Raw genomic sequence first — 57,206 nt, 5'->3', positions numbered from 1 at the left:
TCCGGCGGCATCCCGCCGCACGGCAACCAGCGCGCACAATGGGACGCGGGCTGCCGCTCCGACTTCCCCAACCCGGAGCACCGCTGAGCCCGTGCCCCCGTCCGGAGGAGGAAACCGGTGGAGCAACTGCTGAGGGTCCAGAACTTCACCGTCTCGCGCGACGGATTCGGCGCCGGTGAGAACCAGAGCCTGGAGAGACCGTTCGGCCACGCCGACCCCGGCGAGATGTTCGCCTGGGCCGGCGCCACCGCGAGCTGGCCCAACCGGACCGCCCCCGGAGGGAGCCGGGGCCTCGACGACTACCTCACCCGGGACTTCGCCCACAACATCGGCGCCGAGATCATGGGCCGCAACAAGTTCGGCCCCCAGCGCGGGCCGTGGGCCGACCACGAATGGCGCGGTTGGTGGGGTGAGGAGCCCCCGTTCCACACCCCCGTGTTCGTCATGACCCACCACCCGCGCCCCTCGTTCACGCTCTCCGACACCACCTTCCACTTCGTCGACGCCGACCCGGCCACGGCCTTGGACCGGGCGCGGGAAGCGGCGCGGGGCAAGGACGTCCGGCTGGGCGGCGGGACCACCACCATTCGAGAGTTCCTCGACGCCGACCTCGTCGACACCCTGCACGTGGCGGTCTCTCCGGTGGAGCTCGGATCGGGGGTGCGGCTCTGGGAGTCGCCCGAGGAGCTCCTCGACCGGTACCACCTCGACGTGGTGCCCAGCGCGAGCGGGGTGACGCACCACCTGTTCTGGCGCAGGTGAGGCACTCCGGGAGTCCGTGACGCGGCCTGGGCCCGGAGCGTTCCACGCTCCGGGCCCAGGCGCACGGCACCGGTTCAGTGCGCGATGTCCACGACGAACCGCTCCGGCGAGTGCAGCGGGAACGCGCGGTAGTACGGCAGGGTGTCGAAGGCGGCGCCGAAGGTCACGTACCCCTCGTAGTCGCCGGTCAGGGCGATGCCCTTGAGCTTGCTGAGGTTGATCTTCTGCAGCTTGGGGCCCTGGTAGACGTTCTGCCCCGCGTCGTTGTGCGCGGCGGCGGGGTGGAGGCGGATCTCCAGGAAGTACTTCCCGGGCAGCGGTACGGGCTTCCCGGACCCGTCGTACACCAGCTGCGGGACGGGAGTGACGGTGACCGCGGGGCCGGAGCCCTGGAGGTCGATGACGATGCGGTCGTACGTGGGGTGCCCGGCCCAGCGGGCGTTGACGACGAGCGGGGTCTGGGCCTGGGCCTGGGCCTGGGCCTTGGCGGTGGTGAGGGTGGAGGCCGAGGCAGGTGCGGCGAAGGAGAGGCAGGCGGCGAGCAGGGCGCCGGTTGCCAGGGCCACGGACTGCCGGAGACGGGCGTGGATCATGTTGTCCCCTCGATTCTCGAGAGACGGGGACGGGTGGCACAGCCTAGGACGCCCTCTTGGACACGGTGGTTCCGGTTCCGGACGAAGAAGGGCCCGGCGCACGCGCCGGGCCCTTCTCGTGTCACGCGGTGCGGGTCAGCACTCGATGACGTTGACCGCGAGGCCGCCGCGCGCGGTCTCCTTGTACTTCACCTTCATGTCGGCGCCGGTCTCCTTCATGGTCTTGATGACCTTGTCGAGGGACACCTTGTGGCTGCCGTCGCCGCGCATCGCCATCCGCGCGGCGGTGACGGCCTTGACCGCCGCCATGCCGTTGCGCTCGATGCAGGGGATCTGCACGAGGCCGCCGACCGGGTCGCAGGTCAGGCCGAGGTTGTGCTCCATGCCGATCTCGGCCGCGTTCTCGACCTGCTCCGGGGTGCCGCCCAGGACCTCGGCGAGGGCGCCGGCCGCCATCGAGCACGCCGAGCCCACCTCGCCCTGGCAGCCGACCTCGGCGCCGGAGATCGAGGCGTTCTCCTTGAACAGCATGCCGATCGCGCCCGCGGCGAGGAGGAAGCGGACCACGCCGTCCTCGTCCGCGCCCGGCACGAAGTTCATGTAGTAGTGCAGCACGGCCGGCAGGACGCCCGCGGCGCCGTTGGTCGGAGCGGTCACCACGCGGCCGCCGGCCGCGTTCTCCTCGTTGACCGCCATCGCGTAGATCGTCGCCCACTCGCTGCGGTGCAGCATCGGGTCGCCCTCGGTACGCAGCTGGCGCGCGGTGGCGGCGGCCCGGCGCTTGACCCGCAGGCCGCCGGGGAGGATGCCCTCGCGGGACATGCCGCGCGAGACGCAGGACTGCATGACGCGCCAGATCTCCAGGAGGCCCTCGCGGATCTCGTCCTCGGTGCGCCAGGCCTTCTCGTTCTCCAGCATCAGTGAGGAGATCGACAGACCGGTCTCGTTCGCGAGACGCAGCATCTCGTCGCCGGAGCGGAAGGGGTACTTCAGCACCGTGTCGTCGAGCTTGATCCGGTCCTCGCCGACCGCGTCCTCGTCCACGACGAAACCGCCGCCGACCGAGTAGTAGGTCTTCTCCAGCAGCGGGGTGCCGGCGCTGTCGTACGCGAAAAGCGTCATGCCGTTCGCGTGGTACGGCAGGGAGCGGCGGCGGTGCAGGATCAGCTGGTTCGGCTCGTCGAAGGCGATCTCGTGGACATCGCCTATCTCCGCGCCCAGCAGCCGCAGCCGGCCGGTCCTGCGGATGCGCTCGACCTCGTCGTCGGCGGTCTCGACGTTCACGTTGCGGGGGGAGTGGCCCTCCAGACCGAGCAGCACCGCCTTGGGGGTGCCGTGACCGTGGCCGGTCGCGCCGAGGGAGCCGAAGAGCTCGGCACGGACGGAGGTGGTCTGGGCCAGCACGCCGTCCTTCTTCAGCCGCGTCACGAACATGCGCGCGGCCCGCATCGGACCGACCGTGTGGGAGGAGGAGGGACCGATACCGATGGAGAAGAGATCGAAGACGGAGATGGCCACGGTGGCGGACTCCCTTGTCTGCTCGTGGGGTGGGAGGGGGCAGGAGAGGAGAAGTGGATTATTCGGATTTTGTCCGGCAGACGAGCTTAACGCGACGAGGTGAACGCCTCGGCAGCCGGACGAGGTGGGAAGGATTACGCGGACGGGTCGGCCGGGTGCCGGCCGGGCGATCGACCGGCCCGCTGCGGACCGGGGCGAGGCGGGCGCCGGTGCGGGGCGCCGCGGTCGCTCGTAGGTGGAAGGCGGGGGTGCGAGCCCACCGGGACCGGGGCGAGCGGTCTGCGGCTCCGGTCATGAGAAGGGCCCGGCCTGTGCGGTGACAAGGCCGGGCCCTTCCGTGGCCGTCGGCCGGACGCCGGTTAGAGCGTCGGGTACAGCGGGAACTTCGCGGCGAGCGCGGAGACGCGCGCCTTCAGGGCCTCGCGGTCGTACGCGGGCTTCAGCGCCTGCGCGATGATCTCGGCGACCTCGGTGAAGGCCTCGGCGTCGAAACCGCGGGTGGCCAGCGCCGGCGTACCGATCCGCAGACCCGAGGTGACCATCGGCGGCCGCGGGTCGTTCGGGATGGCGTTGCGGTTGACCGTGATGCCCACCTCGTGGAGGCGGTCCTCGGCCTGCTGACCGTCCAGCTCCGAGTTGCGCAGGTCGACCAGGACCAGGTGCACGTCGGTGCCACCGGTGAGGACGTCCACGCCCACGGCCTTGACGTCGTCCTGGACCAGGCGGGCGGCGAGGATCTTCGCACCCTCCAGGGTGCGCTCCTGGCGCTCCTTGAACTCGGGCGAGGCCGCGACCTTGAAGGAGACGGCCTTGGCCGCGATCACGTGCTCCAGCGGGCCGCCCTGCTGACCGGGGAAGACCGCGGAGTTGATCTTCTTGGCCAGCTCCTGCGTCGACAGGATCACACCGCCGCGCGGACCGCCGAGGGTCTTGTGCGTGGTGGTGGTGACGACGTGGGCGTGCGGCACCGGGTTCGGGTGCAGACCCGCGGCGACCAGGCCGGCGAAGTGCGCCATGTCGACCATCAGGTACGCGCCGACCTCGTCCGCGATGCGGCGGAAGGCGGCGAAGTCCAGCTGGCGCGGGTAGGCGGACCAGCCGGCGACGATCAGCTGCGGCTTGGACTCCTTGGCGAGGCGCTCGACCTCGGCCATGTCGACCTCGCCGGTCTCGTCGACGTGGTACGGGACCACGTTGTAGAGCTTGCCGGAGAAGTTGATCTTCATGCCGTGGGTCAGGTGACCGCCGTGGGCCAGGTTCAGGCCCATGATGGTGTCGCCCGGCTTCAGCAGCGCGAACATCGCGGCGGCGTTGGCCTGCGCACCGGAGTGCGGCTGGACGTTCGCGGCCTCGGCGCCGAACAGCGCCTTGATGCGGTCGATCGCGATCTGCTCGACCACGTCGACGTGCTCGCAGCCACCGTAGTAACGGCGGCCCGGGTAGCCCTCGGCGTACTTGTTGGTCAGGACCGAGCCCTGGGCCTCCATGACGGCGACCGGAGCGAAGTTCTCCGACGCGATCATTTCCAGGGTGGACTGCTGGCGAACGAGCTCGGCGTCGACGGCGGCGGCGACGTCCGGGTCGAGCTCGTGGAGGGGCGTGTTCAGCACAGACATCTTGATCCCTGGGGTGTCAGTTGTCGGAGTGGGTGAGCGCCGCGTACTCGTCGGCCGAGAGGACGTCCTTCGGCTCGTCCGAGAGACGCACCTTGAAGAGCCAGCCGCCCTCGAAGGGGGCGGTGTTGACGAGCGCGGGGTCGTCCACGACGTCCTGGTTGGCCTCGACGACCTCACCGGAGACGGGGGAGTACAGGTCGCTGACCGACTTGGTCGACTCCAGCTCGCCACAGGTCTCGCCCTCGGTCACGGTGTCGCCGACCGCGGGGAGCTGGGCGTAGACGACGTCACCGAGCGCGTTGGCCGCGAACTCCGTGATGCCGACCGTCGCGACGCCGTCGACGGCGTCCGACAGCCACTCGTGCTCCTTGGTGTAACGCAGCTGCTGGGGGTTGCTCATGACCTGATTCTCCTGGATGCGGGGGAGTGGATACGAACTGCGGTCTTGGGTACTGAGACGGCGCCGTACGGGTTTCCGGACGGCGGACGTGGTGCGTGGGGCTACTTCTGCCGCTTGTAGAACGGCAGCGCCACGACCTCGTAGGGCTCATGCGTACCGCGAATGTCGACGCCGACGCCGGACGTGCCGGGCGCGGCGTGCGCCGCGTCCACGTACGCCATCGCGAGCGGCTTGCCCAGCGTCGGGGACGGGGCGCCGGAGGTGACCTCGCCGATGACCTGGCCGTCGGCGACGACCGGGAACCCGGCGCGCGGGACGCGGCGGCCCTCGGCGATCAGACCGACCAGCTTGCGCGGGGGGTTGGTGGCGGCGCGCTCGGCGGCGGCCTCCAGCGCGGCGCGGCCGACGAAGTCCCCCTCCTTCTCGAACTTCACGACCCGGCCCAGACCCGCGTCGAACGGGGTGAGGGAGGTGGTCAGCTCGTGCCCGTACAGCGGCATGCCCGCTTCCAGGCGCAGGGTGTCACGGCAGGACAGGCCGGCCGGGACCAGGCCGACGCCCTCGCCCGCCTTGGTCAGCGCCTGCCACAGCTCCACGGCGTGCTCGGGAGCCACGAACAGCTCGAAGCCGTCCTCGCCCGTGTAGCCCGTACGCGCGATCAGCGCGGGCACGCCCGCGACGGTGCCCGGCAGGCCGGCGTAGTACTTCAGGCCGTCCAGGTCGGCGTCGGTCAGGGACGCCAGGATGCCGGGGGACTCGGGGCCCTGCACCGCGAGGAGCGCGTACGCGTCGCGGTCGTCGCGGACCTCGGTGTCGAAGCCGGCGGCGCGCTCGGTCAGGGCGTCCAGGACCACCTGGGCGTTGGAGGCGTTGGCGACGACCATGTACTCGGTCTCGCCGAGGCGGTAGACGATCAGGTCGTCGACGATCCCGCCGTCCTCCTGACAGATGTGCGTGTAGCGGGCGCGGCCGACGCCGACGGTGGAGATGTTGCCCACCAGCGCGTAGTCCAGGGCCTTGACGGCCTCCGGGCCGGTCAGCGTGATCTCGCCCATGTGGGAGAGGTCGAAGAGACCGGCCTTGGTCCGTACGGCGTTGTGCTCGTCGCGCTCGCTGGCGTACCGCAGCGGCATGTCCCAGCCCGCGAAATCGGTCATGGTCGCACCGAGCGAGCGGTGCAGCGCATCGAGGGCGGTCAGGCGGGGGGCAGTGCTCATGGGTGTGGCTCCCGGGTCCCAGGGCATCGACATGACATGACGAGGACGTTCCTCCCCATCTGTCATCGGAACCTGAGAGGTTCGCCGAGAGTTCCGCCGATCGATCGATCGCCGGTTCTTCTCATCGACTTGCACCTTGGGTGGAGCTGCGCAGCAGCTCGCTTTTCAGATCTGCCTCATCCACGCGGTACGGGGCCTGAGAGATTCAAGGGAGGTTCTTGCTCCTTCGGCGCCCGCGCACGGCCTTGCGGCGTGCCGGGACTCTCCCGCGCGGATTCAAGCGGCCGGTATGCAGTTGGTCCAGATGGCGCACATCATTGCACGCCATGCCCGAGACCGGGCGGCGGGGTCCGAAAGTTCGTACGGCCCTCCGAAGGGTCCGACCGGAACCGGGGCCGCCGGATTACCGTCTCTTTACACTCAGTGGGCAAGGGTCCTCGTGACCCGAATCGGGGGAGGCGAACACTGTGCGGAGATTCGGAGTGGTGACGACGACGGGAACCGTGGAGGCGGTGCCGACGCAGCGCGGCGCGCGCGGGCGCGGGGGGACCGCCGACACCGGCCTCGGCCTCGTACGCGACCTGCGCGGACCGGCCGCGCACGCCCCGCGGCGGCTCGGCTTCGCGGCCGGTGACATCGTCGTGGTGTCCGGTCTGCCCGGCGGCGGCAAGAGCACGCTGATCAAGCGGGCGGCCGCCGAGGGCGGCGCGGTGGACTCCCAGGACACCCGCGAGGCCTGGGAGCGCCGCATGCCCGCGGCGCTGCCGTACGCGGTGTACCGGCCGCTGGTGCGCGCCGCGCACTACTGGGGGCTGTGGCGGATGCTGCGCTCCGGGGCCTCCGTGGTCGTCCACGACTGCGGCACGCAGTCCTGGGTACGCGGCCTGCTGGCGGCCGCGGCGCGCCGCCGGGGACGGGCGCTGCACCTGCTCCTGCTGGACAGCAGCCCCGAGGAGGCCCTCTCCGGGCAGGCCGCGCGCGGCCGCGGGGTCTCCGCCTACGCCTTCGCCCGCCACCGCGGCGCGGTGACCCGGCTGCTGCGCGAGGCCGAGGCGGGCCGGCCGCCCGCCGGGTGCGCCTCGGTGACCCTCCTGGACCGCCGCTCGGCCGCGACGGTTTCCCGCATCGCCTTCACGGCCTGAGTCCGGCCGCGGCGCCGCTGTCGGCCCCCGGACCCCGGCGACGCCGCGGCGCCCGCGAGGCCGGTACCCTGCGGGTCGACACGCGGGACACGCGGGACAACAGGACAGGGGCAGGGGCAGATGCAGGGCAGCGGCTGGCCGGGGAATGAGCTGGAGCAGGTGCTCGGGGCGGCGCTCGGGCAGCCGGACGCCGGGGGGCGGATCCTGGAGGTCCTCGGGCGCAGCCAGGTGTGGGTCCCCCTGCCCGGCGGCGGCCCGACGACGGCCGGCCTCGACCTGCCGACCATGGACATCGGCGGGGCGGCGTACGTCCCCGTCTACAGCTCCGAGGCCCAGTTCCTCGCCTGCGTCGGCCCCGGCATGGACTTCGCGGTGGCTCCCGCCGTCGAGTTCGCCCGTGGCCTGCCCCCGCAGCTCGGCATCGCCCTCAATCCCGAGGGTGCCGTCGGCGTACCGCTGCCGCCGCCCGCTGTCGCGGAGCTCTGCCGCACCGGGCGGACCCCGCTCGACGGCCCGGCCACCGGCGGCCGGGTCCGGCTCTACGAGCCCGACTGGCAGGACGACCCGGTGGATTTCCTGGCCGCCGCCACCGAGGAGTTCCGCGCCACCGGGGTGGTCGCCGCCGCGTACCGCTGCCTCGCCAGTGTCGAGGGCGGGGCGCCCCAGCTGTTCGTCGGTGTCCGCCTGGTGGGATGGGAACCCGAGATGCAGAGCGCGCCCATGGAGGCTCTCGGACGGGCCCTGACCCGTGTCCCGCCGCCGTGGCCGGTGCAGTTGATCCTGCTGGACGCCGCCCAGGACCCGGTCACGGACTGGATTCGTGAGCGCGTACGCCCCTTCTACCTGCCGTAGGGCCGCTTAAGCTGGTTACATCTCCTGGCCGCACGCGCGACTGCCGGTTCGGAGGACACGCGTGGAGCGACGGGCGGACGAAGAGGGGTTCCGGGTGAGTGCGTCAGGCACGGCCGCGGCCGGGCAGGTCGAGCACATGATGCGCCAGGTGACTCCCGGGCGCTACGAGAGTTACGAGGCACTCCTGCACGCCCTCTCCGAGGGCCGGCTGTGGATGTTGCTCTGGCAGGGGCAGCCGGGTTCCCCGGACGCCCAGTACGGCGGCATGGAGGTCGAGAGCCTCGGTTACGCGCCCTGCGTCACCTCCCCCCAGGAGCTGGCCGCCAGCGGCTGGAACAGGGGCTACGAGGTGGTCACCGGGCGGGACATCGCCCGAGCGCTGTACCCGGACCGCTGGGGCCTGTGGCTCAACCCGCACGCCCAGGGCGGCGGCCTCGGCGTGCCCTGGGCCGACCTGCGCCGGATCGCCACCGGCCTGGACCGGATGCCGGCCGGCCCGCTGCGGCTGTCCGAGCCGGCGATCGAGCTCCCGCAGTTCTACGGGCTGCTGACCCAGCACGCCCACCGCACCCCGGCCGTGCGGTCGCTGCGCCGCGCGTGGGTGCAGCCCGCGCTCGGCTCCCCGTACCTGGCGGTCGGGCTGGACCTGTACGACGCCTCCGCGCCCGCGCTGGAATCCGTACGGGAGATGATGCGGCAGTCGGTCGGGGTGGTCCCGGAAGGTGTCCCGGTGTGCACGGTCGCACTCGGGGACGAGCACGACCCCGTCGCCATGTGGCTGCGCGCCCAGAGCCGCCCCTTCTACGACCGCGAGGGTCAGGCGCCGACCTACTGACGCGTTCGCGTTGTCCGCATACCGAGAAATCTGTCTCGAAGGCCGCACCGGTCCCCATCGGTGCGGCCTTCGGCGTATCCGGTGCATCCGCCCAGGATCCGTACCCGAAAGGGCAGTTGGGGGGGATGTCCGTTCCGTGCCGAACGGGCGGTGTTTCACCGCTCAACAGATCCCGGGGTTCGGATAACGGAAGGTGTAGGCGTAGATCACGGTTGCGCATCACATCCCCGGGGGGTCTGGCGGGCGCTTGAGAGGGCGTTGAAGACTCCACCCCACCGAAGGCCGGTCCATCTCACAAACACCAGCTCTTCACGTGCACTTCCGGCACATTTCGTGCCAATCGCACCACCAGCGACGCCGATTGAACCAAGCCGCCGCAGCGGCGGGCATGGGCCGACCGACGTCGGCCGAGAGGGGTCCCACCACGATGACGGCACCACTGCAGGACATGAGCGCGGCCGAGCCGAAGGCCGTGACCACCTCCGAGGTTCCGCGAAAGGCGATCGAGGGGCGCTCGCTCGGCCGTATCGCGTGGATCAGACTCAAGCGGGACAAGGTGGCGCTGGCCGGCGGCCTGGTCGTGCTGCTGCTCGTGGTGCTGGCCATGCTCTCGCAGCCGATCCAGTGGATGTTCGGGCTGGACCCGGACGCCCTGCACCAGGACCTCATCGACCCCTCCCTGGCCACCCCCGTCGGCTCCTTCGGCGGCATCAGCTGGGAGCACCCGCTCGGCGTGGAGCCGAAGTTCGGCCGCGACATCGCCACCCGCATCCTGGAAGGCTCCTGGGTCTCCCTGCTGGTCGCCTTCGGATCGACCGTGGTCTCGGTGTTCATCGGCTCCGTGCTCGGCATCATCGCCGGGTACTACGGAGGCTGGGCCGACACGGTGATCAGCCGCATGATGGACACCTTCCTCGCCTTCCCGCTGCTGCTCTTCGCGATCTCCATCTCGGCCGCCCTCCAGGGCGGGGCCTTCGGCCTCGACGGCCTGCCGCTGCACATCAGCGTGCTGATCTTCGTGATCGGCTTCTTCAGCTGGCCCTACATCGGACGCATCGTGCGCGGCCAGACCCTGTCGCTGCGCGAGCGGGAGTTCGTCGACGCGGCCCGCAGCCTCGGAGCCCGCGGCCCCTTCATCGTCTTCCGGGAGCTCCTGCCGAACCTGGTGGCCCCGATCCTCGTCTACTCCACGCTGCTCATCCCGACCAACATCCTCTTCGAGGCCTCCCTGAGCTTCCTCGGCGTGGGTATCCAGCCGCCGCAGGCCTCATGGGGCGGGATGCTCAGCTCCGCCGTGGCCTACTACAAGGTCGACCCGATGTTCATGGTCGTCCCGGGCATGGCGATCTTCGTCACCGTGCTCGCCTTCAACCTCCTCGGCGACGGTCTGCGCGACGCCCTGGACCCCAAGAGCTCGCGCTGACCCTCCCGTTCCTCGGGCACCCGGCCGAGGCTCCGACAGTACCCACCATCACTCCGAATCAGGGGGCATCACTCCGCCATGAGAAGCAGGTCGAGAACAGCCGCGGTGCTTGCCGCCGCCATCACCGTCGCCCTCACCGCCTCCGCCTGCAGTGGTGGTGACAAGACCGGCGGTGACGACAAGTCGGCCGGCGCCAACGCCGCCGTCAAGGCCATGGTCAACGTCTCGGACAAGAAGGGCGGGACGGTCGTCTACGAGGCGTCCGACACCCCCGACTCCTTCGACCCCGGCAACACGTACTACGGCTTCGTCTTCAACTTCAGCCGCCTGTACGCCCGTCCGCTGACCACCTTCGCGCCCGCCCCGGGCGCCGAGGGCAACAAGGTGGTCCCGGACCTCGCCGAGGGCCTCGGTACGCCGAGCGACGGCGGTGCGACCTGGACGTACAAGCTGCGCAAGGGCGTCAAGTACAGCGACGGCTCCCTGGTCACCTCCAAGGACGTCAAGTACGCGGTCGAGCGCAGCAACTTCGCGCGTGACGTGCACTCCAACGGCCCGAACTACCTCGCGCAGTACCTCAAGAACAACGAGACCCCGTACGAGGGCCCGTACAAGGACAAGTCCGACACGGGGCTGCAGTCCATCGAGACCCCCGACGACCAGACGATCGTCTTCAAGCTGAAGCAGCCGTTCGCCGAGTTCGACTACCTGCTGGCGAACCCGCAGTCGGCCCCCGTGCCGAAGGCCAAGGACAACGGCGCGGACTATGTGAAGAACATCGTCTCCTCGGGCTCGTACATGTTCGAGAGCTACGAGCACGACAAGCAGGCCGTCCTGGTCCGCAACCCCAACTGGGACGCCTCCACGGACCCGCTGCGCAAGCAGCTCCCGGAGAAGATCGTCGTCAAGCTGAAGGTCAACCAGGAGACGATCGACTCCAACCTGAAGGCCGGCAACACCCACATCGACATCGTCGGTAACGGTGTGGCCCAGCAGACCCAGACGGAGCTGCTGACCTCGAAGGACCCCAACACGGACAACGCCGAGGGTGGTCGCCTGGTCTACATGGCGATGAACACCAAGGTGGCACCCTTCGACAACGTGGAGTGCCGCAAGGCGGTCCAGTACGCGATCGACAAGGTGTCGGTGCAGACGGCCTTCGGTGGCCCGATCCGCGGCGCCATCGCCAGCACCGTCCTGCCGACCGACATCCCGGGTCACGTGGACTTCAACACCTACAAGACCCCCGATGACAAGGGCGACGAGGCCAAGGCCAAGGCCGCGCTGACCGCCTGCGGCCAGCCGAACGGCTTCGAGACCACCATCACCGCGCGCAACGACCGCGCCGGCGAGGTCGACATGGCCACGGCCATCCAGGCGTCCCTGAAGAAGATCGGGATCACGGTCAAGATCCAGCAGTTCCCGGCCGGCAAGTACTTCAGCGACTACGCGGGCGTCCCGAAGTTCACCGAGGACAACAAGATCGGCCTCATGATGATGCAGTGGGGCGCCGACTGGCCGAGCGGCTTCGGCTTCCTCCAGCAGGTCGTCCACGGTGACGCGATCAGCAAGACGGGCAACACCAACCTGTCGCAGCTGAACGACCCCGAGATCAACAAGATGCTGAACGACAACATCGCCAACACCGACTCCGCCGCCCGCGAGAAGGTCTACGGCGAGATCGACAAGAAGGTCATGGACCAGGCGGTCATCGTCCCCCTGACCTACTTCAAGGTCCTGCACTACCGCTCGCCCAAGCTCACCAACGTGGTCTCCAACCCGGCGTGGAGCGGTCAGTACGACTACCTCAACATCGGCCTGAAGTAACCCCGGACGTCAAGTCCTCAGGCAGTTCGACCCTCTCAGCCAGATCTGCCAGAACCGTGGAAGGCAGGTGAAGGCAGCAGTGCGCGCGCCGGTCCGTCCCGCGCCCCCGACCGGGGTGCGGGGCGGACCGGCGGACGCCGAAGCCGACCCCCGTGTTTGTGTACATCGTCCGGCGGCTGTTCGCCGCGGTGTTCCTGCTGCTCGTTGTCAGCGCGATCACCTTCGCGATCTTCTTCCTGCTGCCCCGGCTGGCCGGCGGCACGGCCGACTCGCTGGCCACCCAGTACGTGGGCAAGAACCCCTCGCCCGAGTCCATCGCCGCGGTCAAGAAGAACCTCGGTTTCGACCAGCCCCTGTACTCGCAGTACTGGGACTTCCTGCGGGGCATATTCGCGGGCCGTGAGTTCAACTACGGCCCCGACCCCTCGCAGTGCAGCGCCCCCTGCCTCGGCTACTCCTTCAAGGACCACGTCGAGGTCTGGCCCGACATCGTCGCCCGGCTGCCCATCACCGCCTCCCTCACGCTGGGAGCGGCCATCATCTGGCTGATCACCGGTGTGACGACGGGCGTGGTCTCGGCCCTGCGCCCGGGCTCGCTCTTCGACCGGCTCGCGATGGGCGTGGCCCTCGCCGGCGTCTCGCTGCCGATGTTCTTCACCGGCACGCTCTCGTTGGCCGTCTTCGTCTTCAACTGGCCCGTGTTCACCAATGTGTACGTGGACTTCTCCGAGGATCCGGGCGCCTGGTTCCAGGGGCTGGTCCTGCCCTGGTGCACGCTCGCCTTCCTCTACTCCGCGCTCTACGCCCGGCTCACCCGGGCCGGAATGCTGGAGACCATGAGCGAGGACTACATCCGCACCGCGCGCGCCAAGGGCCTGCGCGAACGGGTCGTCGTCACCCGCCACGGGCTGCGCTCCGCGCTGACCCCCATCGTGACCATCTTCGGCATGGACTTCGGGCTGCTCCTCGGCGGCGCCATCGTCACCGAGACGGTCTTCTCGTACCACGGCATCGGTGAGTACGCGTACCACGCCATCGCGGTGAACGACCTGCCGAAGATCCTCGGGGTGACCCTCTTCGCCGGAGCCTTCATCGTGCTGTGCAACCTGGTGGTGGACCTCGTCTACGCCATCATCGACCCGAGGGTGAGGCTGTCGTGACCGATCCGACTCCGAAGGGGAACGAGGCCGGCGAAGCCGCCGCCGCCGACCGTGCCGCGCACACCGCCACCGCCACGGCCGTCGTGGTGGGACCGGGCGACGTCCCGCCCTCCGAGGCCTTCCTCGACGTACGCGACCTCAAGGTCCACTTCCCCACCGACGACGGCGTCGTCAAGTCCGTCGACGGGCTCTCCTTCCAGCTGGAGAAGGGCCGCACCCTCGGCATCGTGGGTGAGTCCGGCTCCGGCAAGTCCGTCACCTCGCTGGCCGTCATGGGCCTGCACCGGGCGAGCACCGCCAGTCGCTCCACCGTCGAGATGTCGGGCGAGATCTGGCTCGGCGGCAAGGAACTGCTGTCGGCCGATCCCGAGGAGGTGCGCCGGCTGCGGGGCCGCGACATGGCGATGATCTTCCAGGATCCGCTGAGCGCGCTGCACCCGTACTACACGATCGGCTCCCAGATCGTGGAGGCGTACCGCGTCCACAACGACGTCGACAAGAAGACGGCGCGCAAGCGCGCCGTCGAGATGCTCGACCGCGTGGGCATCCCCGAGCCGGGCAAGCGCGTCGACGACTACCCGCACCAGTTCTCCGGCGGCATGCGCCAGCGCGCGATGATCGCGATGTCGCTGGTCAACAACCCCGACCTGCTGATCGCGGACGAGCCGACCACGGCCCTGGACGTCACCGTGCAGGCGCAGATCCTGGACCTGATCCGCGATCTGCAGAAGGAGTTCGGCTCCGCCGTCATCATGATCACGCACGACCTCGGCGTCGTCGCGGAGATGGCCGACGAGATCCTCGTCATGTACGGCGGCCGGTGCGTCGAGCGGGGCACGGCCGAGAAGGTCTTCTACGAGCCCCGCCACCCCTACACCTGGGGCCTGCTGGGCTCGATGCCGCGCATCGACCGCGAGCAGAGCGAGCGCCTCATCCCGGTCAAGGGCTCCCCGCCCAGCCTCATCAACATCCCCGACGGCTGCGCCTTCAACCCGCGTTGCCCGTACGCCGACGTGCCCAAGGGCAACGTGACGCGTACGGTCCGGCCCGAGCTGACCGAGGACGACAGCCGCCACTGGTCCGCCTGCCACATGTCGCAGGACGAGCGGACCCGGATCTGGACCGAAGAGATTGCGCCGAAGCTGTGACCGAGACGCCTGACATGAAGAAGCCGGCGACGGTGGACATTCCCGCGCAGGCCAAGGAGTCCCCCGAGGCCGAGGTCCTGCTCAAGGTCACCGGCCTGGCGAAGCACTTCCCGATCACCAAGGGACTGATCCGGCGCCAGGTGGGCGCGGTCAAGGCCGTCGACGGCCTCGACTTCGACGTCCGGCGCGGGGAGACCCTCGGCATCGTCGGCGAGTCCGGCTGCGGCAAGTCGACCATGGGTCGGCTGATCACGCGGCTGCTGGAGCCGACCGGCGGCTCCATCGAGTTCGAGGGCAAGGACATCACGCACCTCGGCGTGTCGGGCATGCGCCCGCTGCGCCGCGACGTGCAGATGATCTTCCAGGACCCGTACGGCTCGCTGAACCCCCGCCACACGGTGGGCACCATCGTCAGCGCGCCGTTCAGGCTCCAGAAGGTCACCCCGGAGGGCGGGCTCAAGGCGGAGGTCCAGCGGCTGCTGTCGCTCGTGGGCCTGAACCCCGAGCACTACAACCGCTACCCGCACGAGTTCTCCGGCGGTCAGCGCCAGCGCATCGGCATCGCGCGGGCCCTGGCGCTGAAGCCGAAGCTGGTGGTCGCGGACGAGCCCGTCTCGGCGCTGGACGTGTCGATCCAGGCCCAGGTGGTGAACCTGCTGGACGACCTCCAGGACGAGCTCGGTCTCACCTACGTGATCATCGCGCACGACCTGTCGGTCATCCGGCACGTCTCGGACCGCATCGCCGTCATGTACCTCGGCAAGATCGTCGAGCTGGCCGACAACAAGGGGCTGTACGGTGCGCCGATGCACCCCTACACCACGGCCCTGATGTCGGCCGTGCCGGTGCCCGACCCGAGGCGGCGCGGCGCCAAGAGCGGCCGCATCCTGCTCAAGGGCGATGTTCCGTCGCCGATCTCGCCGCCGAGCGGCTGCCGCTTCCACACCCGGTGCTGGAAGGCCACGCAGATCTGCGCGACGAAGGAACCGCCGCTGCTGGCGCTGAAGCCAGGCCACCAGGTGGCCTGCCACCACCCGGAGAACGCCCCCGACCAGGCGCCGGGCGACCAGCCCCTGCCGGGCGCGGCGGACGCGGTGGCCAAGGCCACGGAGTAGCCGCCCGCTGGGGCCGAAACCGCCTTCGGCGCGGCTTCGGCCCCACCGGACGACTCCGGCACCCCTCTCGCCCCGACGGCGATCGAGGCGAGATTTCAGCCCCGCCGGCGTTTGAGGCGCGGGGTCCGGGGCGGAGCCCCGGCAGTGGCGCCGCACGGCACCACGGTCCGCTGTCGGCAGCCCGCGGGCCGCGGCAGGCGCACCCTCACCCGGGGGGAGCGGCAGGCGCACCCTCACCCGGGGGGAGCGGCAGGCGCACCCTCACCCGGCGGGAGCCGAGCGGCACACCCGACCTCGGTGGAGCCCCGCATTCCGCCGAGCCCGCCGCAGGTGACAATGGCCCGGTGCTCCACGATCTCTTCCCGCCCGGGATCCAGCATGCCCTGGACCTCGCCGGCATCTTCGTCTTCGCCACCGCAGGCGCCCTCCTCGCCGTACGCAAGAACTTCGACGTCTTCGGCATCGCCGTCCTCGCGCTCGTCACGGCCCTGGGCGGCGGTCTCTTCCGGGACCTCGTCATCGGTGCCGTGCCGCCCGCCGCCTTCGGTGAACTCAGCTTCTTCGTGACCCCGCTGGTCGCCGCCGCGATCGTCTATTTCCTGCACCCCGAGGTCCAGCGGATCAACCACGCCATCAACGTGTTCGACGCGGCCGGCCTCGGGCTCTTCTGCGTGACGGGCACGACCAAGGCCTACGAGTACGGCCTCGGCCTGACCGCCTCCGCGGCGCTCGGTGTCACCACCGCCGTCGGCGGAGGCGTCCTGCGTGACGTGCTCGTCAACGAGGTGCCCTCGCTGCTGCGCGACCGTGAGATGTACGCCGTCCCCGCGCTGGTCGGCGCCTCGATGGTGGCGATCTTCATCAGCCTGCACGCCCTCAACGGCATCACCACCGGCCTCGCCATCGTCACCACCTTCGTCCTGCGTCTCCTCGCCATGCGCTACCACTGGCGGGCGCCGCTGGCCTGGAACAGGCGCTCCTCGGTGGCCGAAGAGCCGTAACAAAAGAAAGCTACCGCTTAGTAGCAAGCCGGTGTACCGTCGTTTACATGTCACACGCAGCTGCCAAGGCCTCCATCGGCGACAGTGAGTTCGACCGCGACACCGCCATCACCGCACGCGCGGGCGAGCCCGGGGTGTACGACGCGGAACTCTCCGCCGGCTGGACGATCATCGCCGCCGTGAACGGCGGCTACCTGCTGGCCCTGGTCGGCCGGGCCCTGTCGGCGGCCCTCCCGCACCCGGACCCCTTCACGGTCTCCGCGCACTACCTGACCTCCTCCGTGCCCGGCCCCGCCGTGATCCGCACCGAGGTCGTCCGGATCGGCCGCACCCTGTCCACCGGCCAGGCCTCGCTGTTCCAGTACGACGAGAGCGGCGCCGAGATCGAGCGCATCCGCGTCATCGCCTCCTACGGCGACCTCGCGGCCCTGCCCGACGACGTCCGCACCGTCGCCGTGCCGCCCGCCATCCCCGCCTACGAGGACTGCATCGGCCCCGAGGCCGGCCCGGCCCCGATCCCCGGCAGCTCCGCCATCGTGGACCGGCTGCGACTCCGGCTGGACCCGGCCACCGCCGGCTGGGCCGTCGGCGCGCCCTCCGGCAAGGGTGAGATGCGGGCCTGGTTCGAGCTGGCCGACGGCCGCGACGCCGACCCGCTCTCCATGCTCCTGGCCGTCGACGCGCTGCCGCCGACCGCCTTCGACCTCGGCCTGGTGGCCTGGACCCCGACGGTGGAACTCACCACGCACGTCCGCCGCCGCCCGGCCCCCGGCCCGCTCCGGGTGTCCATCACCACCCGCAACCTGGCCGGCGGCTTCCTGGAGGAGGACGCCGAGGTCTGGGACTCGTCGGACCACCTGGTCGCGCAGTCCCGCCAACTGGCCCGCGCCCTGCGCCCGGCCTGACGCTCCCCATCCCACCGGCAGGGCGCTCCTCAGGAGCGCCCTGCCGGCCGTCGTGGGGTCCCGCGGCGCAAGCGGCCACCGGTGGACTCGTAGAATCGGGGGATCATGGCCTACCTCGACCACGCCGCCACCACCCCGATGCTGCCGGAGGCCGCCGCGGCGATGACCGCGCAGTTCGCCGCCACGGGGAACGCCTCCTCCCTGCACGCCGCCGGCCGCCGGGCCCGCCGTACCGTCGAGGAGGCCCGTGAGGCCTTCGCCGAGGCGGTCGGCGCCCGCCCCAGCGAGGTGGTCTTCACCGCCGGCGGCACGGAGGCCGACAACCTCGCCGTCAAGGGCCTGTACTGGGCCCGGCGCGACGCGGACCCCGCCCGGACCCGGATCATCGCCAGCCCCGTCGAGCACCACGCCGTGCTCGACGCCGTGCACTGGCTCGCCGAGCACGAGGGCGCGCAGGTCGACTACCTCCCCGTGGACCGCTACGGGCGGGTCCACGCCGACGCCTTCCGAGAGGCCGTCGAGCGCAACCCCGACGACGTGGCCCTGGCCACCGTCATGTGGGCCAACAACGAGATCGGCACCGTCATGCCGGTCCGCGAACTGGCCGCCATCGCCCGCGAGTCCGGGATCCCGCTGCACTCCGACGCCGTCCAGGCCCTCGGACAGCTCGACGTCCACTTCGGCGACAGCGGCCTCGCCGCCATGACCGTCAGCGGCCACAAGGTCGGCGGCCCCTACGGCATCGGCGCACTGCTGCTCGGCCGCGACCAGAGCCCCGTACCCGTCCTGCACGGCGGTGGCCAGGAGCGGCACGTCCGCTCCGGCACCCTCGACGTGCCGGCCGTCGCCGCCTTCGCCGTGGCCGCCGTGCTCGCCGTCGAACGGCGCGAGCGGTTCGCCACCGAGATCGGCGCCCTGCGCGACGAACTGGTCGACGCCGTCCGCGCGGCCGTGCCCGACGCCGTCCTCGGGGGCGACCCCGACGAGCGGCTGCCCGCCAACGCCCACTTCAGCTTCCCCGGCTGCGAGGGCGACTCGCTGCTGCTCCTGCTCGACGCCCAGGGCATCGAATGCTCCACCGGCTCCGCCTGCACCGCCGGCGTGGCCCAGCCCAGCCACGTCCTGCTGGCCACCGGCACCGACCCCCAGCTGGCCCGCGGCACCCTGCGCTTCTCGCTCGGCCACACCTCCACCAAGGAGGACGTGGCGGCCCTGGCGGCGGCCATCGGCCCGGCGGTCGAGCGTGCCCGCACGGCCGGCCTCAGCTAGGAGCGTCCAGCGCCGCCCGCACCTGGCCGATGTAGCGGTTCCAGTCCCAGTGTCGGCCGGGATCGGTGTGGTCGGCGCCCGGGACCTCGGAGTGGCCGACTATGTGCGTACGGTCCGCCGGTATGTCGTACCGGCGGCAGACGTCGGCCGCCAGCCGGGCCGAAGCGGCGTACATCGCGTCCGTGAAGTCCTGCGGGCGGTCCACGAAGCCCACGTGCTCGATGCCGACACTGCGCTCGTTCATCGAGCGGTTCCCGGAGTGGAAGGCCACGTCCAGCTCGCGCACCATCTGCTCCACGTGCCCGTCCCCGCGCACGATGTAGTGCGCCGACGCCTTGTGCCACGGGTTCTTGAAGGCGTCCACCGAGGACTCGAAGCCGCCCTGTGTGACATGCACGACTATCCGGTCCACCCGATAGTCGGCCGGGCGGTCCGCCTTGCGCCAGTTCGCCGGCGAGGCCGACGTCCAGCTCGCACCCGCGTGGTCGAGCTCGCCCTCCTTGCGCGGCTTGTCCACTCCCGGTATCAGCCACCAGGCACGGCCGATCTCCTCCCGGCCGGCCACCGCCGCCACCGCGAAGACCCCGAGCCCGCCGAAGAGCACGGCCCTGCGGGTCCGCCCTGGCGACTTCTTCCCCTTGTTTCCCTGCTCGACGATGTGATCCACCCCCCGTACCCCGATAACGCGCTGTGACCCCGCTCGGTTCCCCCGTACTCTGGACGGTGCTATGACTGAGAACCTGCCGCGCACCGCCCGCCCCCTTCGCGTCCTGGCCGCCATGTCCGGGGGCGTGGACTCCGCCGTCGCCGCCGCCCGCGCGGTCGAAGCCGGGCACGACGTGACCGGCGTCCACCTCGCGCTCTCCGCGAACCCGCAGTCCTTCCGGACGGGCGCCCGCGGTTGCTGCACCATCGAGGACTCCCGCGACGCCCGCCGGGCCGCCGACGTCATCGGCATCCCGTTCTACGTCTGGGACCTCGCCGAGCGCTTCCGCGAGGACGTGGTCGAGGACTTCATCTCCGAGTACGAGGCCGGGCGCACCCCGAACCCGTGCCTGCGCTGCAACGAGAAGATCAAGTTCGCGGCGCTGCTCGACAAGGCCCTCGCGCTCGGCTTCGACGCCGTCTGCACCGGCCACTACGCCACCGTCGTGCTGAACGAGGACGGCTCCCGAGAGCTGCACCGCGCCTCCGACATGGCCAAGGACCAGTCGTACGTCCTCGGCGTCCTCGACGAGAAGCAGCTCGCCCACGCCCTCTTCCCGCTCGGTGACACCCTCACCACCAAGGAAGAGATCCGCGCCGAGGCCGAGGAGCGGGGTCTGGCCGTCGCGAAGAAGCCCGACAGCCACGACATCTGCTTCATCGCCGACGGCGACACCCAGGGCTTCCTCGCGAACCGCCTCGGCAAGGCCGAGGGCGACATCGTCGACGAGGCGACCGGCGAGAAGGTCGGTACCCACGACGGCGCCTTCGGCTTCACCATCGGCCAGCGCAAGGGCCTGCGCATCGGGCACCCCGCCCCCGACGGCAAGCCGCGCTACGTCCTCGACATCTCCCCGGTGAACAACACCGTCACCGTCGGCCCCGTCGAGGCCCTCGACGTCACCGCGCTCACCGCGATCCGCCCCCGCTGGTGCGGAGCCGTGGCCGCCGCCCCGGGCACCTACACCGCCCAGCTGCGCGCCCACGGCGGCGAGACCGAGGTCTTTGCCGAGGTGGTGGACGGCGAGCTGCGCGTCTCCTTCACCGAGCCGGTCCGGGGCGTGGCCCCCGGCCAGGCGATCGTGCTCTACGACGGCACCCGCGTGGTCGGCTCGGCCACCATCGCGACCACGACGCGGGCCGCCGCCACCGTCTGAACCGAGTCTGCACGGCACGACGCCGCGGCCCGCCCCCCGGGACGGACCGCGGCGTCGTGCTGTGGCGTCGTGCTCGTGCGTCGTGCCGCCCGGATCAGGCCGCCGGGTACCAGACCGTCCCCTCGGCGCCGTGCTGCGCGAGCGTGCTCGCGATGATCTCGCCCTCCCGGAAGTAGCGCGGGTGCTGCTGCAGGAAGCCGGGGAAGGAATCCAGGGACGTCGCGTCGCACACCCCGTCGGTCTTGATGCAGTGGCGCTGGACCGGGACACCGGGGAACACCTCCGGCCCGGTGCCGGGGGAGTACGCCACGAACGGGATCAGGACCCCCCGGGGCACCAGCCGCCAGAAGCCGGTCCCCGGCTGCATGGGGTCGGAGTAGAGCATTCCGTCGACCCGGTCGCGCGGTACCTCGGTGCCGTTGTTCGCGATCGTCTGCAGCAACAGGTCGCCGACCCACGCGCCCTGGGAGTAACCGGCGATGGTGAAGGTCGCCGTCGGGTCGGCCCGGTAGGCGTCCTCCAGGGCGGCCTTCGCGTTCCAGTAACCCTGGTTCACGCTGTCGCCGAAGCTCGGCGCGAACGGGGCCGGCTGTTCGTTGTGGCTCCCGACGAAGGGGCCGCCGCTGGCCACGTAGCAGACCGGAATCGCGATGCCCCCGTTCAGATGCCGGTTCGCGGCTTCGAAGCTCGTGGTGCACCCGGGCGCCTCGGCGGCCGCCCCGGTACCGCCGATCTGGATGTAGTAGTGGTTCGCCGGGGCGGCGTGCGCGGTGGCCGGCGCGGCCACGGCGCCGGCGAGCAGGAGGACCGTCGACGCGACGACGGACTTGATGCGGCGGGCGAGCCTGTTCGGCTTCGTGGTGGACATACGGGTCAACTCCCCTGGGTCAAGGCGGGCACCGCGTCGGGTGCGGCGACCGGCACTCATCGTGGTGTTCGTGCTGGTCGCGGGACCATGCCCGCAACCGGCCATATGTGGCCGGTCGACGATGCCCCGTGGTTTGACCGGGTTTCGGGAGGACATCGGACACACGTGGCAGGGCCGTCGTCGGGGGAAGGGCATACAAGTGGGCAGCCAGTTCGGCGCGTTGCTCCGCGGGTTACGGCACGAGGCGGGGATGACGCAGGAGCAACTGGCCGAGCGGTCCCGGCTCGGGGTCCGCACCATCCACCGGTTGGAGACCGGTAAGCCCACCGACGCCCGGATGGGAACGGTGAAACAGGTCGCGCACGCGTTGGCCGACGAGCTGAAGCGCGACCGGGACGAGCTCTGGACGGACCTGCTGGCCGCCCACCGGGGCAAGCCGGCGGCCCCCGGGGAGGACCTACGCGGCGCACGCGCGCCCGTACCGGAGCCCGTACCGGACCCCGTACCGGAGCGGGAGCCGGTACCCGAAGCGGAGCGGGTGACGGAACGGGCGCCCGAACCGGACCGCCCGGCCCGGCCCGTGCCGCACCGCACGCCGGCCACGTCCCGGGGCGCCCTGGCCGAGGCCGCCGAGTCGCTCGCCCACGACGTCTACGCCCGCTGCATCCGCGAGGAGGAGCAGCGCCGCGTCCACGACCCCTTCCCGCTGCCCGTGCGGTGGCGGTCGGCCCCCGCCGACCTGCTGGACCACTGGGACAACATCCGCGGCGCCCCGCCCGGCGCCGCCCGCGGCCCGCTGCCCCTGGCCGGCGGCCTCACCGACATCGCCGACGTCTACCGGCGCGTCCGGTCCGGGCGGCTGGTGGTGCTCGGCCGGGCCGGCTCCGGCAAGACCGTCCTCCTTCTGCGGTTCGTCCTCGACCACCTGGTCGCGCGCTCGGACGGCGATCCCGTGCCCGTGGTCTTCAGCATGGGATCGTGGGACCCGACCGGCACCACCTTGCGCGACTGGCTGATCGCCCGCCTGCTGCGCGACCACCCGAACCTCGACGCGCGCGCCCCCGGCGGAGCCACCCTCGCCGCCGCCCTGGTGGACGCCGGATGGATCCTGCCGGTCCTGGACGGGTTCGACGAGATGGCCACCGGGCTGCTGGGCGTGGCCCTGCGCGAACTCAACGCGAGCTCACTGCCCCTGCTGCTGACCAGCCGCACCGAGCAGTTCGCCGAGGCCGTCGGGGTCGAGGTGCTCCGCCGGACCGCGGGCATCGAACTGCTGGACCTGGACGCCGACGACCTGCTGCACTACCTGCCCCGCACCGCGCGCCCGAGCGCGCCGGCCGACGGGCAGGAACGGGCCGCCACCGGCTGGGACCCCGTCCTGGAGCGGCTGCGCACCGACCCGGACGGCGGGCCCGGCGCCCGCCTCAGGGCCGTCCTGAGCACCCCGTTGATGGTCCTGCTCGCCCGGACCGCCTACAGCGACACCCCGGCCCAGGACCCGGCCGCGCTGCTGGACGAGGCCCGCTTCCCGAGTCCGGAGGCCATCGAGGAGCACCTGCTGGCCGGCTTCGTGCCGAGCGTCTACCAGCACCTGCCCACGGCCGTCCCGGGCGCGCGACCCGCACGCAGGCCCCGTAGCTGGGACCCGCAGCGCGCCCGGCGCTACCTGGGACACCTCGCCGACCACCTGGACCGGCCCGAGCGCCGTGCGGGCCAGGACCTGGCGTGGTGGCAGCTGCGCGACTCGCTGCGGCTGCCCTCGCGGATCCTGGCGGTCGTCCTGGCCTGCTCGCTGGTCACCGCCCTCGCCGACTGGCTGGTCTTCCCGGCCAAGAACCTGCTGGCCGGCCGCGGCGCCGCGTTCGCCCTGGGTACGGGCCTGCTGGACGCCCTGCTGTTCGGCCCCGCCGTGGGCCTCGCCTTCGGGCTGGTCTACGGGCTCATGGCCGTGCTCGGGATCCGGGCGTTCGAACCCTCCCGGGTGCGGATCCGGCTGCCCGGCCGCCGCCGGCGCGGCGTCGCACCGAGCTCCCGCCGGTTCGCCACCCTGGTCCCGGCCGGGCTGCTGGGCGGGCTCGTGATGGGCCTCGGCTGCGGGCTCGCCTTCACCGTCGGGGCGCAGCTCACGTACGGCCGGGTGCTGGTCGACGCGGCGGTGATCGAGGCGACGGCCGTCAACTGCCTCATGTACGGGCTCGTCTTCGCCCTGGCGGGAGGGCTCGTCCTCGGGCTCGTGGCGACCCTGGAGACCCCCATCGACCTCGGCTCCGCCGCCACCCCGACGGACCTGCTGGCCGTCAACCGCAGCATCGTGGTGCGCCAGGCGCTCTTCCTCGCACCGATGCTCACCGTGGTGATCGCCTTCGGCGGCCGGCTCATGACCGAGCTGCTCCAAGGCATCCTCGGCCCCCTGACCTGGCCGATGGCGGACGGGCTCGCGCTCGGCGCCGTGGGCGGGGTGGCCGGCGCGCTCTCCTACGTCCTGGCCTTCACGGCCTGGGGCCAGTGGCTGCTCCTGACGCGGATCTGGCTGCCGCTGACCGGACGCCTCCCCTGGGCGACGATCGCCTTCCTGGAGGACGCCTACCGGCGCGGTGTGCTGCGCCAGGTCGGCGCCGTCTACCAGTTCCGCCACGCGCGGCTCCAGCGCCACCTGCGCGGCCGGCCCACCCGCGCGGCCGCTGGTGGAGGGGCCGGTGGAGGGCTCACGCGCTCGGTGATCTCCACATCGTCTCCGGGCGATGGTCCGGTCCGGTGATCGCCGTCCAGCAGTGCCTGCAGAAGATCATGTCGTTGTCCTCGTCGAGGGCGAGGTCCACGGGATGACCCGGTACGGACCTGGCCACGGCGAAGTCGATCGGCGTCTCCATGTAGCAGTGCGGGTCGCCCTTGGTCAGCCAGAACGGGTCGTCGCCGAAGCCGGGCGGACGCGGGCGGAAGCTGCTGCCGGCCCGGACGAGCGCGTCGACCACCTCGTACATGTGTCGCTGCGAATGCTCCATGGCCGGATTCTGCACCGACGTGTCCGGGTGCGGACGGGCGGGGCGGCCCGAGGGACGCGGCCGCCCGCCGGCCCCGGCGTCGTGCCGGGGCGGCGGGCGGAATACGTCGGACCTGCCGGACCTGCCGGACCTGCCGGACCTGCCGGACCTGCCGGACCTGCCGGACCTGCCGGACCTGCCGGACCTGCCGGACCTGCCGGGCATGAGGGCTCGGACGGGCCCGGACGTGCCGCGCTCAGGCGACGGTCAGGACGATCTTGCCGGTGGTGCGGCCCTGCTCGCCGATCTCGTGGGCCTTCGCCGCCTGCTCCAGCGGCAGCACCGTGTCCACCAGCGGCTTCAGCAGGCCCTGCTCGACGAGCGCCGCGATCTCCCGCAGACCGCCCAGGTCCGGCTCCACCAGGACCCAGGAGGCGTGCACGCCCTGCGGGTCGGCCGGGAGGGAGTCGGGGCCGGGCAGGGTCACCAGGTGGCCGCCGGCCTTGAGGACCTTCAGCGAGCGCTGCGTGTACTCCCCGCCGACGGCGTCGATCACGACGTCCACGTCGGCGACGGCGTCCTCGAAGTCCGTGGTGCGGTAGTCGATCACCTCGTCGGCGCCGAGCTCACGCAGCAGCGCGTGCTTGCCCGCGCTCGCGGTGCCGATCACGTACGCGCCGCGGGCCTTGGCGATCTGCACCGCCAGGTGGCCGACCCCGCCGGCCGCCGCGTGCACCAGGACGCGCTGTCCGGCGCTCACCCCGGCCGTGTCCACCAGGGCCTGCCAGGCGGTCAGCGCGGCCAGCGGCAGCGCCGCGGCCTGCACGTGGTCCAGCGCGGCCGGCTTGGTGGCGAAGTGCCGGGCCGGGGCGGTCACGTACTCGGCGTAGCCGCCCGCCTGCCGCGGGAAGTGCGGCATGCCGTAGACCTCGTCGCCGGGGGAGTGGAGGGTCACGCCGGGGCCGACCGCCTCGACGGTGCCGGAGACGTCCCAGCCGACGATCGGGTGCTCACCCCAGGCGATGAGAGCTCCGCTGTCCCGGGTCTTCCAGTCGACGGGGTTGACGCCGGCCGCGTGGACCCGGACGAGGATCTCGCCCAGACCGGGCTCGGGCCGGTCGATCTCCCGCTCGACCAGGTTCTCCGGGCCGCCCCACTCGTTCACGACGATCGCGCGCATTTCTGTCCGCCTCATTCCATCCGCAGGTGTCGGGATCCGGGTCTTTTTCCCGGCGACGTGTCCCAGATTCAGGCAGGGCACCCCTCGGCGGTGTTGGCCGTTTGGCCACTATGTGACAGGATCTGGCCATGAGCGAGACGCGGGAACACGCCGAGCACACGGCCCGCCCCGGGAGCGGCACGGACGGACGGCACCTCGTCGCGGTGCTCGCCCTGCCGGGCTTCCCCCCGTTCGAGCTGGGCATTCCCTCCCGGGTCTTCGGCAGCGCCGTGGGCGAGGACGGCGAGGGCCTCTACGAGGTCGTCGTCTGCACCGCCGACGGCGCCCCCGTGCTCAGCGACTCCGGCTTCACCCTCCAGCCCGCCGCCGGGCCCGAGGTCCTCGCCGCCGCCGACACCGTGATCGTCCCGCCCACCCACGCCATGCCGGAGCTCGCCCTCGGCGGGCCGCTGCCGCCCGCGGTCGCCGCGGCCATCGCCCGCATCCGCCCGGGCACCCGCCTCGTGTCGATATGCACCGGCTCCTACGTGCTCGCCGCCGCCGGCCTGCTCGACGACCGTCCCGCGACCACTCACTGGAACCTCGCCCGAGAGTTCCGCCGCGCCTACCCGAGGGTGCGCATCGACGAGGACGTCCTCTTCGTCGACGACGGCGACGTCCTGACCTCGGCCGGCGTCTCCGCCGGGGTCGACCTGTGCCTGCACATGATCCGCCGCGACCACGGTGTCGCCGTCACCAACCGGGCCGCGCGCATGTGCGTCGTCCCGCCCTGGCGCGACGGCGGCCAGGCCCAGTACATCGACCGCCCCGTCCCCGAACCGACCGTCGCCACCACCACCGCCACCCGCGCCTGGGCCCTGGAACGCCTCGCCGAACCGGTCACCCTCGGCGAGCTGGCCGCGCACGCCCGGATGAGCCTGCGCACCTTCACCCGGCGCTTCCGCGACGAGGTCGGCATGACCCCGGTGCAATGGCTCACCGCGCAACGCCTGGAGCTGGCCCGCCACTTGCTGGAGTCCAGCGACCTGCCGGTCGATCTCGTGGCCCACCGGGCCGGTTTCGGCTCGGCGAACTCCCTGCGCCAGCACATGCGTTCCACACTCGGTGTCTCCCCGATCGCCTACCGGCGCACCTTCCAGCCCGCATCGGCGTGACCTGCGAGGTAATCGCCACCCGGGGCGCGCCCTGACAGGATCGGATCAACGGCCCGGACCGACGGGTCGGTTCACAGGGGAGCAGACCATGACCGCGTACGCCATCGCCCACCTTCGTCCCGAGACCATGAACGAGGACATCCTCCGGTACATCGAGGCGATGCAGTCGACCCTGGACCCCTTCGGCGGCCGCTTCCTGGTCCACGGCAAGGAGGTCGAGGTCCTGGAAGGCCCCTTCCCCGGCACCGTCGTCATGATCGGCTTCCCGGACATGGAGAACGCCCGCGCCTGGTACGCCTCCGACGCCTACCGGGCCATCCTCCCGCTGCGCACCGACCACATCGCCGGAGAGGTCATCCTGGTCGAGGGGGTCCCGGCCGACTACGACGCCTCGAAGACGGCGGCCGCCCTGCGCGAGGCCGCGGGGCTCTGACGGTGGGCAACCGCGCCGTGTTCGTGCTCTCGGGCCCCGATCACGCCGGTGGCCCGGGTGGCCCCAGTGATCTTGTGGGCCACACCCGCCATCGCTCCTCGTACGGCGCCGTCGGACTGGACCTCGACCTGCTGGCCGGGCCGGAGGTGGCGCTCCCCTTCCTGCGCGGCCACGTACGGGAGGACGACTGGTACCCCGACGACATGGTCGAGGCGGGCGTCCTCGCCGACGACGCCCGCCGGCTCCTGCTCCTCTTCGCCCGGGAGGGGCCCATCGCCTCCCTGCGCACCCGGGCCGCCACTCTGGAGCTGCTGAGGTGCGCCTGGCCGGGCTGGGAGGTGCGCTGGCTCCACGACGGCCAGACCGGGCTGCGGGCCCACCTCGGGCTCGACCCGGGGGAGCGTGACACCGACGTGTACCCCGGCCCGGCGCTGGAGCAGGACGACGAGGAGCTGGACGACCCCGATCCGCTGGTCGTCGTGGTCACCGTCGGCGCGGACCGCTGCCATGTGCTCGCCGACATCGACGACCACCCCGTCGAGGAGGGACCCGCCCTGCTGGACCGGCTCCGCGACGCCCCGGACCACGGGAGCCACCGGCTGCGCGCGGACGCCGGCATCCACGTGGACCCCGAGCGGCGCCGGGTCGGCTGGTGGCTGAACACGGCCCGCGCCCACGCCGGCTCCCTCGCCGACCGCTGGCCCGGCTGGACCGTGGAGTTCTGGGAGGACCGCTGGGCCGAGCACGAGCGGGCCTCGGGCGGCCGCTTCGCCCCGCCCGCGCCGGACCGCGCCGCCGCACTGGCCGACGTACGGGACCAGGCCCTGGAGCGGTGGTCCGGGCCCCGGGGCGACGTACGGGCCCGGCTCGTGGCGGCCCTCCCGCACGCCACCATCGGCCATGGCTTCGCCCCCGCCGTCACCGGGCAGCGGGCGGCCGCCGCCCGCGCCGCCGTCGAGCGGGCGTACACGGCGGCCGTCGGCACCTGACCTCGGGCTTCGGCCCCCGCGCCCGTCCGGGGGTGCGAGCATGGGCGGTATGGCTACTCACTTGATCACCGGTGCCGGCTCCGGCATCGGCGCCGCCGTCGCGGCCCGACTGCACGCCCGCGGCGACGACCTCGTCCTCCTCGCCCGGGACGCCGGCCGGGCCCGCGAGCTCGTCGACCGTTACCCCGGCGCCACGTCCCTCGTCGGCGACCTCGCCGATCCCGACCGGCTCTCGTGGGCGTTCTCCAAGCAGGCCGTCCCGGAGCGGATCGACTCCCTGCTGCACATCGCCGGGATCGTCGACCTCGGACCGGTCGGTGAGCTCCGGCCCAAGACCTGGCACCAGCAGCTCAACGTGAACCTGATCGCCCCCGCCGAGGTCACCCGGCTGCTGCTGCCCACGCTGCGGGCCTCCAAGGCCACCGTCGTCTTCGTGAACTCGGGCGCCGGGCTGAGCGCCCACCCCGACTGGAGCGCGTACGCCGCCTCCAAGCACGGGCTCAAGGCCCTCGCCGACTCGCTGCGCGGCGAGGAGAAGCCCCACGGCATCCGCGTCACCTCCGTCTACCCGGGCCGTACCGCCAGCCCCATGCAGGCCAAGGTGCACTCCCAGGAGGGCAAGGACTACGACCCGGCCGACTGGATCGACCCCGAGTCGGTGGCGACCACCATCGTCATGGCCGTCGACCTGCCCCGCGACGCCGAGGTCAACGACCTGAGCGTCCGGCCGGGCCGATGAGCGCCGGCGCCACCGGCGTCGGATCGCTGCCCGGCGGCGACGCCCGCGAGGCAGCGAAGACCGTCACCGGGTCCTTCGAGGAGTTCCCCTACCTCGCCGAGCTGCCCGCCCGCGGGCCCGGCGCGGACATGATCGGCCGGTCCCTGGGCCTCCTCGTCGACATGTACGCCCACGTCGAGCCCAGCGGCTGGCGGATCAGCGACCGCCCGGGACGGGACTCGAAGCGGTCCCGGTCCTGGCTCGGCGAGGACCTCGACGCGCTGGAGGAGTTCACCCAGGGCTACACGGGCAGGCTCAAGGTCCAGGCCGTCGGACCGTGGACGCTGGCCGCCGCCCTGGAACTGCACGGCGGCGAAGCCATGCTGCAGGACCCGGGAGCCTGCCGGGACCTGGCCGGATCGTTGGCCGAGGGCCTGCGCGAGCACCTGGCCGACGTACGCAAGCGCATTCCCGGGGCGCAGATCGTGCTGCAGCTCGACGAGCCCTCCCTGACCGCCGTACTGCTCGGCCGGGTCCGCTCCGCGAGCGGCTACCGCACCTACCGCGCCGTCGACCGGCAGGTGGTCGAGGGCGCGCTGCGCGACCTGTTCGCCGTCCACGACGGGGAGGTCGTGGTGCACTCCTGCGCGCCCGAGGTCCCCTTCGCGCTGCTCCGCAGGGCCGGCGCCACGGGTGTGTCGTTCGATTTCTCGCTGCTCACCGAGCGCGAGGACGACGCCATCGGGGAAGCGGTCGAGAGCGGCACGAAACTCTTCGCCGGAGTGGTGCCCGGCACCGACGCCCCGTTGTCGGACCCGGGCGGTAGCGTCATGGGTGTCAGGAAGCTTTGGCGCAGGCTGGGGCTGGCCCCGGGGACTCTGGCGGAGTCCGTCGTGGTCACCCCGTCGTGCGGTCTGGCGGGCGCTTCGCCCGCCTACGCCCGCGCGGTGCAGGCGCATTGCGTCAGGGCGGCGAGGTCGCTCGCCGACAACCCTGAGTGACGGTCGAGGACGGGCCACGGGAGGACACGGCATGGCAGCCGAACAGCAGGACACGGCAGTACCGACGGCGGTGCGTGATCAGCACGCACTGCTGGCGGAGCAGGTCGAGGAGCACCGCTTCCGGTACTACGTGAACGACCAGCCGGTCGTCAGCGACGCCGAGTTCGACCAGCTGCTGCGCTCGCTGGAGGCACTGGAGGAGCAGTACCCGGAGCTGCGCACGCCCGACTCGCCCACCCAGAAGGTGGCCGGGGCGTACGAGACGGACTTCGCCTCCGTCGAGCACCGGGAGCGGATGCTCTCCCTCGACAACGCCTTCGACGACGAGGAACTGTCGGCCTGGGCCGAGCGGGTGGCCCGGGACGTGAACACCTCGGACTACCACTACCTGTGCGAGCTCAAGGTGGACGGCCTCGCCGTCAACCTCACCTACGAGAACGGCCGCCTGACCCGGGCGGCCACCCGCGGCGACGGCCGCACCGGTGAGGACATCACGCCCAACGTCCGCACCATCGCCGAGATCCCGGACCGGCTGAAGGGCGACCGGATCCCGGCCCTGGTCGAGATCCGCGGCGAGGTCTACTTCCCGATGGAGAAGTTCCAGGAGCTCAACGCCCGTCTGGTGGAGGCGGAGGGCAAGCCCTTCGCCAACCCGCGCAACGCGGCGGCCGGTTCGCTGCGGCAGAAGGACCCCAAGGTCACCGCGAGCCGCCCGCTGCACATGGTCGTGCACGGCATCGGCGCCCGCGAAGGCTTCGAGATCGAGCGCCAGTCGCAGGCGTACGAGCTGCTCCACGAGTGGGGTCTGCCGACCGCGCGACACAACAAGGTGGTCGCCACGCTCGCCGAGGTCCGGGATTTCATCGCGGACTTCGGCGTGAACCGGCACTCGGTGGAGCACGAGATCGACGGCGTGGTCGTCAAGCTCGACGAGATCGCCCTCCAGGGCCGGCTCGGCTCCACCGCGCGCGCCCCGCGCTGGGCCATCGCCTGGAAGTACGCGCCCGAGGAGGTCAACACCAAGCTGATCGACATCAAGGTCGGCGTCGGCCGCACCGGCCGCGTGACCCCGTACGCGCAGGTGGAGCCGGTGAAGGTGGCGGGCTCCGAGGTGGAGTTCGCGACCCTGCACAACCAGGAGGTCGTCAAGGCCAAGGGCGTCCTCATCGGGGACACCGTGGTCCTGCGCAAGGCGGGCGACGTCATCCCCGAGATCCTCGGACCGGTGGTGGACCTGCGCGACGGCACCGAGCGGGAGTTCGTGATGCCGGCCGACTGTCCCGCGTGCGGGACGGAGCTGCGGCCCATGAAGGAGGGGGACATCGACGTCAGATGCCCCAACGGCCAGACCTGCCCGGCCCAGTTGCGCGAACGGATCGCCTACCTGGCGGGCCGGCAGTCCCTGGACATCGAGAACTTCGGCATGGTGGCGGCGGCCGCGCTGACCGGCCCGCTGGAGCCCGCGACGCCGCCGCTGCTGGACGAGGGCGACCTCTTCGACCTGACCATCGAGCAACTGCTGCCCATCAAGGCGTACGTCCTGGATCCGGACAGCGGGCTGCCCAAGCGGGATCCCAAGACCGGCGAGGAGAAGATCGTCACGGTCTTCGCCAACCAGAAGGGCGAGCCGAAGAAGAACGCCCTGTCCATGCTGGAGCACATCGCCGCCGCCAAGGACCGCCCGCTCGCCCGCATCATCAACGGCCTGTCCATCCGCCATGTGGGACCGGTCGCCGCCGAGGCCCTCGCCCGGGAGTTCCGGTCGATCGAGCGCATCGAGCAGGCCACCGAGGAGGAGCTGACGGCCACCGAGGGCGTCGGCGCGATCATCGCCGCCTCCCTCAAGGAGTGGTTTGCCGTCGACTGGCACCAGGAGATCCTGCGCAAGTGGCGGGCGGCCGGGGTCCGGATGGAGGAGGAAGGTTCCGCCGAGGAGGAGGGACCGCGGCCGCTGGAGGGACTGACCGTCGTCGTCACCGGCACGTTGCAGAGCCACACGCGCGACGGCGCCAAGGAGGCGCTGCAGAGCCGCGGCGCCAAGGTCACCGGGTCCGTGTCGAAGAAGACCTCCTTCGTCGTGGTCGGTGACAACCCCGGCTCGAAGTACGACAAGGCCATGCAATTGAAGCTCGCGGTCCTCGACGACGCCGGATTCGCCGTCCTGCTGGAGCAGGGGCCGGACGCGGCACGCGAGGCCGCGCTCCCGGTGGACGGCGAGGGCGGAGCGCAGTAGTACCGAGGGGGGAATCGCCGAAGGATCGCCGAAGGGGAGTAGCGAAGGCGAACGGATGCGTGGCGTGCGGCCGTACGGGCGGGCGCACGCCAGGCGCGGCGAACGGTGGTAAACGGCCGGTACAAGGCTGGTCGCAGGCCGGTGAGCTGTCGGATCATCGGATGGGTGACCGGGGGGCCCGGTCCGAACTCACCCGTTCGGCGGATACCGTACTGATGAGGATGGCTGGGTCGCATTCGGGCAACCACTGCCGACCGCTGCCCCTGGGAGCCTCGCGCGTCCTACTGTTGAGGGGTGCGCCTGTCGTGCACGGCCGCAGGATGCGATTTCGGCCGTGGTGGCATGACATCGGGGCCATCGCGTGACATCGGCATCGCCGGCTGTGAGAGGTACGGGCATGAAACCCACCGAAAGCGCCGACCCGTCACCTGAATTCGGCGGGGAAATCCCGTCCATGCGGGCGGGCAGGACGGGCAGGCTCGGTCTCCTGGGTGCCAGGACACCGGAGACCCGACCGGTCCCCACCGGCGCGGGCGGGCAGGAGCGGCGCGGCGCGCTGCCCTTCATCGTCGTGGGTCTCGCCGTCACGGTGCTCACCATCGGCATCGTCTCCGCGCTGAGCGGTCGTCATGCGCTGTTCCCCGGCGGGCCGGTCGGCTGGGCCCTGGCCCTCCTCACCGGCATCATCGTCGGCCACCTCGTCGCCCTCGGCCGCGACCGCTGGTGGGGCGGCACCGGATCGGGCGCGGCCCTGACCCTCGGCGTGCTCATCCTCTACGGCTGGGTCCCCGCCGGACTCGTCTCGCTGGCCGTGGTCTCCCTGGTGGGGGCCGCGCGCCGGCACCGCTGGCGGCAGGGGCTGCTGCACGGTTCCGTGGACATCCTCGGCATCGGCGCCGGAGCCCTCGTCCTCGCCGCCTTCGGCGAGGTGCCCTCCGTCGAGGACCCCTGGCTCCCCGCCTTCTGGGGGCTGGAGGCGATCCCCGAGATCGTCCTCGTCGCCGTCGCCTACCTGCTCGCCACCCGGTTCCTGCTCTGGGTCGCGCTGGCCCCGCGCGGCGACGGGCTGCCCACCGTCGCCCGCACCGTCCTGCTCCGCCACGCCTTAGTAGCGGTGGCGCTGCTCGGCATCGCCCCCCTCATCTGCGTGGTCGCCGTCAGCAGGCCGGTCCTGCTGCCGCTGTTCGCCGTACCGCTGATCGCACTGGACTCCACCCTGTGGATCGCCCGGGCCCGCGCCGAGGAACAGCTGCGGGACCCGCTGACCGGACTGCCCAACCGGCAGTGGCTGCTGGAGCGGGCCTGGTCCGCCCTGGACGAGGCCGAACGTTCCGGCACCCGGGCCGCCCTCGTGCTCATCGACCTGGACCGCTTCCGGGCGGTCAACGACACCCTGGGGCACCTGGCCGGCGACCGTCTGCTGCTCCAGATCGCCGAACGGCTGCGTCAGGCCCTGCCCGAGGACGCCGAGGCGGCCCGGCTCGGCGGCGACGAGTTCGCCGTGCTGCTCCCCTTCGCCGACTCCACCACGAGCGCCCAGCGCATCGCCCGCCACCTGGTCGCGGAGCTCAGCTCCCCCCTCGACCTGGACGGCCTCACGCTCGTCCTGGAGGCCAGCGCGGGCCTCGCCGTCTTCCCCGACCACGCGCTCGACGCGGAGGGGCTGCTGCGGCGCGCGGACGTCGCGATGTACCAGGCGAAGCGCGACCGGACGGGCGTCGAGGTGTACGAGTCCAAGCGGGACAGCAACACCCCCGACCGGCTGGGTCTCCTCGGCGACCTCCGCAGGGCCCTGGACGCCGGGGAAGTGGAACTCCACTACCAGCCGAAGGTCCGCTTCGACGGCCAGGTCGCCGGGCTCGAAGCCCTGGTGCGCTGGGTGCATCCGGAACGTGGACGGGTGTCCCCGGACGAGTTCATCGCGATCGCCGAGACCTCCGGGCTGATGCCGCACCTGACCGAGTACGTACTGGAGACGGCCCTCGCCCAGGTGGCGCGGTGGCGGGCCCAGGGCCTCAAGGTCCCGGTCGCCGTCAACGTCTCGCCCCGCGACGTCCACACCCCGGGCTTCGCAGGCGCGGTCGCCGCGAGACTGGCCCGCCACGGGGTCCCGGCGAGCGGGCTGCAGCTGGAGATAACGGAACACGTCCTGCTGGAGGACCCCCAGCGGGCGGCCGACACCATGGCCGGGCTCACCGGCCACGGCGTGAAGATGTCCCTGGACGACTTCGGCACCGGCTACTCCTCGCTCGTCCACCTGCGCCGCCTGCCGGTCAGCGAGCTGAAGATCGACCGGTCGTTCGTCGGCCGACTGGCGGTCGACACGCAGGACGCGGAGATCGTCCGCTGCACGGTGGACCTGGCGCACTCGCTGGGCCTGCTGGTCGTGGCGGAGGGCGTGGAGGACGACGAGACGTGGGAGCGGCTGCGGGACCTGGGCTGCGACGCCGTCCAGGGCTGGCTGGTCGCCGCCGCCATGCCGCCGCAGGAGGCCACCGCCTGGCTGCTGGCCCGCGGCGAGCGCGGCTGGCGCCGCCCGGCGGACATCACCGCGGAACTGGCGGCGGCCGAGGCCGACGCGGTCTGACCGCTGCCGGGCTGCAATCAGCCCCGCCGGCGTTCGAGGCGCGGGGTCCGGGGCGGAGCCCCGGTCCTGTGCGCCGCACCGGCGATCGCGGCGCGCTCCGGGCGGACCCGGGCGAGCCCGGGCGAGCCCCGCGCAGCGGTCCGCGCACGCCCCCGTTCCCGCATCCGCCAAACCGTTTCGCAGGCCGGGGGCCGCGCCCCATAGGATTGGGTCCGAAACGAAACATCCACCCACCCCCAGAGGATCGCTGCATGCCTGGCATTACGCGCGAGGAGGTCGTCCACCTCGCTCGGCTGGCGCGCCTTGAGCTGTCCAGCAACGAGCTGGATCACTTCGCCGGACAGCTCGGCGACATCATCGGCGCGGTCGCCCGCGTTTCCGAGGTCGCCGACCAAGACGTCCCGCCGACCTCCCACCCGCTGCCGCTGACCAACGTCATGCGCGCGGACGAGGTCCGTCCGTCGCTCACCCCCGAGCAGGCGCTCTCCGGTGCTCCCGCCCAGGAGCAGCAGCGTTTCAAGGTGCCGCAGATCCTGGGGGAGGACTAACAATCATGGTCGACATCATCAAGCTCACGGCCGCCGAGACCGCCGAGAAGATCGCCTCGGGCGAGCTCACGGCCGTCGAGGTGACCGAGGCCCACCTGGCCCGCATCGACGCCACCGACGAGAAGGTCAACGCCTTCCTGCACGTGGACCGCGAGGGCGCGCTCGCCCAGGCCCGCGCCGTTGACGCCAAGCGCGCGGCCGGCGAGAAGCTCGGCCCGCTGGCCGGCGTCCCCCTCGCCCTCAAGGACATCTTCACCACCGTCGGGGTCCCGACGACCGTCGGTTCGAAGATCCTCGAAGGCTGGATCCCGCCCTACGACGCCACCCTGACGCGCAAGCTGAAGGAAGCCGACGTCGTCATCCTCGGCAAGACCAACATGGACGAGTTCGCCATGGGGTCCTCCACCGAGAACAGCGCCTACGGCCCCACCGGCAACCCCTGGGACCTCACCCGGATCCCCGGCGGCTCCGGCGGCGGCTCCGCGGCAGCCCTCGCCGCCTTCCAGGCCCCGCTCGCCATCGGCACGGACACCGGCGGCTCCATCCGCCAGCCCGCCGCGGTCACCGGCACGGTCGGCGTGAAGCCCACGTACGGCGGTGTATCCCGCTACGGCATGGTGGCCTTCTCCTCCTCCCTCGACCAGGGCGGGCCTTGCGCCCGTACGGTCCTGGACGCGGCCCTGCTGCACGAGGTGATCGCCGGGCACGACCCGCTCGACTCCACCTCCATCGACGCCCCGGTCCCGCCGGTCGTCGAGGCGGCCCGCAACGGCTCGGTCGCCGGCATGCGCGTCGGTGTGGTCAAGCAGTTCGCCGGTGAGGGCTACCAGGCCGGTGTCGTCCAGCGCTTCAACGAGTCGGTGGAGCTCCTGGGCGAGCTCGGCGCCGAGATCGTCGAGCTGGACTGCCCCTCCTTCGACCTCGCGATGGCCGCGTACTACCTGATCGCGCCGTCCGAGTGCTCCTCCAACCTGGCCCGCTTCGACGCCATGCGTTACGGCCTGCGCGTCGGCGACGACGGCACCAAGTCCGCCGAGGACGTCACCGCCCTGACCCGCGAAGCCGGCTTCGGCGACGAGGTCAAGCGCCGCATCATCCTCGGCACGTACGCGCTCAGCTCCGGCTACTACGACGCGTACTACGGCTCCGCCCAGAAGGTCCGCACGCTCATCACGCAGGACTTCGAGAAGTCCTTCGAGAAGGTCGACGTGATCGTCTCCCCGACGACCCCGACCACCGCCTTCCCGATCGGCGAGCGCACCGACGACCCGCTGGCCATGTACCTCGCGGACCTGTGCACCATCCCGACCAACCTGGCCGGCAACTCCGCCATGTCGCTGCCCTGCGGCCTGGCACCGGAGGACGGTCTCCCGGTCGGGCTCCAGATCATCGCCCCGGCGATGAAGGACGACCGGCTCTACAAGGTCGGTGCGGCCGTCGAGGCCGCCTTCGTCGCACGCTGGGGTCACCCGCTGCTTGAGGAGGCACCGTCCCTGTGAGCACCAGTGCACTGACCAAGGCCAAGGGCTTCAAGAAGTCCAAGACCGGCACCTACCTGTCGATCGGCACCACCGCCTTCGGCGCGATCAGCGTGATCAAGCAGGTCAAGAAGGCCCGCAGCGACCACGACGTGCTGAAGCTGGTCGACGCCGCCGTGTCCGCCGCCGCCATCGTCACCGGCCTCGCGATCCTGTACCGCGAGCTGAAGCGCCTGGGCGACGACGACGTCCTGCTGGGCTGAGAGGGAAAGTTTCACCGTGACCACCTTCACCGAACTTCTGTCGTACGAGGACGCTCTCGCCTCGTTCGACCCCGTCATGGGCCTCGAGGTCCATGTCGAGCTCGGCACCAAGACCAAGATGTTCTGCGGCTGCTCCACCGAGCTGGGCGCCGAGCCCAACTCGCAGACCTGCCCGACCTGCCTCGGTCTGCCCGGCTCCCTGCCGGTCGTCAACGCGATCGGCGTCGAGTCGGCCATCAAGATCGGCCTCGCGCTGAACTGCGAGATCGCCGAGTGGTGCCGCTTCGCCCGGAAGAACTACTTCTATCCGGACATGCCGAAGAACTTCCAGACCTCCCAGTACGACGAGCCCATCGCCTTCAACGGCTTCCTGGACGTCCAGCTGGAGGACGGCGAGATCTTCCGCGTGGAGATCGAGCGCGCCCACATGGAGGAGGACACCGGCAAGTCGCTGCACGTCGGCGGCGCCACCGGCCGTATCCACGGCGCGTCCCACTCCCTGCTGGACTACAACCGCGCCGGCATCCCGCTCATCGAGATCGTCACCAAGCCCATCGAGGGCGCGGGCGAGCGGGCCCCCGAGGTCGCCAAGGCGTACGTCGCCGAGCTGCGCGAGGTCATCAAGGCGCTCGGCGTCTCCGAGGCCCGCATGGACAAGGGCCAGATGCGCTGCGACGTGAACCTGTCGCTGCGCCCGACCCCCGAGTCCGAGTTCGGCACCCGCTCGGAGACCAAGAACGTCAACTCCCTGCGTTCCGTGGAGCGCGCGGCCCGCTTCGAGATCCAGCGCCACGCGGCGGTGCTCTCGTCGGGCGGCTCGATCGTGCAGGAGACCCGGCACTTCCACGAGGAGGACGGCTCCACCACGGCCGGCCGCATCAAGGACAACGCCGAGGACTACCGGTACTTCCCGGAGCCCGACCTGGTCCCCGTCGCCCCGGCCCGCGACTGGGTCGAGGAGCTGCGCGGCGGTCTGCCCGAGATGCCGCGCGTGCGCCGCAACCGGCTCCGCGAGGAGTGGGACGTCACCGAGCACGACATGCAGTCGATCCTCAACGCGGGCGCGGTGGACTCCATCGTCGCCACCATCGAGGCCGGTGCCGACTCGACCGCCGCGCGCAAGTGGTGGATGGGCGAGCTGGCCCGTAACGCCAACGAGCAGGGCGTCGTCGTCGACGAGCTGCCGATCACCCCGGTGCAGGTGGCCCGGGTGGCGGCGCTGGTCGCGGACGGTTCGCTCAACGACAAGCTGGCCCGCAAGGTCCTCGAAGGCGTCCTCGCCGGCGAGGGCACCCCGGACGAGGTCGTCGAGAAGCGCGGCCTGAAGGTCGTCTCGGACGAGGGCGCGCTCGGCGCGGCCGTGGACGAGGCCATCGCCGGCAACGCGGCCATCGCGGACAAGATCCGCGGCGGCAAGATCGCCGCCGTCGGCGCCCTGGTCGGAGCGGTCATGAAGACCACCCGTGGCCAGGCCGACGCGGCGCGCGTCAAGGAGCTCATCCTGGAGCGCCTGGGCGTCTCCGAGTAGTCCTTTCCCCGTACGACGGCCCCGCACCGGACTTCCCGGTGCGGGGCCGTCGTCGTCGAGACTGTGTACGGGGTGATCGCGCGCGCCCGGCGCGCGGTCGACGGACTCGGGGGTACGCCGGTGGAGATCGGTGCGATGGTCATCGCGGTGGCGGGTGTCGCGGGCACGCTGGGCGGCGCGCTGCTCACCCAACGCGGCGCGGAGCGCGCGAAGCGCCGTGAGATCGAACTCGTGCGTGCCCACGAGGCGAAGCGCGAGAACCAGGCGCTGCGGCGCACCTGTTACACGGACCTCAACCGGGACGCCCGGCAGTTCACCACCGCGCTCAACCGGCATCTGCACGTCCTGCGGGAACGTGGGGTCGAGGACGCCGACCGGGCCGCGCTCGACACGGCCAAGGACGCCTTCCGCGACCGCTACTCCGAGGCGCAGATGGTCGCCCCCGCAGAGGTCCTGGCGTCCGCGGGGTCGGTCCACCACGCCCTGACCGCGGTCTACGGGCAGGTGAAGCGCCTGGAGCGGGGCGCGCCGGACCCGGGGGAGTCGATGGAGTCGGCGGCGCAGGCGCAGCACGGGATCTGGGACCCGCTCCGGGAGATGCGGGCGGCCATGCGCGCAGACCTCGGCGTGGGCTGACGCGGGGCGCCCTGCCGCCGGCGCCGCCGGTGGAGGTCGGTGGACGCCGTGCCGGGCGCGCGGGTCGCGGAACTGGCCACCGGACAGCTTCCGTTCACCGAGCGCCCGCCGGAACGGGCCGCGCCGGTCGGCGGGTTCCTCTCGGAGCCCGCCGGCGTCAGCGCTTGAGGACGGGGGCGGCGATGACGGCGTTGCCGGTGTCCCGGCAACCCTCCTCCACCTTCAGACGCAGGCGCAGGGCCCCCTTGATGTCCAGTGACTTGGTGACCGGCTTGCCCAGATGGACCGCCTCGGAGAAGAGCGCCGGCTTGTCGTCCACGGAGACGGTCACGCGGGCCTGCTCCATGGTCGAACCGTCGTCGACGCCCACGGTGAACTCCAGCGTGGACCAGGCGCGGTTCACGTCGTACTCGACCGTCGCACCGTAGTAGCAACTGCCGAGAAGGGCGGCGCCGTACTCCTTCGTGTTCAGCTTGGCGGAGCCCACTTCGAAGTGCTGGACCTCGCCGACCGACGACAGCACGGTCAGATCGGCCACGTTGCTGTCCTTCACCGAGCCCGGATCCCCGGGGCTCGCGGAGGAATCCGGGGACGCGGATCCCTTGGGCGAGGACTCGGAGGGCGACGGGTCGGCGGACCCGGTCGCCCGCTCCGACGCCGACGCCCGCGGCGCGCTGCTCCCGCCGGGCTTGTCGCCCGCCGCGGTGTTCTCCTTGTCCTTGTCGCCCAGGAGCTGTACGCCGACCACGGCGAGGGAGGCCAGCACCAGCACCCCGGCCACCGAGCCGAGGATCAGCCCGGTCCGCCGCTTCTTCCTCGGGAGTACGGGCTCCGGGGCGGGAGCCGGGCTGAGGTTGTACGTCGGCCCGTACCCGGCGGGCACCGACGAGGGCTCCGGCAGCGGCTCCGGCCGCGGGGCGGGCTGCGGGACGGTGGCCGGTTCCGACGGCAGGGGTTGCGCCGGCTGCTGCGTGGGCGGTGCGGGCTGCTGCGCCGGCTGTGCGGGTTGCGCCGGCTGTGCGGGTTGCTGCACGGGCTGCGCCGCCGGGGCGTACGTGGGCGGCGGGGTGACGGGCTGCGGCGGAACCACCGGCGGTGGCGGCGTGGCCGGCCTCGGCGGGGTCTCCTGGGCGGCGCGCTGCGAGGTGGCGGTGGTCGTGGACACCACCGCGTGGCGGATGTCCTTCATCCAGCCGGCCAGGTTCACCGGCCGCTTCCCCGGGTCCGCCGAGTAGATCGCGGTGATCCGCGCCCGCTGCTCGGCGTCCAGCACCGCGATCTGCGGCAGCGCGGTCAGCGCCTGCGCCAGCTGCTCCGGCGTGGCCGGCGGGGACTCCCCGCTCAGCAGGAAGTACGCGATCGCGCCGAAGGCGTACCGGTCCGTACCCGGAGTCCGCTTGCCGTCGAAGACCTCAGGCGCCGCATAGCCCGGGGTGAACCAGACCTCGGCCGTCTGGTGGTCGGCGGTCAGCTTGCTGAGGCCGAAGTCCACCAGGGTGGCCTGCCCGTGCGCGTCGACCATCACATTGCCGGGGGAGAGGTCGCCGTGGACGACCTGGCGCCCGGACGGGGTGGCCTTCCCCGAATGCAGCCAGTCCAGGACGTCGGCCAACTGCTCCAGCGTGCGCATCACCTCCCGCCGCTCGGCGGCGGTGGCCAGTGTCCGCTCGGTCCGCCAGTCCCTCAGATCCAGCCCGTCGACGTGGTTCATGACGAGGACGAGCGCCCGCCCCGTCAGGGTCGAGGACTCCCCGGGCCGGTGGATCGGAGGCCCCTCGAAATGCTCGCGCACGCCCACGACACCGGGCCGGTGGACGAACCGCAGCAGCTCGGCCTGCTCGTTCCACTTCTGACTGATCCGGTCGAAGATGTCCGGGGTGATGGTCGTCTTGGAGTCGAGCACTTTGACGACCACGGGTTCGGATCCGCCGGCGAGTTCGATCTCGGCGAGATAGAGCACGGCCTCTCCGCCGCGCCCGATCGAGCGGAGCAGGCGGTACCGGTCGGCTGCCGCGTCCGGACCGATGTGCAGGTTCTGACTGGTCAATGTCCCCCACCTCAAGGTGCTTTGAGAGGCCATCAGCTTCCAGCGGGGAGGGGCGCGCGGTCAACGGGAATCGGAAATCCCCTCGGGGTTCACCCTTTCATCGGCGGGCGCCCGGCTCCGGCAGCCGCCCCATGGGAGGCCTCCGTTCGCCGAGCGCCCGGTCGACAGGGCGGCTGCGGTCAGTCGGTCGTCCGCGCGCCCTCCGGGGCGGTGAAGAAGGCCAGCCGGGCCGGCTTGGCCGGGAGGTATACCTCGGGCAGGTCGATCTCCGGGAGCACGACCTCCGGTCCGAGCACGAAGCCGGTGCGCTCCATCAGGGAGACGGCCTTGGTGTTGCGGGCGTCCGGTTCGACGACCACGCGCCGCGCGGCCTCGTCGGAGAACACGAAGTCGATGAAGACGGTCATCAGGGAGCCGGTGAAGCCGTGCTCGACCGGGCCCGTGGCCGGGCCGATCAGCAGGTGCACGCCGACGTCCCCGGGCCGGACCTCGTAGCACTCGCCGACCCGGTCCTCGGCGCAGTCGTACGTCTGGAACAGGGCGACCTGCTCGCCGTCGCGGCTCACCATGAAGGCGTGGTGGGTGGTGCGGCGGTCGACGTCCTCGTAGATCTCCTGGACCTGTTCGCGGCCGGCCTCGCCCATGCCCCAGAAACGGGCCCGCTCCTGCGTGACCCAGCGGTGGATCAGCGCGGAATCGGCCGCGGGGTCGACGGGGGTGATGGTGACGGTGCCGAAGCCCTCGACCACCTGGGTGTGTACGGGCTGCCGCACGGAGAGGGCGGAGGTCATATCGATTCCTTGTCGAGCCGGGTCCAGTCGGTGACGACGGGGACGAGTTCGCACTGTGCCCACAGGGACAACTGGTCGCGGTGGTGGGGCGCACCGGTGACGCCGTCCGCGCCCAGCGGTACCGCCCACAGGCTGTCCTCGCGGCGGGCGAGGTCCCAGACGTAACGGGCCGCCGACGCGCGGGCGGTGAGGTCGGTGAAACCGGGGACGGTGGAGGTGGCGTTCACGCAGTCGTGGTCACCGCCGAGGCCGGGCCACTCGGTGGCCTCCAGGTCGGGCACCGCCTGCCAGGGCGTGAGGCGGTGGACCTGCGACCAGGGGGTGTCGGGGGTGTCGGCCGCGGCCGTCTCCTCCAGGGCGGCCCGGACGTGCGCCGCCCGGTCGAGGCCGGGGACGAGGGAGGTGGTGAGCAGGCCTTCGAGGGCGTAGCCGATCTTCGGGACCAGGTACAGCCAGGGGTGGAAGACGGCCGGGCCGGGAGGCGCCCCCCACAGGCCCTCGAAGACGGGGTCGGCGGCGAAGCGGCGTACGGTCGCGCTACGGAAGGCCGAGAAGACGGTGGCGTCGGCGCTGTCGGCCGCCATGTGCCGGTCCCAGGCCAGCAGTCGGGTCCGCAGGGCCCGCGCCGCCGGGGTCAGGTCCTCGAAGCCGGGCAGCAGCGCGAGCAGGGGCGCGGCCGAGGCCAGGTACGTGTCCCGGTGTACGTCGGCCATCGCCTTCGGGGACCAGTCCGCGGAGCCGCTGAGCAGCTCGCGGATGCGGTCGGCGCGGTGCGGGGGCGCGAACTCCACGCCGAGCGGGGAGGCGATACCGCGCGCGTTCGCCATCACCGCGAAGCCCTGCACCGGCTCGGCGGGGGTCGGGGCCCAGCCCTGCCAGGCGTGCCGCGGGTCCCAGGCGGGCACGGGGCGCAGCCGGTTGGCGCGGCGGCGCACCGGCACGGCGCCCGCGACGCGGTGCAGCAGGCCGCCCGCGGAGTCGGCGGCGTGGACGACGTTGACCGGCTCGGCCCAGCCGTCGAAGGCCCGGTCGATGTCGGCGACGGTGCGGGCGCGCAGCAGCGCGGGGAGGGCGGCGAAGCCGAGGTCCAGGCGGACGCGCGGCGGGTAGCGCAGGGAGAGGGTCTGGGGGCTGCCGTCGGCGTGGCCCTCGGTGTCGGCGTGCGCGTCGGCGCCGAGGTCGCCGTCCGCGTGGACGATCACGGGTCCGCGCGGGGTCTCCAGGATCTCCACCTCGACGTCGTCGCCGTCGGACACGGTGATGGTCTCGGTATGGCGGGAGACGGGCTCCCAGACGTCGTCCGGGCCGAGGGCGTGGACGGTGCCGTCGTCCGCACGGCGCAACTGCTCGACGTACAGGTCCTGGTAGTCGGACATCGCGTTGGTGATCGCCCAGGCGGCCGTGCCGGTGTGCCCGAAGTGGCCGAGGCCGGGGACGCCGGGGACGGCGAGGCCCAGGACGTCGTAGTCCGGGCAGGAGAGACGTATCTGCTGGTAGACGCCCGGGTCCTCGATGAACCGGTGCGGGTCGCCCGCGATGATCGCCGAGCCGGAGGTGGTGCGGTCGCCCGGCACCAGCCAGCCGTTGCTGCCGGCCGTGCCGGGGCCGTCGGTGGCGAAGAGGGTGACCGCCTCGTCGCCGAGGGCACGGGCCACGCGTTCGCGCCAGAGCTTGGTGGCGAAGCCGGCGAACAGGATGTGCGTGGCGATCCAGATCGCCAGTGGTACCCACGGCTCCCAGGGGGTGGGGGTCGGACCCGTGCGGGCGAAGCGCTCGTCACGGGCGGCGCCGGCGGCGAGCCCCTCGTTGACGCCGTCCACGTACGCGCGCACCCAGGCGGCGGTGCCGGGGTCGTCGGCCTCCATGGCCGCGTAGCAGCGACGGGCCGTGTCGGCCAGCCGGGACTGGCGGGCGAAGCGGTCCCAGGTGACGGCGTCCGCGCCGAGGAAGGAGGCGCTGGAGCCCTCGGCGCGGTGCCGTTCGACCTCCAACTGCCAGGCGCGGTCGTAGGCGGTGACCCGGCCCTGGGCGTGGACGAGCCGGAGTTCGTCGGATGCGCGGAGGTGGGGGATGCCCCACTCGTCGCGGTACACCCCGTAGGATTCCGGGGTCTCCACCGAAGGCTCGTCCCGGTCCGCTCCGTGCGACCGGGCGTCGCCGTTCTCGCTGCTGGCACTGCTCACGCTGCTCACACTCTTCCCCGACGTGCGTTTAGGTTAGGCTGACCTAACTATAGGGGCGCTAGGGGAGGGGTCGGACATGGCGGTCGGCAAGGGCTGGGAGGGCGTGGTCCTCAAGCTCATGCGGGGCAAGGACTTCACGTTCACGGTCACGGGAGCGGAAGACCTGACGGAGAACTACCGCCGCGTGAGCTTCACGGACGGCGGGCTGCTCGCGGCCGCGGGCGCGTCGCTGCACGCGACGATGTGGGTACGCGTCTGGTTCCAGGGCGCGGGCAAGCCGCACCAGCGGGCCTACACGCTCGTGGACCCGGACCCGCAAACGGGCACCTTCAGCTTCGAGTTCGCCCTGCACGACGGGGTCGCCAGCGCGTGGGCGCGCGGGGCCAAGCCGGGCGACACGGTCGAGGCCACCGTCCAGGGCACCGGATTCACGGCCCCGACGCCGGCACCGGAGCGGCTGCTCGTCGTCGGCGACGCGGCGTCCCTGCCGGCGATCAACTCGCTGCTGGACACGTACCCGCAGACCCCGGCGACCATCTGGTTCGAGACGCAGCACGACGCGGACGAGCAGCTGCCGATGCGGGTGGAGCAGGGCCGGCACGACATCCGCCGGGTCCGGCGCGACGGTACGGCCCTGGCCGACCGGGTGCGCGCCGAGCTGCCCGCCCTGGCCGGGGACCCGGAGGCGGCGTTCGTCTGGCTGGCGTGCGACACCGTGACGACGCGCGCCCTGACGGCGTACCTGCGCAAGGAACTCGCCCTGCCCAAGCACCGGGTGAACGCCCTGGGCTACTGGCGCCCCGAGGCCTGAGCCGGCCACGGACCGGCCAGGCCGTCTCTTTCGGATCCTGTCGGGTCCGGCCCGCCGGCGCGGCACCTCGCGGCGTTGTCGGGGGGCCCGAGTACGTCCGGTACACGGGCGCCCCTCCGCCCTGCCGGGCACGGCACCGGACGCCGCGGGCTCGGCCGACACGATCCGAAAGAGACGGCCTAGGCGCCGGTCGTGCCGTCGATCCCCTCGCGGAGGAAGTCGGCGTGGCCGTTGTGGCGGGCGTACTCGTGGATGAGGTGGAGCATCACCAGGCGCAGTGAGGCCTCCTCCTCCCAGCTCGGCACGTACGCCGTCACGTCCAGGGACTCGGCGGCCGCCTCGATCCGGCGGGCGTGCTCGACCTCCTCCTGCCAGGCGGAGAACGCCTGCGCGCGGCTGGAGCCGGAGGCGTCGTAGGCGGCCTGGAAGTCGTGCGTGTCCGACCACAGGTGCGGGAGGTCCTGGCCGTCCAGGACCCGGCGGAACCAGTGCCGCTCGACCTCGGCCATGTGCCGGACCAGCCCCAGCAGGGACAGCGTGGACGGGGGCATCGAGGCGCGACGCAGCTGCTCGTCGGTGAGGTCCTCGCACTTCCAGGCGAGGGTGGCCCGGTGGTAGTCGAGGAAGGTCCGGAGGGTCTCGCGTTCGTCCCCGGTCAGGGGCGGGCTGATGCGTTCCATGGGAGTGATCTTGCCGGTTGTCGCCGGACCGGCATAGGGCCGGACCGGCATAGGGCCGGACCGGCATCGGGCGGGACAGGCTCCGCTCTAGGAGGCGGCGGCGGTCCACACGTACGGCACCGTCACGCCCAGGACCCCGAAGCCCAGTCGCTCCAGGATCGGGCGGCTGTCGTCCGACGCGTCCACCTGCAGGTAGGCGATGCCGAGTTCCGCCGCGAGGCGGGCACGGTGGGCGACCAGCAGGCGGTAGATGCCCCGACCGCGCCACTCGGGGAGCGTGCCACCGCCCCAGAGGCCCGCGAAGGCCAGGCCCGGACGCATCTCCATCCGGGCCGCGCTGACCGGGGTGTCGCCCGCCATCGCGAGCACGGCGGCGATCGTCTCCGGTTCGTCCCGGAGCCGGCCGAGCAGCTGCTCCCGGAGATCCGGCCGCTCCCTCCCGAAGGCCCCGGCGTGGACCCGCATCATCTCCTCGACGCCCTCCTCGTCCGTCACCACCCGCACGGTGATCCCCTCGGGCGGCTCCACCGGCAGCTTCGCGAGCTCGGACACCAGGCCCACCATCAGGGTCTCGGGCGGCTCCGGCACGAAGCCCGCCGCCCGCAGCCGGTCCCCGAGGTCCGCGGGCCGGTCGTGGGCGTACAGCTTCCACTCGAACTCCGGACAGCCACGCTCCGCGTAGAACGCCACCTGCGCCGCGATCTCCGCGTCCGCCGTCCCCTCGTCGAGGTCCGACCAGAGCACTCCGTTCCACCCGAGCGCGGGCGCGACGTGCCGTACGACGGCGCCCGCCCGTTCCACGCTCGCCCGGGCGTCCGCCTGCGCGCCTTCGCGCACCTCGGCGTCGAAGCGGGCACGCACCTTCATCAGTTCATCAAGATCGATCGTCATGGCCGCAGCTCACCACCGTCGGGCGCGTGCCACAACTGCATTAGCCTCACCCCCGTGAACCACGACTCCACCATCTACACCGGTAAGGCCACCCCCGACGCGGCAGCCGACCGCGGCTGGCTCCTCGGCCACTTCAAGGACCCCTCCGACCCCCGCCACAGCGAGGACGTGGAGATCAAATGGGGTGTCCACCCCAAGGGCGACGAGCGGGAGCGGTGGGCGACCGCGGAGAAGCGCACCGCACTGCTGGTGCTGATCAGCGGACGCTTCCGGCTGGAGTTCCCCGAGCGCACCGTCGTCCTCGCCGAACAGGGGGACTACGTGCTCTGGGGGCGCGGGGTCGACCACTCCTGGTACGCCGAGGAGGACGCCGTCGTCCTCACCGTCCGGTGGCCCTCGATCCCGGGCTACCGGGTGGACGAGCCCGAAGCGCAGCTGGAGGCCGGGGCCTCGGGCCACGCCGCGCTGTGACAATGCACACGAAACGGGCCGACGATCTCGAAACGCTGAGATCGTCGAAGGTGTAGACCCTCTGCACCGAGCCTCCCCGTGGTGACCCCTCGGGCCCTCGGCCGGGCCTTCACGCGTTCATGCGTTCTTTGCGACGGGCTGCCTCCCGGTAAAGATCCGAACCACCAGGGAGCACGTCCGTTGGCTGTAATCGCACGCTGGTGCATGCGCCACCGCCTCCTCGCCGTGCTCATCTGGCTGCTCGCACTCGGCGGGACCGCGGCCGCCGCGGTGTCCGCCGGGTCGGCGTTCTCCAACGACTACGAGGTCCCCGGCACCGAGTCCGGCAAGGCGAACGCCCTCCTGCGCGAAGGCTTCCACGGCCAGGGCGGCGACACCGACAGCGTCGTGTGGCGGGCCCCGGACCGGCAGAGCGTGCGCACGCCGGACATCGAGCGGCGCATGACGGCGGCCCTGGAGGCCGTCGCCGCGCTCCCCGGCGTCGGATCGGTCGCCGGACCCTACGGTCCCGCCCCCGAGAACATCGCGCGGATCAGCCCCGACGGGCGCACCGCCTACGCGGTGGTGACCTTCGACCGGCCGGCCGACTCCGTCCCCAAGGGCCAGGCCAGGGCCGTGGTCGAGGCGGCGAAGAACCCCACCACCGAGGCCGGCGGGCTCCAGGTCGAACTGGGCGGCCGCGCCATCCAGCTCACCGAGGCCCCCACCGCCCACCTCGCCGAGGTCATCGGCGTCGCCGTCGCGGCCCTGGTCCTCTTCCTCGCCTTCGGCTCGCTCGCCGCGAGCCTGCTGCCCATCGCGACCGCCCTGGTCAGCGTGGGCACCGCCTATTTCGGCATCACCCTGCTCGGCCACGCGATGCCGGTCGCCGACTTCGCCCCGATGCTCGGCACCCTGATCGGCCTCGGCGTGGGCATCGACTACGCGCTGTTCATCGTCACCCGGCACCGCAAGGGCCTGGCGCGGGGCAGCACCGTCGAGGAGGCGGCCGCGAACGCCGTCGCCACCACCGGCCGGGCCGTCGTCTTCGCCGGCGCCACCGTCTGCATCGCCCTGCTCGGCATGCTGGTGCTGCGGCTGAACTTCCTGAACGGCGTCGCCATCGCGGCCTCCGTCACGGTGGTCCTGACGGTCGCCGCCTCGATCACCCTGCTGCCCGCCCTCCTCTCCTACATCGGCATGCGGGCCCTCTCGCGCCGCGAGCGCCGCAGGCTCGCCGCCGAGGGCCCGCGTCCCGAGCAGACCTCCGGCTTCGCCGCCCGCTGGTCCGCCTTCGTCGAGCGTCACCCCAAGCTGCTGGGCGCCGTCGCCACCGCGGTCATGCTGGTGCTGGCCCTGCCCACGCTCTCCCTCCACCTGGGCACCTCCGACCAGGGCAACAACCCGGCCACCTCCACCACCCGGCAGGCCTACGACCTGCTGGCGGAAGGCTTCGGCCCCGGTACCAACGGCCCCCTCACCGTCGTCGCCCGACTGGACGGCGCCGGCGACCGGCTCGCCGTGGACCGGCTCACACAGGCGCTCCGCACCACCGAGGGCGTCGCCGACACCGGCCCCGCCGTGCTCAACCGCAGCGGCGACACCGCCGTCCTCACCGTCGTCCCGGACTCCGCCCCGCAGTCCCGGGCCACGAGCGACCTCGTCGACAGGCTCCGCGAGGACGTCATACCGGCCGCCGGCGCCGGCAACTCCATGCAGGTGCACGTCGGCGGTGTGACGGCCGCCTACGACGACTTCGCCGAGGTCATCATCGGCAAGCTGCCGCTCTTCGTCGGCGTGGTCATCGCCCTCGGCTGCGTGCTCCTGCTGCTGGCCTTCCGGTCCATCGGCATCCCGCTCAAGGCGGCGGCCATGAACGTCGCCGCTGTCGCCTCCTCCTTCGGCGTCGTGGTCGCCGTCTTCCAATGGGGCTGGGGCAGCGAGCTGCTGGGCCTGGGCAGCGCCGGCCCGATCGAACCCTTCCTGCCCGTGATCATGGTGTCCGTCCTGTTCGGACTGTCGATGGACTACCAGGTCTTCCTCGTCAGCCGGATGTACGAGGAGTGGCTGGAGACCGGCGACAACAGACGGGCCGTGCGCGTGGGCCTCGCCGAGACCAGCCGGGTCATCAACTCGGCGGCCGTCATCATGATCTCCGTCTTCCTGGCCTTCGTGCTCAGCGGCGACCGGATCATCGCGATGTTCGGCATCGCGCTCGCCGCGGCCGTGGCCCTCGACGCCTTCGTGCTGCGCACCCTCCTCGTCCCGGCCCTGATGCACCTGCTCGGCGGGGCCAACTGGTGGCTGCCCGTCTGGCTCGACCGGCGGCTGCCCAAGATCAGCATCGAGCCCCCCGAACGCCACCCGCATGCCAGACTTCCCGAGCAGCGGCCCGCCCCTGACCTCGCCACGAGCGAGGACGGCGCCGAGCCCGCCACCAGCTCCCGGTGATCCGGCCACCCGCCGCCCGAGACCCAAGGAAGACCGAGCATGTTCTCCATAGACCTCGCCGAAGACGCCCAGCTGTTCCCGCTGGAGGCCCGGCACGCCGAGGAGTTCTTCGCGCACATCGAGCGCGGACGCGCGTACATCGGCGAATACATCGGCTTCCCGGACCGGGCCACCGACCTCGACTCCGCCCGGGCCCTGCTCGCCACGTACGCGGTGACGGCGGGTGAGGACGGCGCCCGGTTCTTCGGTATCCGACTCGACGGAACCCTGGTGGGCGGGGTCCTCTTCCGGACGTTCGAGGCGCACTCCGGCAACTGTGAGATCGGCTGCTGGCTGGAGCCCGACGCGGCCGGCCGCGGACTGGTCACCAAGGCCTGCCAGGTCCTGATCGACTACGCCTTCGGCGAGCGCGGTCTGCACCGCGTCGAGTGGCACGCCGCCTCCGGCAACAAGAAGAGCCTCGCCGTGGCCGCGCGCCTCGGCATGACCCGCGACGGCGTCATGCGGGAGAACCACCTCCACCACGGAGTCCGCCAGGACACCGAGGTCTGGTCGATCCTCTCCCACGAGTGGGCCGCGACCCGCTCCGTCTGAGCCCGGTCCGGGCCCTGTCCGGGGGCCGCTCGCCAGGGGCCCCGCCGACCGCGGGGCCCACCACGGCCGGAGTCGGCGGATTCTCAGAAAACTCTCAGACAGGGCGCCTACGGTGCCCCGCATGGACACCACGAAGACCCCCGCCCCGAACGCCGCCGAGGCGGACACCACCCCGGTCGCCCTCGACAAGACCGAGACCGGCCGGCCGGCCGAGGCCGAAGCCGCCGCGGCGGTCACCGATGAGGCCACCGACGAGGTCACCGACGCGGACCTGGACGACGAGGCGCTCGCCGAGGACGAGGACCGTGAGCCGAGCCACGTCGGATCCGCCGCCTTCGCGATCGTCGCCGCAGGTCTCGGTGTCGTCGCCCTCAGCGGGAGCTGGGTCGCGGGCATCGTGTCCGAGCGCGCGAGCATCGCCGCCCGGCTTGAGCTGACCCAGGCCGCCGACGCCAACGCGCAGATCGCCGCCCAGTTCGTCGACCCGTGGCACACCACCGCCATGGTGAACGGCATCTTCTCCGCCCTCGCCCTGATCGTCGCCACCTTCGTGCTGGCCCTCCCCGCCTTCAGCAGCCCCGAGCGCACCCTGCCCACCTGGGTGCGGTCCGTGTCCTGGGCGGGCATCGGCCTGGGCGCCCTCGGCGTACTGCTCTTCGTCCTCATGTACTTCGACCTCCTCCTGGCCATTCCCAAGGCGGCCGGGGCCGGCGCCTAGGCAGTGCCTTAGGTCCCCACGGACCGACCCGGGGCTCCCGGGCCCCGGCCTAAGGCCCCCTGCTCCCGGCAGATGCGGCATGCGACCGATGTGCCGGCACCCCCTGGGGCGCGAATCTTGGATCACACCGAACGAGGTGCCCGAGCAACGCGACCAGGGAGCAGAGATGTTCGAGTACGAGATCGCCACCGCCGTCCGCAGCGCCGACCTCATCCGTGAGGCGGCCGAGTACCGTGCGGCCCGGTCGGCGGGGAAGGCGCACCGCGCCTCCTCGCCCGACCAGGAACACGTGAGGCGGGTGAGAACCTTCCGCAGCCGCCTCGCCCGCTCCGCGCCGCGCACCGCGTGAACTGACACGTGATGAGAAGCGCACCGGCGGCGAGTGCCGCCGAGCAGGACCTCTGTGCGATGCTCGGCGGCGTGGAGACCAGATCTGTCAGCCCGGTGTTCGTCGGCCGAGCCGATGAACTGGCCGTACTCACCGACGCACTGACCCGCGCCGCCGGGCGGGAACCGCAGGCGATGCTCATCGGGGGAGAGGCCGGAGTCGGCAAGACCCGCCTCACCGAGGAGTTCCTCTGCGAGGCGGACCGCCGCGGCGCCGTCGTCGCCGTCGGAGGCTGTGTGGAGATCGGGGCGGAGGGCCTTCCCTTCGCCCCGTTCTCGACGGCTCTGCGCACCCTGCACCGGCTGCTGCCCGAGGAGTTGGCCGCCGCTGCCGCCGGTCAGGAGGACGAACTCGCCCGCATCCTCCCCGAACTCGGCGACACCCCGCGCGGCCCGCACGACGAGGAGAGCACCGCCCGGCTCTTCGAACTGACGGCCCGGATGCTGGAGCGTCTCGCCGCCGACCGCACCGTCGTCCTCGTCCTGGAGGACCTGCACTGGGCGGACACCTCCACCCGGCACCTGCTGTCCTACCTCTTCCGCACCCTCGGCAGCGGTCGGCTCGTCGTCGTCGCCACCTACCGCGCGGACGACGTGCACCGGCGTCACCCGCTGCGCCCGCTCCTCGCCGAACTCGACCGGCTCCGCACCGTCCGGCGCATCGAACTGTCCCGCTTCAACCGGGCCGAAGTGCGCCGCCAGCTCGCCGGCATCCTCGCCGCACAGCCCGACGAGGACTTCGTCGACTCCGTCTTCGACCGGTCGGACGGCAACGCCTTCTTCGTCGAGGAACTCGTCGCCTCCAAGGAGAGCGGCTGCCGCACCGGACTCACCGAATCCCTGCGCGACCTGCTCCTCGTCCGCGTCGAGGTGCTCCCCGACGAGACCCAGCGGCTGGTGCGCATCGTCGCCGAGGGCGGCTCCACCGTGGAGTACCCGCTGCTGCGCGCCGTCGCCGGGCTCACCGAGGACGAGCTGATCGAGGCGCTGCGAGCCGCCGTCGGAGCCAACATCCTGCTCGCCAGCGCCGACGGCGACGGCTACCGCTTCCGCCACTCCCTGGTCCGCGAGGCCGTCAGTGACGACCTGCTGCCCGGGGAGCGGGCCCGCGTCAACCGCCGCTACGCCGAGGCGATGGAGGCCGACGGGTCGCTGGTCCGGGCCGAGGAGCGCGTCATCCGGCTGGCCAGCTTCTGGTACCACGCGAACGATCCCGCCAAGGCGCTGCCCGCCGTACTGGCCGCCTCCGTCGCGGCTCGCCGCCGGCACGCCTACTCCGAGCAACTGCGCCTGCTGGAGCGGGCCATGGACCTGTGGGACAGCGCCCCGGAAAGCGTCCGCGAGGCGCTCCGCCCGGCGGACTACACCGAGGTGTACCCCCCGTGCGGCTGCGACCCGGCCACCACCGCGCTGCGCCGCATCGACCTGCTGGCCGAGGCCACCGTGGCGGCCCGCTACGGCGGCGAGCGCGACCGCGCCCTGAAGATCACGAAGATGGCGCTGCGCCTGCTGGAGGACGACCACGACCCGCTGCGGGCCGCCTGGTTCTGGACCGAACGCTCCCGGCTGATCGCCGGACTCGGCCGCGGCGACGGCTGGGAGGAGATAGCCAAGGCCCAGGACCTCGTCCGGGGGCTGCCCCCGTCCCAGGTGCACGCCGAGGTCCTGGTCCGGGCCGCGAGCTGGGGCATGCTTCACAACCCGGGCCCCGACAACCTCGCCGCGGCCGAACGCGCGGTCGAGTACGCACGCATGGTCGGCGCCGAGGAGACCGAACTCAACGCCCGGATCACGGTCGGCGCCCTGCGCGCCGACTCCGGCGACGGCGAGGGCGGCCTCGCGGAGATGCGCGCGGTCGTGGAACGGACCACGCAGCTCGGACTCACGATGCTGGCCGGGCGTGCGCATATCAATCTCACCTCTCAGTTGGAAAGCCTGGGACGGTCCCAGGAAGCCGTGGAACTCGCCGAACAAGGGGCCGAACTGGTCCGCAGGTCCCGGCTCCTGGACAGCGAGGCCTGGGTCTGCGGAAACATGGCCGAGAGCCTCTACAGCCTCGGACGCTGGGACGAGGCCACCGAGGCGGCCCGGCGAACCCTGCTGGTGGGCCAGAGCGCCGCCCCGCGCGGCTGCGCCTCGGCGCGCCTCGCCTACCTGGCCCTGGCCCGCGGAGAGTTGGCCGAAGCGGCCCACCAGCTCGCCGCGGCCCACACCCACTACGGCACCCACGAGACCCAGCCCCAGCACCGGATCCCGCTCCGCCGCCTCTCGATCGGCCTGGCCGCGGCGGAGGGCCGGATCGCCGACGTCCGCGCCGAGACCGCCGCTGCCGCCGCCTACGGATTCCCGCTCGGGCAGCACCGCTACGCCTGGCCGCTGCTGCTCGCCGCCGCCACCGCGGAGGCGGACGCCCGGGGCCTCCCGGCCGCCGAGGCCGGCCGGGAGGCGGCCCTGGCCGTGCTGCGCACCGCCGCCCGCTCCCTCGCCACCCCGGTCCCTGTCTGGGCCGCCCACGCCGAGTACCTCCGGGCCGAGCTGCTCCGGGCCGAGGCCCGGGACACCCTCACCGACTGGACCGCCGTCGAGCAGGCCGTCCGCCCGCTGGAACGCCCGTACCTGCTGGCCAGAGCCTGTCACCGGCTGGCCGAGGCCCTGCTCGCCGCCGGTGACCGGGAGCCCGCGGCCCTCCTGCTCCGCGAGGCCTACGCCACCGCCGAGCGGATCGGCTCACGCATGCTGCGCGAGGACCTGGCCCTGCTGGCCCAGCGCGCCCGCCTCCCGCTGACCGACGCCGACAGCGCCGCCACCCCGCCGGCGCCCGAGACCGACCCGGTCGAGGCACTCGGGCTGACCAGCCGCGAGCGGGACGTCCTGCGCCTGGTGGCGGCCGGCAGCACCAACCGGAAGATCGCCGAGGAACTCTTCATCTCCCCGAAGACGGCGAGCGTGCACGTCTCGAACATCCTCGCGAAGCTCGGTGTCGCCGGTCGCGGCGAGGCGGCCGCCCTCGCCCACCGGCTGCGTCTCTTCGCCGGGCCCGCCCCGGTCAGTCCCCGTCCGGAGGTTGCTCGTCCAGGCGTATGAGCACCCTGCCGGATTCGAGGTCTATCGGCCCCCGCCCCGGATCGTTGTCATCGACGTCGGTCCGGGACAGCTCCAGCCGCTTCTTCTCCTCGTCGGTGTGCTTGCGCCCCGGGTTGAACAGTTCTTCGATCATGTTGAACACCCTGCTCACCACACCCTTCGTCCCCCGCCGGGGACTTGCCGGTCAGCGCACCGTCAAGGTCAGGATCCTGTCGTCGCCCGCTTCCGGGGAGCCGCGTCCGTCCGTCTCGCTCGTGACCAGCAGCATGCGGTCCCCGCCGAGGGGTACCACCGTCCGCAGCCGGCCGTACCGGCCCTCCAGGAAGGCCTCGGGCTCAGCCGCCTGCTCCGTCCCGGCCAGCGGGATACGCCACAGCCGCTTGCCCTTCAGCCCGGCCATCCATATGGAACCCTCCGCCCAGGCGATCCCGCTCGGCGAGGCCTCGTCGGTCTTCCACACGGCCACCGGATCCCGCAAGCCAGGCTTTCCGGCCTTCCCCTCGGCCTCGGGCCAGCCGTAGTTGGCGCCGGGCTCGATCAGATTCAGCTCGTCCCAGGTGTTCTGGCCGAACTCGGCCGCCCACAGCCGTTTGTCCTTGTCCCAGGCGAGGCCCTGCACATTGCGGTGCCCGTAGGAGTAGACGACGGAATCCGCCTCCGGATTGCCGTGCACCGGATCCCCGTCCGGGGTCATCCGCAGGATCTTGCCGCCCAGCGACTTCTTGTCCTGCGCGAGCCCGGTGTCACCGGTCTCGCCCGTCCCCGCGTAGAGCATCTTGTCCGGGCCGAAGGCGATCCGGCCGCCGTTGTGGATCAGGCCCTTGGGGATCCCCCGGAACACCGTGTCCGGGGCGCCCAGTTGCTGCCCGGCAGGTCGCTGCTCGTCGTACCGCAGCCGGGCGATGCGGTTGTCGGACTCGGTCGTGAAGTACACGTACACCAGACGGTCCGACGCGAAGGTGGGCGACAGCGCGAGGCCCATGAGCCCGCCCTCCCCGCCCGGAGCCACCCCCGGCACCTCACCGATCGGGGTCACCACCCCCGAGCCCGCCGCGACCCTGCTGATCGTCCCCTTGTCCCGCGAGGCCACCAGCAGGTCCCCGCCAGGCAGCGGGGCCACGCCCCACGGCGACTCCAGCCCCTTGGCCACCTCGCCCGTCACCGTGACGGCCCCCTTCGCCGGCGGTCCGGTGGCCTCCGGCGAGGCGGACGGTCTCCCCGAGGGCCCCGGTGACCCGGCGCCTGCCGAGGCCTTGCCCTGCGCGGGGCCGTCCGGCCCCGCGCCCGGCGCGCCCTCCGGCGAACACCCCGCCGCCAGCAGAGCGCCGCAGCCGGCCAGCGCGAGCGCCGCCAGCACACCCCGGCGCCGCCGGCCCGCGCCCTCGGATCCCGCTCGCCCAGGAGAACTTCCGTATCGCATCGCCCTGCTCCCTTCCGGTCCTCCGATCGTGCCCTTCATCCGTCTCAACAGCTCCGGCAGTTGCCGAAGTTCCACCACTCGTACACTCGATCGAGTGGTTGTCGCGCCGACCCGCCGCCGCCCCCTCGCCGACCCGCCGCCGCCCCCTCGCCGACCCGCCGCCGACCCCGCGCCGACCCCGGATCAGTCCCAGGCTCCCACCTCGACCGGAAGGGACGCGATCTCGGCCAGGTCACCGGCCGAGAGCCGGACGTCCGCCGCACGCGCGTTCTCCGCCGCCCACGGCGCCCGGTCGGCCCCCGGCACCGGTACCACCTGCGGCCCCTGCGCCAGCACCCACGCCAGCGCCACCTGCCCGACCGTGACCTCGGGGCCGTGCCGCCGGGCCACCTGCCGCAGCCCCGCCAGCAGCACCTGGTTCGAGGCCATCGCCTCCGCCGTGAACCGCGGATGCCGGGCCCGCACGTCCTGCGGCTCGAACCCCTCACCCGGCGTGAGGGTCCCCGTGAGGAAGCCGCTGCCCAGCGGCATCGCCGCCAGGAACCCGACCCCGCGGGCCGCGCACCACGGCAGCAGTTGCCACGCCGCCTGCGGTGACCACACCGAGAGCTCCGCCTGCACCGCGGTCACCGGGAACACCTGCTGCAGCCGCTCCAGGTGCCGCAGGGTCGTGCGGTACTCCCGGTCCCCGCGCCGCCCGGCTCCCGGCCCGGCCCCGGCGCCCAGCGCGCAGAAGCCGAGCGCCCGCACCTTGCCGGCGCCCACCAGCTCGGCCATCGCCCCCCAGGTCTCCTCCACCGGCACGTCGGGATCGACCCGGTGCAGCTGGTAGAGATCTATGACGTCGGTCCGCAGCCGCCGCAGGGAGGCGTCGCAGGCCCTCCGCAGATAGCCGGGCCGCCCGTCGGCGACCACGTGCTGGTCACCCGCCCGCAGTCCCACCTTGGCCGAGACGAACGCCTCGGACCGCCGCTCCCGCAACACCCGACCGAGCAGCAGCTCATTGGTGAACGGCCCGTACACGTCGGCCGTGTCCAGCAGATTCGACCCCAGGTCCAGCGCCGTGTGCACCGCGGCCAGCGACTCCTGTCCCCGCCGCCGCGACGGCGCGTACGCCCAGCTCATCGGCATACAGCCGAGGCCGATGGCGCCCACCGTCAGTGCCCCGGCCCCGATCGACCTGCGCTCCACCCCTGCGTCCCCCTCCGGTTCCGGCCATCAAACTAACGGCTTGATCCGGATGCCTTGGCATAGCCTCGTGATCATGACTGCAATGACCCCGGATGTCTGGCTCCCGTTCCCCGCCGAGGAGATCGAGGGCCTCCCCGACTCCTTCCGGTACCGCCTCTGGGACGGCGAGGACGCCTACCCGGCCGATCCGGCCGACTGCGTCTTCTACGTGACGCCCTACATGAAGGCCCCCGAGGTCGCCGTGCGCCCGCTGGCGGCGATGCCCG

General features: G+C 72.1%; 53 protein-coding genes and 1 riboswitch (2 of these 54 cut by a window edge). Of the genes, 36 read left to right on the top strand and 17 right to left on the bottom strand.

The window, feature by feature from the left end; genetic code table 11:
• Positions 1-87, top strand: partial view of a flavodoxin family protein gene (locus BCL76_RS24690; protein ID WP_109781582.1) — the 3' end only. The gene continues 627 nt to the left of window position 1, outside the view; 87 of the gene's 714 nt are visible here — the last part of the coding sequence; its start codon lies off the left edge, out of view; its stop codon occupies positions 85-87.
• Between the two features lie 30 nt (positions 88-117).
• Complete coding sequence (locus BCL76_RS24685) at positions 118-762, top strand: dihydrofolate reductase family protein (protein WP_109781581.1); 645 nt, start codon at positions 118-120, stop codon at positions 760-762.
• Positions 763-836: 74 nt separating this feature from the next.
• Here BCL76_RS24685 and BCL76_RS24680 read toward each other — a convergent pair whose 3' ends face one another.
• The 5 genes from BCL76_RS24680 to gcvT all read right to left on the bottom strand — a co-directional run bounded on the left by BCL76_RS24680 (position 837) and on the right by gcvT (position 6,106).
• The gene (locus BCL76_RS24680) at positions 837-1,355 is read right to left on the bottom strand and encodes an AMIN-like domain-containing (lipo)protein (protein WP_181382704.1); all 519 of its coding nucleotides are present in this window, start codon (positions 1,353-1,355) and stop codon (positions 837-839) included.
• A gap of 135 nt (positions 1,356-1,490) precedes the next feature.
• A complete protein-coding gene (locus BCL76_RS24675) occupies positions 1,491-2,873 on the bottom strand; it encodes an L-serine ammonia-lyase (RefSeq protein WP_109781580.1) in 1,383 nt (460 codons plus the stop codon).
• A 359-nt stretch (positions 2,874-3,232) separates the two neighbouring features.
• Positions 3,233-4,489 carry a serine hydroxymethyltransferase gene (gene glyA / locus BCL76_RS24670; RefSeq protein WP_109781579.1) on the bottom strand — a complete coding sequence of 419 codons (1,257 nt, stop codon included), beginning with the start codon at positions 4,487-4,489 and terminating at the stop codon, positions 3,233-3,235.
• Between the two features lie 16 nt (positions 4,490-4,505).
• Positions 4,506-4,889: a glycine cleavage system protein GcvH gene (gcvH, locus tag BCL76_RS24665; RefSeq protein WP_030763889.1), complete on the bottom strand. Its 384-nt coding sequence runs from the start codon at positions 4,887-4,889 to the stop codon at positions 4,506-4,508.
• A 101-nt stretch (positions 4,890-4,990) separates the two neighbouring features.
• Positions 4,991-6,106, bottom strand: coding sequence for a glycine cleavage system aminomethyltransferase GcvT (gene gcvT / locus BCL76_RS24660; RefSeq protein ID WP_109781578.1), 1,116 nt, complete (start codon positions 6,104-6,106; stop codon positions 4,991-4,993).
• A gap of 175 nt (positions 6,107-6,281) precedes the next feature.
• A riboswitch (glycine riboswitch) is annotated at positions 6,282-6,385 on the bottom strand.
• Between the two features lie 206 nt (positions 6,386-6,591).
• On the opposite strand from gcvT, the gene BCL76_RS24655 reads away from it, so the two are divergent.
• The 11 genes from BCL76_RS24655 to BCL76_RS24605 all read left to right on the top strand — a co-directional run bounded on the left by BCL76_RS24655 (position 6,592) and on the right by BCL76_RS24605 (position 18,783).
• Positions 6,592-7,248 (top strand): AAA family ATPase, encoded by a 657-nt coding sequence (locus BCL76_RS24655; RefSeq protein WP_375137961.1) that lies wholly within the window; start codon positions 6,592-6,594, stop codon positions 7,246-7,248.
• Between the two features lie 120 nt (positions 7,249-7,368).
• Entirely contained in the window at positions 7,369-8,100 is a 732-nt protein-coding gene (locus tag BCL76_RS24650; protein WP_109781576.1) for an enhanced serine sensitivity protein SseB, read from the top strand.
• 94 nt (positions 8,101-8,194) lie between these two features.
• Positions 8,195-8,935: an enhanced serine sensitivity protein SseB C-terminal domain-containing protein gene (locus BCL76_RS24645; RefSeq protein WP_037864120.1), complete on the top strand. Its 741-nt coding sequence runs from the start codon at positions 8,195-8,197 to the stop codon at positions 8,933-8,935.
• A 427-nt stretch (positions 8,936-9,362) separates the two neighbouring features.
• Entirely contained in the window at positions 9,363-10,358 is a 996-nt protein-coding gene (locus tag BCL76_RS24640) for an ABC transporter permease (RefSeq protein WP_109781575.1), read from the top strand.
• Positions 10,359-10,436: 78 nt separating this feature from the next.
• A complete protein-coding gene (locus BCL76_RS24635; RefSeq protein WP_109781574.1) occupies positions 10,437-12,185 on the top strand; it encodes an ABC transporter substrate-binding protein in 1,749 nt (582 codons plus the stop codon).
• 152 nt (positions 12,186-12,337) lie between these two features.
• A complete protein-coding gene (locus BCL76_RS24630) occupies positions 12,338-13,345 on the top strand; it encodes an ABC transporter permease (RefSeq protein WP_109781573.1) in 1,008 nt (335 codons plus the stop codon).
• 83 nt (positions 13,346-13,428) lie between these two features.
• On the top strand, positions 13,429-14,493 hold the full coding sequence (locus BCL76_RS24625) for an ABC transporter ATP-binding protein (protein WP_030763869.1): 1,065 nt from the start codon (positions 13,429-13,431) through the stop codon (positions 14,491-14,493).
• Between the two features lie 14 nt (positions 14,494-14,507).
• Positions 14,508-15,608 carry an ABC transporter ATP-binding protein gene (locus BCL76_RS24620; RefSeq protein WP_109781572.1) on the top strand — a complete coding sequence of 367 codons (1,101 nt, stop codon included), beginning with the start codon at positions 14,508-14,510 and terminating at the stop codon, positions 15,606-15,608.
• A 344-nt stretch (positions 15,609-15,952) separates the two neighbouring features.
• Positions 15,953-16,609, top strand: coding sequence for a trimeric intracellular cation channel family protein (locus tag BCL76_RS24615; RefSeq protein WP_030763865.1), 657 nt, complete (start codon positions 15,953-15,955; stop codon positions 16,607-16,609).
• A 47-nt stretch (positions 16,610-16,656) separates the two neighbouring features.
• Complete coding sequence (locus BCL76_RS24610) at positions 16,657-17,514, top strand: thioesterase family protein (RefSeq protein ID WP_030763863.1); 858 nt, start codon at positions 16,657-16,659, stop codon at positions 17,512-17,514.
• A 105-nt stretch (positions 17,515-17,619) separates the two neighbouring features.
• A complete protein-coding gene (locus BCL76_RS24605) occupies positions 17,620-18,783 on the top strand; it encodes a cysteine desulfurase family protein (RefSeq protein WP_109781571.1) in 1,164 nt (387 codons plus the stop codon).
• Here BCL76_RS24605 and BCL76_RS24600 read toward each other — a convergent pair.
• Positions 18,776-19,450: an N-acetylmuramoyl-L-alanine amidase gene (locus BCL76_RS24600; protein WP_109781570.1), complete on the bottom strand. Its 675-nt coding sequence runs from the start codon at positions 19,448-19,450 to the stop codon at positions 18,776-18,778. The genes BCL76_RS24605 and BCL76_RS24600 overlap by 8 nt on opposite strands.
• 61 nt (positions 19,451-19,511) lie before the next feature.
• On the opposite strand from BCL76_RS24600, the gene mnmA reads away from it, so the two are divergent.
• Positions 19,512-20,645 (top strand): tRNA 2-thiouridine(34) synthase MnmA, encoded by a 1,134-nt coding sequence (gene mnmA, locus BCL76_RS24595; protein WP_030763856.1) that lies wholly within the window; start codon positions 19,512-19,514, stop codon positions 20,643-20,645.
• Positions 20,646-20,739: 94 nt separating this feature from the next.
• Here the strand turns inward: mnmA and BCL76_RS24590 are convergent, their stop codons facing one another.
• On the bottom strand, positions 20,740-21,513 hold the full coding sequence (locus tag BCL76_RS24590; RefSeq protein WP_181382702.1) for a PE-PPE domain-containing protein: 774 nt from the start codon (positions 21,511-21,513) through the stop codon (positions 20,740-20,742).
• Between BCL76_RS24590 and BCL76_RS24585 the strand changes: the two genes are divergently transcribed.
• The gene (locus tag BCL76_RS24585; protein WP_375137960.1) at positions 21,476-24,271 is read left to right on the top strand and encodes a helix-turn-helix domain-containing protein; all 2,796 of its coding nucleotides are present in this window, start codon (positions 21,476-21,478) and stop codon (positions 24,269-24,271) included. The genes BCL76_RS24590 and BCL76_RS24585 overlap by 38 nt on opposite strands.
• Here the strand turns inward: BCL76_RS24585 and BCL76_RS24580 are convergent.
• Together BCL76_RS24580 and BCL76_RS24575 are read right to left on the bottom strand one after the other, a co-directional pair.
• Positions 24,219-24,515 carry a hypothetical protein gene (locus tag BCL76_RS24580; RefSeq protein WP_146228419.1) on the bottom strand — a complete coding sequence of 99 codons (297 nt, stop codon included), beginning with the start codon at positions 24,513-24,515 and terminating at the stop codon, positions 24,219-24,221. The genes BCL76_RS24585 and BCL76_RS24580 overlap by 53 nt on opposite strands.
• 235 nt (positions 24,516-24,750) lie before the next feature.
• Positions 24,751-25,674: an NADP-dependent oxidoreductase gene (locus tag BCL76_RS24575; RefSeq protein ID WP_109781567.1), complete on the bottom strand. Its 924-nt coding sequence runs from the start codon at positions 25,672-25,674 to the stop codon at positions 24,751-24,753.
• Between the two features lie 128 nt (positions 25,675-25,802).
• Here BCL76_RS24575 and BCL76_RS24570 point away from each other — a divergent pair, with 128 nt between their 5' ends.
• The 13 genes from BCL76_RS24570 to BCL76_RS39920 all read left to right on the top strand — a co-directional run bounded on the left by BCL76_RS24570 (position 25,803) and on the right by BCL76_RS39920 (position 39,410).
• Positions 25,803-26,828 (top strand): GlxA family transcriptional regulator, encoded by a 1,026-nt coding sequence (locus BCL76_RS24570; protein WP_109781566.1) that lies wholly within the window; start codon positions 25,803-25,805, stop codon positions 26,826-26,828.
• A gap of 88 nt (positions 26,829-26,916) precedes the next feature.
• Positions 26,917-27,261 carry a DUF1330 domain-containing protein gene (locus BCL76_RS24565; RefSeq protein WP_109781565.1) on the top strand — a complete coding sequence of 115 codons (345 nt, stop codon included), beginning with the start codon at positions 26,917-26,919 and terminating at the stop codon, positions 27,259-27,261.
• A 74-nt stretch (positions 27,262-27,335) separates the two neighbouring features.
• Positions 27,336-28,250: a hypothetical protein gene (locus BCL76_RS24560; RefSeq protein ID WP_109781564.1), complete on the top strand. Its 915-nt coding sequence runs from the start codon at positions 27,336-27,338 to the stop codon at positions 28,248-28,250.
• A 49-nt stretch (positions 28,251-28,299) separates the two neighbouring features.
• Positions 28,300-28,989, top strand: coding sequence for an SDR family oxidoreductase (locus tag BCL76_RS24555; protein WP_109781667.1), 690 nt, complete (start codon positions 28,300-28,302; stop codon positions 28,987-28,989).
• Entirely contained in the window at positions 28,986-29,969 is a 984-nt protein-coding gene (locus BCL76_RS24550; RefSeq protein ID WP_109781563.1) for a methionine synthase, read from the top strand. The genes BCL76_RS24555 and BCL76_RS24550 overlap by 4 nt, the downstream gene beginning before the upstream one ends.
• A 31-nt stretch (positions 29,970-30,000) precedes the next feature.
• A complete protein-coding gene (gene ligA, locus BCL76_RS24545; RefSeq protein ID WP_109781562.1) occupies positions 30,001-32,202 on the top strand; it encodes an NAD-dependent DNA ligase LigA in 2,202 nt (733 codons plus the stop codon).
• Positions 32,203-32,599: 397 nt separating this feature from the next.
• Positions 32,600-34,789, top strand: a complete 2,190-nt coding sequence (locus tag BCL76_RS24540; RefSeq protein WP_258309874.1) for a putative bifunctional diguanylate cyclase/phosphodiesterase — start codon at positions 32,600-32,602, stop codon at positions 34,787-34,789.
• Between the two features lie 251 nt (positions 34,790-35,040).
• Positions 35,041-35,337 carry an Asp-tRNA(Asn)/Glu-tRNA(Gln) amidotransferase subunit GatC gene (gene gatC, locus BCL76_RS24535; RefSeq protein WP_030010586.1) on the top strand — a complete coding sequence of 99 codons (297 nt, stop codon included), beginning with the start codon at positions 35,041-35,043 and terminating at the stop codon, positions 35,335-35,337.
• 5 nt (positions 35,338-35,342) lie between these two features.
• On the top strand, positions 35,343-36,836 hold the full coding sequence (gatA, locus tag BCL76_RS24530; protein ID WP_109781560.1) for an Asp-tRNA(Asn)/Glu-tRNA(Gln) amidotransferase subunit GatA: 1,494 nt from the start codon (positions 35,343-35,345) through the stop codon (positions 36,834-36,836).
• The gene (locus tag BCL76_RS24525; RefSeq protein ID WP_030763819.1) at positions 36,833-37,078 is read left to right on the top strand and encodes a hypothetical protein; all 246 of its coding nucleotides are present in this window, start codon (positions 36,833-36,835) and stop codon (positions 37,076-37,078) included. Before gatA ends, BCL76_RS24525 begins: the two co-directional genes overlap by 4 nt.
• A gap of 16 nt (positions 37,079-37,094) precedes the next feature.
• On the top strand, positions 37,095-38,606 hold the full coding sequence (gene gatB / locus BCL76_RS24520; protein ID WP_030763817.1) for an Asp-tRNA(Asn)/Glu-tRNA(Gln) amidotransferase subunit GatB: 1,512 nt from the start codon (positions 37,095-37,097) through the stop codon (positions 38,604-38,606).
• Between the two features lie 72 nt (positions 38,607-38,678).
• Positions 38,679-39,242 carry a hypothetical protein gene (locus BCL76_RS24515; RefSeq protein ID WP_258309873.1) on the top strand — a complete coding sequence of 188 codons (564 nt, stop codon included), beginning with the start codon at positions 38,679-38,681 and terminating at the stop codon, positions 39,240-39,242.
• Between the two features lie 39 nt (positions 39,243-39,281).
• Positions 39,282-39,410 carry a hypothetical protein gene (locus tag BCL76_RS39920; protein ID WP_258309872.1) on the top strand — a complete coding sequence of 43 codons (129 nt, stop codon included), beginning with the start codon at positions 39,282-39,284 and terminating at the stop codon, positions 39,408-39,410.
• Here BCL76_RS39920 and BCL76_RS24510 read toward each other — a convergent pair.
• The 3 genes from BCL76_RS24510 to BCL76_RS24500 all read right to left on the bottom strand — a co-directional run bounded on the left by BCL76_RS24510 (position 39,400) and on the right by BCL76_RS24500 (position 44,197).
• Entirely contained in the window at positions 39,400-41,289 is a 1,890-nt protein-coding gene (locus BCL76_RS24510) for a protein kinase domain-containing protein (RefSeq protein WP_181382701.1), read from the bottom strand. The genes BCL76_RS39920 and BCL76_RS24510 overlap by 11 nt on opposite strands.
• Positions 41,290-41,468: 179 nt before the next feature.
• The gene (locus tag BCL76_RS24505) at positions 41,469-42,080 is read right to left on the bottom strand and encodes a GNAT family N-acetyltransferase (protein ID WP_109781558.1); all 612 of its coding nucleotides are present in this window, start codon (positions 42,078-42,080) and stop codon (positions 41,469-41,471) included.
• Positions 42,077-44,197 (bottom strand): penicillin acylase family protein, encoded by a 2,121-nt coding sequence (locus BCL76_RS24500; protein WP_181382722.1) that lies wholly within the window; start codon positions 44,195-44,197, stop codon positions 42,077-42,079. The genes BCL76_RS24505 and BCL76_RS24500 overlap by 4 nt, the downstream gene beginning before the upstream one ends.
• 142 nt (positions 44,198-44,339) lie before the next feature.
• Here BCL76_RS24500 and BCL76_RS24495 point away from each other — a divergent pair, with 142 nt between their 5' ends.
• Positions 44,340-45,074, top strand: a complete 735-nt coding sequence (locus BCL76_RS24495) for a siderophore-interacting protein (protein ID WP_109781556.1) — start codon at positions 44,340-44,342, stop codon at positions 45,072-45,074.
• Between the two features lie 179 nt (positions 45,075-45,253).
• Here BCL76_RS24495 and BCL76_RS24490 read toward each other — a convergent pair whose 3' ends face one another.
• Both BCL76_RS24490 and BCL76_RS24485 read right to left on the bottom strand, forming a co-directional pair.
• On the bottom strand, positions 45,254-45,754 hold the full coding sequence (locus BCL76_RS24490) for a DinB family protein (protein ID WP_109781665.1): 501 nt from the start codon (positions 45,752-45,754) through the stop codon (positions 45,254-45,256).
• 87 nt (positions 45,755-45,841) lie between these two features.
• Complete coding sequence (locus BCL76_RS24485) at positions 45,842-46,645, bottom strand: GNAT family N-acetyltransferase (RefSeq protein WP_109781555.1); 804 nt, start codon at positions 46,643-46,645, stop codon at positions 45,842-45,844.
• Positions 46,646-46,699: 54 nt separating this feature from the next.
• Here BCL76_RS24485 and BCL76_RS24480 point away from each other — a divergent pair, with 54 nt between their 5' ends.
• The 6 genes from BCL76_RS24480 to BCL76_RS40380 all read left to right on the top strand — a co-directional run bounded on the left by BCL76_RS24480 (position 46,700) and on the right by BCL76_RS40380 (position 54,329).
• On the top strand, positions 46,700-47,116 hold the full coding sequence (locus tag BCL76_RS24480; RefSeq protein ID WP_181382700.1) for a signal peptidase I: 417 nt from the start codon (positions 46,700-46,702) through the stop codon (positions 47,114-47,116).
• 180 nt (positions 47,117-47,296) lie between these two features.
• The gene (locus BCL76_RS24475) at positions 47,297-49,546 is read left to right on the top strand and encodes an MMPL family transporter (RefSeq protein WP_109781554.1); all 2,250 of its coding nucleotides are present in this window, start codon (positions 47,297-47,299) and stop codon (positions 49,544-49,546) included.
• Between the two features lie 39 nt (positions 49,547-49,585).
• Positions 49,586-50,140, top strand: a complete 555-nt coding sequence (locus tag BCL76_RS24470; protein WP_109781553.1) for a GNAT family N-acetyltransferase — start codon at positions 49,586-49,588, stop codon at positions 50,138-50,140.
• A 121-nt stretch (positions 50,141-50,261) separates the two neighbouring features.
• On the top strand, positions 50,262-50,858 hold the full coding sequence (locus BCL76_RS24465; RefSeq protein ID WP_109781552.1) for a hypothetical protein: 597 nt from the start codon (positions 50,262-50,264) through the stop codon (positions 50,856-50,858).
• 166 nt (positions 50,859-51,024) lie between these two features.
• A complete protein-coding gene (locus BCL76_RS24460; RefSeq protein ID WP_109781551.1) occupies positions 51,025-51,207 on the top strand; it encodes a hypothetical protein in 183 nt (60 codons plus the stop codon).
• A gap of 59 nt (positions 51,208-51,266) precedes the next feature.
• Positions 51,267-54,329: a helix-turn-helix transcriptional regulator gene (locus BCL76_RS40380; protein WP_109781550.1), complete on the top strand. Its 3,063-nt coding sequence runs from the start codon at positions 51,267-51,269 to the stop codon at positions 54,327-54,329.
• On the opposite strand, the gene BCL76_RS39100 is transcribed toward BCL76_RS40380, so the two are convergent.
• The 3 genes from BCL76_RS39100 to BCL76_RS24440 form a co-directional block, all read right to left on the bottom strand.
• Positions 54,292-54,462 (bottom strand): DUF6191 domain-containing protein, encoded by a 171-nt coding sequence (locus BCL76_RS39100; protein ID WP_258309871.1) that lies wholly within the window; start codon positions 54,460-54,462, stop codon positions 54,292-54,294. The two genes, BCL76_RS40380 and BCL76_RS39100, sit on opposite strands and share 38 nt — an antisense overlap.
• A 51-nt stretch (positions 54,463-54,513) precedes the next feature.
• Positions 54,514-55,749: a PQQ-dependent sugar dehydrogenase gene (locus BCL76_RS24445; RefSeq protein ID WP_109781548.1), complete on the bottom strand. Its 1,236-nt coding sequence runs from the start codon at positions 55,747-55,749 to the stop codon at positions 54,514-54,516.
• Between the two features lie 183 nt (positions 55,750-55,932).
• Positions 55,933-56,940: an aldo/keto reductase gene (locus BCL76_RS24440; RefSeq protein ID WP_109781547.1), complete on the bottom strand. Its 1,008-nt coding sequence runs from the start codon at positions 56,938-56,940 to the stop codon at positions 55,933-55,935.
• A 73-nt stretch (positions 56,941-57,013) separates the two neighbouring features.
• Between BCL76_RS24440 and BCL76_RS24435 the strand changes: the two genes are divergently transcribed.
• Positions 57,014-57,206, top strand: the start of a protein-coding gene (locus BCL76_RS24435; RefSeq protein ID WP_109781663.1) for a 2-hydroxyacid dehydrogenase. It continues 755 nt past the right edge of the window; 193 of the gene's 948 nt are visible here — the first part of the coding sequence; it begins with the start codon at positions 57,014-57,016; its stop codon lies off the right edge, out of view.

The organism is Streptomyces sp. CG 926 (assembly GCF_003148825.1).
Lineage (GTDB): Bacteria > Actinomycetota > Actinomycetes > Streptomycetales > Streptomycetaceae > Streptomyces.
Note: the sequence above shows the minus strand (reverse complement) of the source record. Positions and strands in the feature narration are given on the sequence as shown.

Coding starts and splice junctions, on each gene's coding strand:
- BCL76_RS24680 (WP_181382704.1), bottom strand. CDS start 1,355: ATGATCCACGCCCGTCTCCGGCAGTCCGTGGCCCTGGCAACCGGCGCC.
- glyA (WP_109781579.1), bottom strand. CDS start 4,489: ATGTCTGTGCTGAACACGCCCCTCCACGAGCTCGACCCGGACGTCGCC.
- gcvH (WP_030763889.1), bottom strand. CDS start 4,889: ATGAGCAACCCCCAGCAGCTGCGTTACACCAAGGAGCACGAGTGGCTG.
- gcvT (WP_109781578.1), bottom strand. CDS start 6,106: ATGAGCACTGCCCCCCGCCTGACCGCCCTCGATGCGCTGCACCGCTCG.
- BCL76_RS24650 (WP_109781576.1), top strand. CDS start 7,369: ATGCAGGGCAGCGGCTGGCCGGGGAATGAGCTGGAGCAGGTGCTCGGG.
- BCL76_RS24640 (WP_109781575.1), top strand. CDS start 9,363: ATGACGGCACCACTGCAGGACATGAGCGCGGCCGAGCCGAAGGCCGTG.
- BCL76_RS24635 (WP_109781574.1), top strand. CDS start 10,437: ATGAGAAGCAGGTCGAGAACAGCCGCGGTGCTTGCCGCCGCCATCACC.
- BCL76_RS24620 (WP_109781572.1), top strand. CDS start 14,508: ATGAAGAAGCCGGCGACGGTGGACATTCCCGCGCAGGCCAAGGAGTCC.
- BCL76_RS24610 (WP_030763863.1), top strand. CDS start 16,657: ATGTCACACGCAGCTGCCAAGGCCTCCATCGGCGACAGTGAGTTCGAC.
- BCL76_RS24605 (WP_109781571.1), top strand. CDS start 17,620: ATGGCCTACCTCGACCACGCCGCCACCACCCCGATGCTGCCGGAGGCC.
- mnmA (WP_030763856.1), top strand. CDS start 19,512: ATGACTGAGAACCTGCCGCGCACCGCCCGCCCCCTTCGCGTCCTGGCC.
- BCL76_RS24585 (WP_375137960.1), top strand. CDS start 21,476: ATGCGGCGGGCGAGCCTGTTCGGCTTCGTGGTGGACATACGGGTCAAC.
- BCL76_RS24590 (WP_181382702.1), bottom strand. CDS start 21,513: ATGTCCACCACGAAGCCGAACAGGCTCGCCCGCCGCATCAAGTCCGTC.
- BCL76_RS24580 (WP_146228419.1), bottom strand. CDS start 24,515: ATGGAGCATTCGCAGCGACACATGTACGAGGTGGTCGACGCGCTCGTC.
- BCL76_RS24575 (WP_109781567.1), bottom strand. CDS start 25,674: ATGCGCGCGATCGTCGTGAACGAGTGGGGCGGCCCGGAGAACCTGGTC.
- BCL76_RS24570 (WP_109781566.1), top strand. CDS start 25,803: ATGAGCGAGACGCGGGAACACGCCGAGCACACGGCCCGCCCCGGGAGC.
- BCL76_RS24565 (WP_109781565.1), top strand. CDS start 26,917: ATGACCGCGTACGCCATCGCCCACCTTCGTCCCGAGACCATGAACGAG.
- BCL76_RS24555 (WP_109781667.1), top strand. CDS start 28,300: ATGGCTACTCACTTGATCACCGGTGCCGGCTCCGGCATCGGCGCCGCC.
- BCL76_RS24550 (WP_109781563.1), top strand. CDS start 28,986: ATGAGCGCCGGCGCCACCGGCGTCGGATCGCTGCCCGGCGGCGACGCC.
- ligA (WP_109781562.1), top strand. CDS start 30,001: ATGGCAGCCGAACAGCAGGACACGGCAGTACCGACGGCGGTGCGTGAT.
- BCL76_RS24540 (WP_258309874.1), top strand. CDS start 32,600: ATGAAACCCACCGAAAGCGCCGACCCGTCACCTGAATTCGGCGGGGAA.
- gatC (WP_030010586.1), top strand. CDS start 35,041: ATGCCTGGCATTACGCGCGAGGAGGTCGTCCACCTCGCTCGGCTGGCG.
- gatA (WP_109781560.1), top strand. CDS start 35,343: ATGGTCGACATCATCAAGCTCACGGCCGCCGAGACCGCCGAGAAGATC.
- BCL76_RS24505 (WP_109781558.1), bottom strand. CDS start 42,080: ATGACCTCCGCCCTCTCCGTGCGGCAGCCCGTACACACCCAGGTGGTC.
- BCL76_RS24495 (WP_109781556.1), top strand. CDS start 44,340: ATGGCGGTCGGCAAGGGCTGGGAGGGCGTGGTCCTCAAGCTCATGCGG.
- BCL76_RS24490 (WP_109781665.1), bottom strand. CDS start 45,754: ATGGAACGCATCAGCCCGCCCCTGACCGGGGACGAACGCGAGACCCTC.
- BCL76_RS24485 (WP_109781555.1), bottom strand. CDS start 46,645: ATGACGATCGATCTTGATGAACTGATGAAGGTGCGTGCCCGCTTCGAC.
- BCL76_RS24470 (WP_109781553.1), top strand. CDS start 49,586: ATGTTCTCCATAGACCTCGCCGAAGACGCCCAGCTGTTCCCGCTGGAG.
- BCL76_RS24465 (WP_109781552.1), top strand. CDS start 50,262: ATGGACACCACGAAGACCCCCGCCCCGAACGCCGCCGAGGCGGACACC.
- BCL76_RS24460 (WP_109781551.1), top strand. CDS start 51,025: ATGTTCGAGTACGAGATCGCCACCGCCGTCCGCAGCGCCGACCTCATC.
- BCL76_RS40380 (WP_109781550.1), top strand. CDS start 51,267: ATGCTCGGCGGCGTGGAGACCAGATCTGTCAGCCCGGTGTTCGTCGGC.
- BCL76_RS39100 (WP_258309871.1), bottom strand. CDS start 54,462: ATGATCGAAGAACTGTTCAACCCGGGGCGCAAGCACACCGACGAGGAG.
- BCL76_RS24445 (WP_109781548.1), bottom strand. CDS start 55,749: ATGCGATACGGAAGTTCTCCTGGGCGAGCGGGATCCGAGGGCGCGGGC.